At 68.5% G+C, this 55,824-nt stretch carries 50 protein-coding genes and 2 pseudogenes (1 of these 52 running past the window's edge); 33 read left to right on the top strand and 19 right to left on the bottom strand.

The window, feature by feature from the left end:
* Nucleotides 1-100: 100 nt before the first annotated feature.
* From AC07X5_RS00545 to AC07X5_RS00530, 4 genes are read left to right on the top strand one after another with little or no spacing between them, the layout of a single operon-like run.
* Complete coding sequence (locus AC07X5_RS00545) at nt 101-4,261, top strand: YhdP family protein (RefSeq protein ID WP_494768638.1); 4,161 nt, start codon at nt 101-103, stop codon at nt 4,259-4,261.
* On the top strand, nt 4,258-5,073 hold the full coding sequence (locus tag AC07X5_RS00540; protein ID WP_494768637.1) for a carbon-nitrogen hydrolase family protein: 816 nt from the start codon (nt 4,258-4,260) through the stop codon (nt 5,071-5,073). The genes AC07X5_RS00545 and AC07X5_RS00540 overlap by 4 nt, the downstream gene beginning before the upstream one ends.
* Nucleotides 5,070-7,121: a two-component system sensor histidine kinase NtrB gene (locus AC07X5_RS00535; protein WP_494768636.1), complete on the top strand. Its 2,052-nt coding sequence runs from the start codon at nt 5,070-5,072 to the stop codon at nt 7,119-7,121. Before AC07X5_RS00540 ends, AC07X5_RS00535 begins: the two co-directional genes overlap by 4 nt.
* A complete protein-coding gene (locus AC07X5_RS00530; protein WP_494768635.1) occupies nt 7,121-7,750 on the top strand; it encodes a response regulator transcription factor in 630 nt (209 codons plus the stop codon). Before AC07X5_RS00535 ends, AC07X5_RS00530 begins: the two co-directional genes overlap by 1 nt.
* Before the next feature lie 9 nt (nt 7,751-7,759).
* Here AC07X5_RS00530 and AC07X5_RS00525 read toward each other — a convergent pair whose 3' ends face one another.
* Nucleotides 7,760-7,912, bottom strand: a complete 153-nt coding sequence (locus tag AC07X5_RS00525) for a hypothetical protein (RefSeq protein ID WP_409960881.1) — start codon at nt 7,910-7,912, stop codon at nt 7,760-7,762.
* On the opposite strand from AC07X5_RS00525, the gene mltA reads away from it, so the two are divergent.
* Nucleotides 7,845-9,071, top strand: coding sequence for a murein transglycosylase A (gene mltA, locus AC07X5_RS00520; RefSeq protein WP_494768634.1), 1,227 nt, complete (start codon nt 7,845-7,847; stop codon nt 9,069-9,071). The two genes, AC07X5_RS00525 and mltA, sit on opposite strands and share 68 nt — an antisense overlap.
* Nucleotides 9,072-9,219: 148 nt before the next feature.
* Here the strand turns inward: mltA and AC07X5_RS00515 are convergent, their stop codons facing one another.
* The 5 genes from AC07X5_RS00515 to AC07X5_RS00495 form a co-directional block, all read right to left on the bottom strand.
* Nucleotides 9,220-10,929, bottom strand: a complete 1,710-nt coding sequence (locus AC07X5_RS00515; protein WP_494768633.1) for an MFS transporter — start codon at nt 10,927-10,929, stop codon at nt 9,220-9,222.
* 80 nt (nt 10,930-11,009) lie between these two features.
* On the bottom strand, nt 11,010-12,485 hold the full coding sequence (locus tag AC07X5_RS00510; RefSeq protein ID WP_494768632.1) for a DUF3999 domain-containing protein: 1,476 nt from the start codon (nt 12,483-12,485) through the stop codon (nt 11,010-11,012).
* Nucleotides 12,482-15,394 carry a DUF2339 domain-containing protein gene (locus AC07X5_RS00505; RefSeq protein WP_494768631.1) on the bottom strand — a complete coding sequence of 971 codons (2,913 nt, stop codon included), beginning with the start codon at nt 15,392-15,394 and terminating at the stop codon, nt 12,482-12,484. The genes AC07X5_RS00510 and AC07X5_RS00505 overlap by 4 nt, the downstream gene beginning before the upstream one ends.
* A 192-nt stretch (nt 15,395-15,586) precedes the next feature.
* Nucleotides 15,587-15,718 (bottom strand): hypothetical protein, encoded by a 132-nt coding sequence (locus AC07X5_RS00500; protein ID WP_409960886.1) that lies wholly within the window; start codon nt 15,716-15,718, stop codon nt 15,587-15,589.
* A gap of 46 nt (nt 15,719-15,764) precedes the next feature.
* A complete protein-coding gene (locus tag AC07X5_RS00495) occupies nt 15,765-16,247 on the bottom strand; it encodes an Lrp/AsnC family transcriptional regulator (RefSeq protein ID WP_409960887.1) in 483 nt (160 codons plus the stop codon).
* A 190-nt stretch (nt 16,248-16,437) separates the two neighbouring features.
* Here AC07X5_RS00495 and AC07X5_RS00490 point away from each other — a divergent pair, with 190 nt between their 5' ends.
* The 5 genes from AC07X5_RS00490 to AC07X5_RS00470 all read left to right on the top strand — a co-directional run bounded on the left by AC07X5_RS00490 (nt 16,438) and on the right by AC07X5_RS00470 (nt 25,973).
* Nucleotides 16,438-20,013, top strand: coding sequence for an indolepyruvate ferredoxin oxidoreductase family protein (locus AC07X5_RS00490; protein WP_494768630.1), 3,576 nt, complete (start codon nt 16,438-16,440; stop codon nt 20,011-20,013).
* A 267-nt stretch (nt 20,014-20,280) separates the two neighbouring features.
* Nucleotides 20,281-20,616, top strand: a complete 336-nt coding sequence (yajC, locus tag AC07X5_RS00485) for a preprotein translocase subunit YajC (RefSeq protein WP_494768629.1) — start codon at nt 20,281-20,283, stop codon at nt 20,614-20,616.
* Nucleotides 20,617-20,700: 84 nt separating this feature from the next.
* Complete coding sequence (secD, locus tag AC07X5_RS00480; RefSeq protein ID WP_409963701.1) at nt 20,701-22,584, top strand: protein translocase subunit SecD; 1,884 nt, start codon at nt 20,701-20,703, stop codon at nt 22,582-22,584.
* A 12-nt stretch (nt 22,585-22,596) separates the two neighbouring features.
* On the top strand, nt 22,597-23,550 hold the full coding sequence (gene secF, locus AC07X5_RS00475; RefSeq protein WP_494768628.1) for a protein translocase subunit SecF: 954 nt from the start codon (nt 22,597-22,599) through the stop codon (nt 23,548-23,550).
* A gap of 17 nt (nt 23,551-23,567) precedes the next feature.
* Complete coding sequence (locus AC07X5_RS00470; protein ID WP_494768627.1) at nt 23,568-25,973, top strand: DUF1631 family protein; 2,406 nt, start codon at nt 23,568-23,570, stop codon at nt 25,971-25,973.
* Between the two features lie 44 nt (nt 25,974-26,017).
* Here the strand turns inward: AC07X5_RS00470 and dprA are convergent, their stop codons facing one another.
* Nucleotides 26,018-27,187 carry a DNA-processing protein DprA gene (gene dprA, locus AC07X5_RS00465; RefSeq protein WP_494769440.1) on the bottom strand — a complete coding sequence of 390 codons (1,170 nt, stop codon included), beginning with the start codon at nt 27,185-27,187 and terminating at the stop codon, nt 26,018-26,020.
* Between the two features lie 95 nt (nt 27,188-27,282).
* Nucleotides 27,283-28,509: a LysM peptidoglycan-binding domain-containing protein gene (locus AC07X5_RS00460; protein WP_494768626.1), complete on the bottom strand. Its 1,227-nt coding sequence runs from the start codon at nt 28,507-28,509 to the stop codon at nt 27,283-27,285.
* 200 nt (nt 28,510-28,709) lie between these two features.
* On the opposite strand from AC07X5_RS00460, the gene def reads away from it, so the two are divergent.
* From def to AC07X5_RS00410, 10 genes are all read left to right on the top strand, one after another.
* On the top strand, nt 28,710-29,216 hold the full coding sequence (gene def, locus AC07X5_RS00455; protein WP_494768625.1) for a peptide deformylase: 507 nt from the start codon (nt 28,710-28,712) through the stop codon (nt 29,214-29,216).
* Nucleotides 29,216-29,716, top strand: a complete 501-nt coding sequence (locus AC07X5_RS00450; protein ID WP_494768624.1) for a hypothetical protein — start codon at nt 29,216-29,218, stop codon at nt 29,714-29,716. Before def ends, AC07X5_RS00450 begins: the two co-directional genes overlap by 1 nt.
* Before the next feature lie 23 nt (nt 29,717-29,739).
* On the top strand, nt 29,740-30,735 hold the full coding sequence (gene fmt, locus AC07X5_RS00445; RefSeq protein WP_494768623.1) for a methionyl-tRNA formyltransferase: 996 nt from the start codon (nt 29,740-29,742) through the stop codon (nt 30,733-30,735).
* A 65-nt stretch (nt 30,736-30,800) separates the two neighbouring features.
* Nucleotides 30,801-31,565, top strand: a complete 765-nt coding sequence (locus tag AC07X5_RS00440; protein ID WP_494769439.1) for an AzlC family ABC transporter permease — start codon at nt 30,801-30,803, stop codon at nt 31,563-31,565.
* Nucleotides 31,562-31,897 carry an AzlD domain-containing protein gene (locus AC07X5_RS00435; protein WP_409963687.1) on the top strand — a complete coding sequence of 112 codons (336 nt, stop codon included), beginning with the start codon at nt 31,562-31,564 and terminating at the stop codon, nt 31,895-31,897. Before AC07X5_RS00440 ends, AC07X5_RS00435 begins: the two co-directional genes overlap by 4 nt.
* A 76-nt stretch (nt 31,898-31,973) precedes the next feature.
* Nucleotides 31,974-33,170: a phosphoglycerate kinase gene (locus AC07X5_RS00430; protein WP_494768622.1), complete on the top strand. Its 1,197-nt coding sequence runs from the start codon at nt 31,974-31,976 to the stop codon at nt 33,168-33,170.
* A 135-nt stretch (nt 33,171-33,305) separates the two neighbouring features.
* Nucleotides 33,306-34,130 (top strand): orotidine-5'-phosphate decarboxylase, encoded by an 825-nt coding sequence (gene pyrF, locus AC07X5_RS00425; protein WP_494768621.1) that lies wholly within the window; start codon nt 33,306-33,308, stop codon nt 34,128-34,130.
* 46 nt (nt 34,131-34,176) lie between these two features.
* A complete protein-coding gene (locus AC07X5_RS00420; RefSeq protein WP_494768620.1) occupies nt 34,177-35,073 on the top strand; it encodes a LysR family transcriptional regulator in 897 nt (298 codons plus the stop codon).
* A gap of 107 nt (nt 35,074-35,180) precedes the next feature.
* Nucleotides 35,181-36,179 carry a Bug family tripartite tricarboxylate transporter substrate binding protein gene (locus tag AC07X5_RS00415; RefSeq protein WP_494768619.1) on the top strand — a complete coding sequence of 333 codons (999 nt, stop codon included), beginning with the start codon at nt 35,181-35,183 and terminating at the stop codon, nt 36,177-36,179.
* 5 nt (nt 36,180-36,184) lie between these two features.
* Nucleotides 36,185-37,168 carry a M14 family metallopeptidase gene (locus AC07X5_RS00410; RefSeq protein ID WP_494768618.1) on the top strand — a complete coding sequence of 328 codons (984 nt, stop codon included), beginning with the start codon at nt 36,185-36,187 and terminating at the stop codon, nt 37,166-37,168.
* Nucleotides 37,169-37,174: 6 nt separating this feature from the next.
* Here AC07X5_RS00410 and AC07X5_RS00405 read toward each other — a convergent pair.
* Together AC07X5_RS00405 and AC07X5_RS00400 are read right to left on the bottom strand one after the other, a co-directional pair.
* A pseudogene (locus tag AC07X5_RS00405) lies at nt 37,175-38,016 on the bottom strand (PepSY-associated TM helix domain-containing protein).
* Nucleotides 37,908-38,578: pseudogene (locus AC07X5_RS00400) on the bottom strand (TonB-dependent receptor domain-containing protein); the annotation flags it as partial. The pseudogenes AC07X5_RS00400 and AC07X5_RS00405, both read right to left, overlap by 109 nt.
* Before the next feature lie 251 nt (nt 38,579-38,829).
* Here AC07X5_RS00400 and AC07X5_RS00395 point away from each other — a divergent pair.
* From AC07X5_RS00395 to AC07X5_RS00365, 7 genes are all read left to right on the top strand, one after another.
* The gene (locus tag AC07X5_RS00395; RefSeq protein WP_494768617.1) at nt 38,830-39,582 is read left to right on the top strand and encodes a tyrosine-protein phosphatase; all 753 of its coding nucleotides are present in this window, start codon (nt 38,830-38,832) and stop codon (nt 39,580-39,582) included.
* Between the two features lie 282 nt (nt 39,583-39,864).
* Nucleotides 39,865-40,437, top strand: a complete 573-nt coding sequence (locus AC07X5_RS00390) for a hypothetical protein (protein WP_494768616.1) — start codon at nt 39,865-39,867, stop codon at nt 40,435-40,437.
* Nucleotides 40,438-40,465: 28 nt separating this feature from the next.
* The gene (locus AC07X5_RS00385) at nt 40,466-41,101 is read left to right on the top strand and encodes a class I SAM-dependent methyltransferase (RefSeq protein ID WP_494768615.1); all 636 of its coding nucleotides are present in this window, start codon (nt 40,466-40,468) and stop codon (nt 41,099-41,101) included.
* Nucleotides 41,102-41,106: 5 nt separating this feature from the next.
* A complete protein-coding gene (locus AC07X5_RS00380) occupies nt 41,107-41,847 on the top strand; it encodes a tRNA-uridine aminocarboxypropyltransferase (RefSeq protein WP_494768614.1) in 741 nt (246 codons plus the stop codon).
* 27 nt (nt 41,848-41,874) lie between these two features.
* Nucleotides 41,875-42,753, top strand: a complete 879-nt coding sequence (locus AC07X5_RS00375) for a PA4780 family RIO1-like protein kinase (protein WP_494768613.1) — start codon at nt 41,875-41,877, stop codon at nt 42,751-42,753.
* A gap of 55 nt (nt 42,754-42,808) precedes the next feature.
* Complete coding sequence (locus AC07X5_RS00370; protein WP_494768612.1) at nt 42,809-43,315, top strand: GNAT family N-acetyltransferase; 507 nt, start codon at nt 42,809-42,811, stop codon at nt 43,313-43,315.
* Between the two features lie 67 nt (nt 43,316-43,382).
* On the top strand, nt 43,383-43,634 hold the full coding sequence (locus AC07X5_RS00365; protein ID WP_409962352.1) for a hypothetical protein: 252 nt from the start codon (nt 43,383-43,385) through the stop codon (nt 43,632-43,634).
* Between the two features lie 7 nt (nt 43,635-43,641).
* Here the strand turns inward: AC07X5_RS00365 and AC07X5_RS00360 are convergent, their stop codons facing one another.
* Together AC07X5_RS00360 and AC07X5_RS00355 are read right to left on the bottom strand one after the other, a co-directional pair.
* The gene (locus AC07X5_RS00360; RefSeq protein WP_494768611.1) at nt 43,642-44,559 is read right to left on the bottom strand and encodes a DMT family transporter; all 918 of its coding nucleotides are present in this window, start codon (nt 44,557-44,559) and stop codon (nt 43,642-43,644) included.
* A gap of 67 nt (nt 44,560-44,626) precedes the next feature.
* Nucleotides 44,627-45,454 (bottom strand): AraC family transcriptional regulator, encoded by an 828-nt coding sequence (locus tag AC07X5_RS00355; RefSeq protein WP_494768610.1) that lies wholly within the window; start codon nt 45,452-45,454, stop codon nt 44,627-44,629.
* A 104-nt stretch (nt 45,455-45,558) separates the two neighbouring features.
* On the opposite strand from AC07X5_RS00355, the gene AC07X5_RS00350 reads away from it, so the two are divergent.
* Nucleotides 45,559-46,131, top strand: a complete 573-nt coding sequence (locus AC07X5_RS00350) for a DUF1439 domain-containing protein (RefSeq protein WP_494768609.1) — start codon at nt 45,559-45,561, stop codon at nt 46,129-46,131.
* A gap of 4 nt (nt 46,132-46,135) precedes the next feature.
* Here AC07X5_RS00350 and AC07X5_RS00345 read toward each other — a convergent pair whose 3' ends face one another.
* A complete protein-coding gene (locus AC07X5_RS00345) occupies nt 46,136-47,059 on the bottom strand; it encodes a LysR family transcriptional regulator (RefSeq protein ID WP_409962360.1) in 924 nt (307 codons plus the stop codon).
* A gap of 125 nt (nt 47,060-47,184) precedes the next feature.
* Here AC07X5_RS00345 and AC07X5_RS00340 point away from each other — a divergent pair, with 125 nt between their 5' ends.
* On the top strand, nt 47,185-47,964 hold the full coding sequence (locus AC07X5_RS00340; protein WP_494768608.1) for an SDR family oxidoreductase: 780 nt from the start codon (nt 47,185-47,187) through the stop codon (nt 47,962-47,964).
* 2 nt (nt 47,965-47,966) lie between these two features.
* Here AC07X5_RS00340 and AC07X5_RS00335 read toward each other — a convergent pair whose 3' ends face one another.
* Nucleotides 47,967-48,668 (bottom strand): glutathione S-transferase family protein, encoded by a 702-nt coding sequence (locus AC07X5_RS00335; RefSeq protein WP_409961585.1) that lies wholly within the window; start codon nt 48,666-48,668, stop codon nt 47,967-47,969.
* A 108-nt stretch (nt 48,669-48,776) separates the two neighbouring features.
* On the opposite strand from AC07X5_RS00335, the gene AC07X5_RS00330 reads away from it, so the two are divergent.
* Together AC07X5_RS00330 and AC07X5_RS00325 are read left to right on the top strand one after the other, a co-directional pair.
* Nucleotides 48,777-49,703: a LysR substrate-binding domain-containing protein gene (locus AC07X5_RS00330; RefSeq protein WP_409961586.1), complete on the top strand. Its 927-nt coding sequence runs from the start codon at nt 48,777-48,779 to the stop codon at nt 49,701-49,703.
* A 29-nt stretch (nt 49,704-49,732) separates the two neighbouring features.
* The gene (locus AC07X5_RS00325; RefSeq protein WP_494768607.1) at nt 49,733-50,605 is read left to right on the top strand and encodes a hypothetical protein; all 873 of its coding nucleotides are present in this window, start codon (nt 49,733-49,735) and stop codon (nt 50,603-50,605) included.
* Nucleotides 50,606-50,618: 13 nt separating this feature from the next.
* Here AC07X5_RS00325 and AC07X5_RS00320 read toward each other — a convergent pair whose 3' ends face one another.
* Nucleotides 50,619-51,128: an SRPBCC family protein gene (locus AC07X5_RS00320; protein ID WP_409961588.1), complete on the bottom strand. Its 510-nt coding sequence runs from the start codon at nt 51,126-51,128 to the stop codon at nt 50,619-50,621.
* A 144-nt stretch (nt 51,129-51,272) separates the two neighbouring features.
* Nucleotides 51,273-52,247 carry a LysR family transcriptional regulator gene (locus tag AC07X5_RS00315; RefSeq protein ID WP_494768606.1) on the bottom strand — a complete coding sequence of 325 codons (975 nt, stop codon included), beginning with the start codon at nt 52,245-52,247 and terminating at the stop codon, nt 51,273-51,275.
* A 154-nt stretch (nt 52,248-52,401) separates the two neighbouring features.
* On the opposite strand from AC07X5_RS00315, the gene AC07X5_RS00310 reads away from it, so the two are divergent.
* On the top strand, nt 52,402-53,277 hold the full coding sequence (locus AC07X5_RS00310) for an oxidoreductase (protein ID WP_494768605.1): 876 nt from the start codon (nt 52,402-52,404) through the stop codon (nt 53,275-53,277).
* 18 nt (nt 53,278-53,295) lie between these two features.
* Here AC07X5_RS00310 and AC07X5_RS00305 read toward each other — a convergent pair whose 3' ends face one another.
* On the bottom strand, nt 53,296-54,057 hold the full coding sequence (locus AC07X5_RS00305; protein WP_494768604.1) for an SDR family oxidoreductase: 762 nt from the start codon (nt 54,055-54,057) through the stop codon (nt 53,296-53,298).
* Between the two features lie 113 nt (nt 54,058-54,170).
* On the opposite strand from AC07X5_RS00305, the gene AC07X5_RS00300 reads away from it, so the two are divergent.
* Nucleotides 54,171-55,067, top strand: a complete 897-nt coding sequence (locus AC07X5_RS00300) for a LysR family transcriptional regulator (RefSeq protein WP_494768603.1) — start codon at nt 54,171-54,173, stop codon at nt 55,065-55,067.
* Here AC07X5_RS00300 and AC07X5_RS00295 read toward each other — a convergent pair whose 3' ends face one another.
* Entirely contained in the window at nt 55,068-55,583 is a 516-nt protein-coding gene (locus tag AC07X5_RS00295; protein WP_409956697.1) for a hypothetical protein, read from the bottom strand.
* 26 nt (nt 55,584-55,609) lie between these two features.
* Nucleotides 55,610-55,824, bottom strand: partial view of an NIPSNAP family protein gene (locus AC07X5_RS00290; RefSeq protein WP_494768602.1) — the final stretch only. It continues 520 nt past the right edge of the window; only the last 215 of its 735 coding nucleotides appear in the window; the start codon falls outside the window, past its right edge; it ends in the stop codon at nt 55,610-55,612.

The following is a 55,824-nucleotide window of genomic DNA, read 5'->3' as shown; positions in this document are numbered from 1 at the left end:
CAGCACGGGGCCGCGGGCTGCTGCACACACAAGGACACTGGTTCTCATTGAACCCACAGGCGCACCGCGGGTCATAATTCCTGCCACATTCAATCCCACCATGATCGATCCCACCCCGCACCCCTCACGCCTGCTCAAGACAGTGGCAGGCTTTGCGCGGTGGTCATTGGGGCTGCTGCTCACCTTCTGGCTGCTGCTGACCATCGCCTGGGGGGCCCTTCATGGCTGGATTGTGCCGCGAATCGGCGAGTTCCGCCCGCAGCTGGAAGACCATGCCGCACGGGCGCTAGGGGTTCCCGTGCGCATCGGGGCCATCAGTGCGCGTTCGGAGGGGCTAATCCCCTCCGTGGAACTGGTGAATGTGGCCCTGCTCGACACCGCCGGCCGCGAGGCGCTGCGCCTGCCGCGGGTGGTGGTGGCCCTGTCGCCGCGCTCGCTGCTGAACTTCGGCTTCGAACAGCTCTATATAGAGAAGCCCGATCTGGACATCCGCCGCGCCAGTGACGGCAGCATCACCGTGGCCGGACTGGCCATGAAGGACAGCGGGGGCGACAACCATGGCGCCGCGGACTGGTTCTTCTCGCAGGGCGAGGTGCTGATCAAGGGCGGTACGCTGCGCTGGACCGACGAGATGCGCAAGGCGCCGCAGTTGGCGCTCACCGACGTCAACCTGGTGGTGCGCAACGGCAACTGGAGCCACCGCATGCGCGTGGACGCCACCCCGCCACCCGACTGGGGCGACCGTTTCACCCTGGTCGGCCTGTTCCGCGCGCCCCTGCTGCGCGCGCGCGACGGCAACTGGCAGCACTGGAACGGCCAGGTCTATGCCGACTTCGCGCGGGTGGACGTCTCCCAGCTGCGCCACCATGCCGACCTCGGGGTGGAGGTGGCCCAGGGCCGCGGTGCCCTGCGCGCCTGGGCGGACGTGAAGAGCGGCCAGATCGTGGGCGGCACGGCCGACCTTGCGCTGGCCGATGTGAACGCCACCCTGGGCGCGGGGCTGGAGCCGCTGGCGCTGCCCTCCATTGCCGGGCGCCTGGGCGGGCGCCAGCTCAAGGGGGGCTTCGAATTCTCCACGCAAGGCCTGCAGTTCACGACCGACGACGGCCTGCGCTGGCCCGGTGGCAACGCCAGGCTGGTGTACACCGATGCCACCGCCAAGGCGCCCGCACAAGGCGACTTCCGCGCCGACCGGCTGGAGCTGGCGGCCCTGGCGCAGGTTGCCAGCCGCCTGCCCCTGGGCAGCACCGCCCACGATGCCGTGCGCCAGTACGCTCCCAAGGGCCTGGTGGACGAGATCCAGGCCACCTGGAAGGGGCCGCTCGATGCGCCGCAGCAGTACCAGGTGCGCAGCCGCATCCAGGGGCTGGCGCTGGCGGGCGAGGTGCCTGGCAACGGCGCAGCACAAAGCATGGGGCTGCGCGGCGCCAACGTCGATGTGGAGATGACGCAGGGCGGCGGCAAAGCCACGCTGGCCATCGATTCCGGCGCGCTGGTGCTGCCGGGCGCGTTCGAGGACCCGGTGCTGCCGCTGGACCGGCTGAGCGCCGAGGTGCGCTGGCAGATCGAAGGCGAGCGCATCGCCGTGCAGGCCAGCGACGTGAAGTTTGCCAACGCCGATGCGCAGGGCGAGGCGCGCGCCACCTGGCACACCTCCGATCCCACCAAGGGGCCGCACCGCTCGCGCTTTCCCGGGGTGTTGGACCTGTCGGGCAAGCTCACGCGGGCCGACGGCACGCGCGTGCACCGCTACCTGCCCCTGTCCATCCCCGAGGATTCTCGGCACTACGTGCGCGATGCCGTGGTGGCGGGAACGGCGAGCAGCGTGGACTTCAAGGTCCGGGGCGACCTGAACGACATCCCCTTCAACGACCCGCGCCAGGGCGAGTTCCGCATCGCCGCGCGCGTCAAGGACGTGACCTACGCCTACGTGCCGCCCAGGCTGCAGCCGTCCATCGATACGACGCGCTGGCCGGCGCTGACGCAGCTGCAGGGCGAGCTGGTCTTCGAGCGCTCGTCCATGCATGTGCGCGGCGCCAGTGGCAGCTTTGCCGGTACCCAGGGGGTGAAGGTGTTGCGGGTGGAGGCATCCATCCCCGATCTCTCGCACACGGTCGTGGGCGTCAATGCCGACACGCGCGGACCCCTGACCGAGATCCTCGGCGTGGTCAACACCTCGCCGCTGGCGCGCTTGACGAACCAGGCGCTGGCCCAGGCCAGCGGCACGGGCCAGGCCGACCTCCAGCTCAAACTGACCCTGCCCATCAGCAACATCGACAAGTCCCGGGTGCAGGGCAGCGTCACCCTGGCCGGCAACGACGTGCGCATCACCCCCGATACACCCATGCTCGGCCGCGCGCGCGGCGCCGTGCAGTTCAGCGAGGCGGGTTTCTCGCTGGTGGGCATGCAGGCCCGGGCGCTGGGCGGCGATGTGAAGCTCGAAGGCGGCATGCGCTCCTTGCCGCCAGGCGCGCCGGCTACCGAGTCGGCGATCCAGCTGCGCGCCCAGGGCACGGCCACGGCCGAGGGGCTGCAGCAGGCGCCTCCGATGGGCCTGCTGTCGCAGTTGGCCAGCCGGGCCACGGGCAGTGCGCCCTACACGCTGGCGCTGGGCTTTCGCCGCGGTGTGCCCGAGGTGCAGGTGACGACGAGCCTGCAGGGGCTGGCACTGGCGCTGCCCGCTCCGCTGGGCAAGACGGCCGAGACCAGCTTGCCGCTGCGCTATGACAACTCCCTGGCGCGCGAATCGCTGACCGGCACGGTGACCGCCGGCGGCACCCTGCCGCCGCTGCGCGACCAGATCACGCTGGACCTGGGTGCCCTGGGCTCGGCCACCTACCACCGCGACGTGAGCGGCGCCCAGCCGCGCGTGCTGCGCGGGGCCATCGGCGTGGGGCTGGCACCCGGAGAGGCGGCGCCGATGCCGGCCGAGGGTGTGGCCGCCAATGTGCAGCTGGCCAGGCTCGACATCGATGCCTGGGAGGAACTGCTCAGCCCGCCGGCCCGCCCGCTGCCCGGTGCTGCGGCCCGTGGTACCGCACCGGGAGGCGTCACGCTGGCCAGCACCACGCAGGAGTACCTGCCGACGCGGGTGGCGCTGCGCGCCAGGGAGCTGTCGGCGCAGGGGCGCACCCTGCACAACGTGGTGGCCGGCGGCCAGCGCGACGGCCCGGTCTGGAAGGGCAACATCGACGCGGCCGAGCTCAGCGGCTTTGTCGAGTTCCGCGAGGGCGGCGGCGGCGATTCGGGCAACGGCCGGCTGTATGCCCGCCTGTCGCGGCTGAACATGCCGCAAAGCGATGCCAACCAGGTCGAGGCCCTGCTCGAAGAGCAGCCGGGTTCGCTGCCCGCGCTGGACATCGTGGTCGATGACTTCGAGCTGCGCGGGCGCAAGCTCGGCCGGGTGGAGATCGAGGCGCAGAACCGCGGCAGCGACACCACGCCGCGCGAATGGCGCCTGGCCAAGTTCAACATCACCTCTCCCGAAGGCAGCCTGGCGGCCAACGGCAACTGGGCGCAGCTCAACCAGGTGCGTGCCGCCGGGGGCGGCTCCGGCGAGCGCCGCACGGTGCTCAATTTCCGGCTCGACATCCGCGACTCGGGCGACCTGCTGGCGCGCTTTGCGATGCCGGGCGTGATCCGCCGCGGCAAGGGGCGCATGGAGGGGCAGGTGGCGTGGATGGGCGCGCCCTTCAGCCCCGACTACCGCTCCATGACGGGCCAGGTCAACGTGAACATCGAGGCCGGCCAGTTCCTCAAGGCCGACCCGGGCCTGGCCAAGCTGCTCAGCGTGCTCAGTCTGCAGTCGCTGCCGCGCCGCCTGACACTCGATTTTCGCGATGTTTTCAGCGAAGGCTTTGCGTTCGATTTCGTGCGCGGCGACCTGCGCATCGAGCAGGGCGTGGCCACCACCAACAACCTGCAGATGAAGGGGGTGAACGCGGCTGTGCTCATGGAAGGCAGCGCCGACATCGACCGCGAGACGCAGGACCTGCGCGTGGTGGTGGTGCCCGAGATCAATGCCATGACGGCCTCGCTGGTGGCCACCGCCATCAACCCGGTGATCGGCCTGGGCAGCTTCCTGGCCCAGGTGTTCCTGCGCGGCCCGCTGATCGAGGCGGCGACGCAGGAGTTCCGCATCGATGGTTCCTGGTCCGACCCGCGCGTGGTGCGCGTGCCCCGGCGCACGCGCCTGTCGGGCAATGCGGCGGACAACAGCCCCTCGCCCACCGCCAGTTCCCGAACCGGAGAGTCCTCATGAAAGTCGCTGCGCTGCAGATGGTTTCCGGCACCCACCTCGACGACAACCTGGCCGCCGCCCGTGACCTGCTGGAGCAGGCGGCGCGCGAGGGCGCCGAGCTGGCCGTGCTGCCCGAGTACTTCTGCATCATGGGCCGGCAGGACACGGACAAGCTGGCGCTCCAGGAGTCGCACGGCGAAGGACCGATCCAGGACTTTCTGGCGCGCGCGGCGCGCGAGCTCGGCCTGTGGATCGTGGGCGGCACCCTGCCGCTGCGCGGCAACGATGCCGTGCGCGTGCGCAACACCACGCTGGCCTTCAACCCCGAGGGCGCCTGCGTGGCGCGCTACGACAAGATCCATTTGTTCCACTTCGACAACGGCCAGGACCAGTTCCACGAGAGCCGGGTGATCGAGCCCGGCGACCAGGTCGTGCAGTTCGACCTGCGCTCGCGCGAAGGCGAGCTCTGGCGCGTGGGCCTGAGCGTCTGCTACGACCTGCGCTTTCCCGAGCTGTACCGCGCCCACGCCCAGGCCGGGGCCGACCTGCTGCTGGTGCCCAGCGCCTTCACCCACACCACCGGCCAGGCGCACTGGGAGGTGCTGCTGCGCGCCCGGGCCATCGAGAACCTGGCCTACGTGCTGGCCCCGGCCCAGGGCGGCGTGCACGAGAACGGCCGGCGCACCTGGGGCCACAGCATGCTGGTGGACCCCTGGGGTGAGGTTGCGGCGCTGCATGCAGAGGGCGCGGGCATCGCCGTGGGCACGCTGGCCAAGGCACGCCTGCGCGAGGTGCGCAGCCAGCTGCCTGCCCTGGGCCACCGCGTGCTGTGAGCAGGCCGCGCCGAACCCTCTGGCAACGCTGGCGTGGCGCGTGGCGGCGCTGGTCGCTGTGGACGCTGCTCGTGGCGCTGGTGGTGGCCATGCTGGTCACCGTGGTCTGGCTGGCCGGCCGCTACGAGGCCAGCCAGGTGCAAAGCCGGCTCGAGCGCGATACCGCCGACGCCGTCTCGGACGTGCGCGTGGCCCTCACGCGCAACCTGCAGAGCCTGCAGGCCCTGCACGCGGAAGACCCGGGGGTGCTGGCCTGGGAGGTGAATGCCTCCGAGTTGCTGCGCGGCCACCGCGAGTTGGTGCGTCTGGAATGGCGCGACACCGGCATGCGGCTGCGCTCGCAGGTGCAGACACCGTTTCGCCCCGTGTACTGGGACCGGGGAACGCGCGAGAGCGCGCACTCCGATGCCTCGCTGGCCTGCGCCAATGCGCGCCGGCTCAGCGGGCCGGCGTATTCCAGCAGCTACTTCCAGCCGCACGGCGACGGCCTCGGCTCGGAGATGATGGAGCTGTGCCTGCCCATCACCTCGGGCGGGCGCAGCACCGGTTTCCTGGTGGCCACCTATGCGCTCAACGCCATGCTCGAAGACCTGGTGGGGCACGGCCTCACGCGCAGCCAGGAGGCCTCTTTCACCGAAGCCGATGGCACGCGCCTGGCGGTGCTGGGCGCGGCGCGCCGCGGCTCGCGCATGTTCACGGCCACGCACCTGCTGGACCTGCCCGGTGCCACCCTGGTGCTGCGCATGGACACCTGGCACAGTGCGCCGAGCCTGTTCCCGAACGTGCTCACGGCGCTGGTCACGGCCATGTCCATCGCGCTGGTCACGGTGATGGTGGTGCTGGTGCGCGACAACCGCAGGCGCCTGCGCGCCGAGCGCGACCTGGGGGACGCGCTGGCCTTTCGCAAGGCGATGGAGGATTCGCTGGTCACCGGGCTGCGCGCGCGCGACCTGGAGGGGCGCATCACCTATGTCAACCCGGCCTTTTGCGACATGGTGGGCTTTGCACCCCAGGAGCTGCTGGGGCTGAGCGCGTCGGCCCCGTACTGGCCGCCCGAGCGCGTGGAGGAATACCAGCAGCGCCAGGCCATCCGCTTTGCGGGCTACATGCCGCCGCGCGAAGGCTTCGAGTCGGAGTTCATGCGCAAGGACGGCACGCGCTTTCCGGTGCTCATCATCGAGGCGCCGCTGATCAATGCCCAGGGGCTGCACACGGGCTGGATGAGCGCCTTCCTGGACATGAGCGAGCAGCGCCGCATCGAGGAGCTGTCGCGCGCCTCGCAGGAGCGCCTGCAGGCCACGGCGCGCCTGGCCACCGTGGGCGAGATGGCCTCGCTGCTCAGCCACGAGCTCAACCAGCCGCTGGCCGCGATATCGAGCTACGCCACCGGCTCCATGAACCTGCTGGAGGCGCCTGCCGGTGCGGGCGATGGACCTGCGCCCGAGAGCCTGCAGGATGTGCGCATGGCCATGCAGGCCATCGCGCGCCAGGCCGAGCGCGCAGGCAAGGTGATCAAGAGCGTGCACGACTTCGTGCGCCGGCGCGACCAGGCGCGCGAGGCCGTCACCGCGCAGCAACTGCTCGATGCCATCATGCCGCTGGTGAGCCTGCAGGCACGCAAGATCGGCGTTCGTGTCCATACCCTGGTGGAGCCGGACCTGCCGGCCGCGCTGTGCGACCGCACCATGGTCGAGCAGGTGCTGCTCAACCTGGCCCGCAATGCCATGCAGGCCATGGACGTGCCCGGCGTCTCCAAGCGCGTGCTGGAGATCCGCGCGCGCCGCGCCGCATCGAATGCGCACCAGGCCTGGATCGAATTTGCCGTGGCGGATCTGGGTGCCGGCATCGAAGCCGAGGTGGCCGAGCGCCTGTTCACCCCCTTCTTCACCACGCGGGCCGAGGGCATGGGCCTGGGCCTGAGCCTGTGCCGCACCGTCATCGAGCAGCATGGCGGTTTCCTCGGTTTTGCCCCCAACGAACCGCGTGGTACGGTATTCACCTTCACGCTGCCCGTTCACCAATCCCCTGCTTCTACTTCCTCCGCCTGATGGAACCAGTCTCCAATGCCACCGTGTACATCGTCGATGACGATGCCGGCGTGCGCGAAGCCCTGGCCTGGCTGCTGCGTTCGCGCCGCCTGCCCAGCGAGTCCTTCGACAGCGCCGAAGCCTTCGACGCCGCGCTGCGCGCGCGCCCGGCGCAGCGCCATCCGTGCTGTCTGCTGCTGGATGTGCGCATGCCGGGCATGAGCGGCCTGGCGCTGTTCGACCTGCTGATCGTGCGCGGCGATCTGGCGACCATGCCGGTGATCTTTCTCACTGGCCATGCCGATGTGCCCACGGCCGTCGATGCGGTCAAGCGCGGCGCCTTCGACTTCTGCGAAAAGCCGTTTTCCGACAATGTGCTGGTGGACCGCATCGAGCAGGCGCTGGCGCAATCGGCCGCCCGCCTGGCCACCCTGCGCGAGCGCAGCGACCTGCAGGTGCGCCTGGCCGACCTGACCGAGCGTGAGCGCGACGTGATGGACCTGGTGGTGGCGGGCCTGCCCAACAAGCTCATTGCCGACCAGCTCGACATCAGCGTGCGCACGGTGGAAGTGCACCGCGCGCGGGTGTTCGACAAGATGCAGGTGAAGTCGGCCGTGGAGCTGGCCAACCTGCTGCGCCCGGGACACTGATCCTGGCGTTCAGTCCTTGCCTGCTGGTGTGCTGGGGTCCTTGCCTTCCTCGGATTCCGGGGCCTTGAGTTCGCCACCCCGGCGCCCGGAAAACATGGTCCACCAGACGATGGCCACCAGCACCACCAGCGCCAGCAGCGCTTCAAGCAAAATCAGCCCCATGAAATTGACACTCCTGCGCCTTGTGATGACGGCGCTGATTGTAGGAACGCTGGCCGCCTGCGCCACCCGGCCCGCCCCCACAAGCCCCTCGTCCCCTGGGGCCATCTTCCCTGCGCCGGTGCCGGGCGCCGTGGTCGTGCCTGGTGACAACGGCCCGCTGCCGCCGGCCATGGCCCAGCCCAAGAGCCGCTGGATCCCGGTGCGCTGGGCCGAGCTTCCGGGTTTCGCCAACGACGCGCCGCACGAGGCCTGGAACGCCTGGATCAAGAGCTGTGAGCGCCCTGCCCCGCAATTCGTGCAACTGTGCGGCGAGGTGCGCCAGCTGAGCATTGCCACCGCCGAGGAGCAGCGCGCCTGGATGGTGGCGCGCCTGCAGCCCTACCGCGTGGAGTCGGCCGACGGCAATCCCGAGGGCCTGCTCACCGCCTATTACGAGCCCATGATCGACGCCGCGCGCCAGCCCGGCAATGGCTACACCGTGCCGGTCTACCGCCTGCCTGCGGGATTCGGTGCGCGCAAGCCCTGGTACACGCGCCAGCAGATCGACACCCTGCCCGAGGCGCAGGCCGCGCTGCAGGGGCGGGCCATTGCCTGGCTGCGCGATCCGGTGGAGTCGATGGTGCTTCACATCCAGGGCTCGGGCCGCCTGCGCGTGGCCGAGCCCGATGGATCGGTGAGCCTGGTGCGCGTGGCCTATGCGGGTACCAACGATCAGCCCTACCAGAGCGTGGGCCGCTGGCTGCTGGACCAGGGTGCCACGCGCGACGCCACCTGGCCCGGCATCCGCGCCTGGCTGGCGCAGAACCCGCAGCGCACCAACGAGCTGCTGTGGGCCAACCCGCGCTATGTGTTCTTCCGCGAGGAGCCGCTCGACGCCATGGAGGCCGGCTTCGGCCCCAAGGGTGCCCAGGGTGTAGCGCTCACGCCGGGCCGTTCCATCGCCGTGGACCGCCAGAGCATTCCCTATGGCACGCCGGTCTGGCTGGCCTCCACCGGACCGCAGGTGCAGCTCAACCGCCTGGTGCTGGCGCAGGACACGGGCAGCGCGATCCTGGGTGCCGTGCGGGCCGACTATTTCACCGGCTGGGGCCAGGAGGCGGGCGACATCGCTGGCCGGCTCAAGCAGGGCCTGCGCCTGTGGGTGCTCTGGCCACGGTAGTAAGCACCCCCTGAGTCGCTTCGCGCCTTCACCCCTCTCTCGACTCGCTGCGCGACTCGGGAGGGGGACGCCCCCGGTGCGGCGGGGCGGCCCTTGCACGGGGGCACTGGTGTAGGCAGCGTGCCAGTTTTTACGTTCGTGGGCTGGCTCAGCGCTCGACCACGAAGCGGGACACCACGGGCGGTGCGTCGCCGATGTGGAAGGCCAGCTTGCGCTCGCGCAGGGCGACGTCGGAGGCGGTGACGCGGTCGAAGCGGCGCAGGTGTTCGGTCCAGGACTCGTCCTCGATCTGCTCCACGTAGCGCGCCGGGTCGGCGATGTCGTGGCGCAGCTGCCAGGACAGGGCACCCTGGCGCAGGCGGCTGCGCCGGCTCTCCTGCATGAGCTCGCGGAAGTCGGCAGCGCGTGCGGGGTCGATGGTGTACTCGATGGTGGCGACCACGTGGCCGCGTTCCGGTGGGGTGGGGGCCACGGGCACCTTGAAGGCTTGCGAGGGGCTCAGGTCCTCTTCCATGTTGCGGTCGGCCACCAGGCGCTGCACCAGCGCCATGGCGGTGCACCCGGTCACGGCCGCGATGCCCAGGCTCAGGTGCACGCTGGTGAACGTGGCCACCTGGCCCCACACGGCGGCGCCCAGGGCCGTGGAGCCCATGATGGCCATCTGGAAGATGGACATGCCGCGCGCGCGCACCCAGTTGGGCAGCGCCAGCTGGGCCGAGACGCTGAGCGTGTTGGCCGTGGTGATCCAGGCCATGCCGCCCACCACCATGGCCGGCACGGCCACGTAGACATTGGGCGCAATGGCCATGACGCCCGTGGCCGCCGCCTGCAGCAGGGTGCCGCGCAGCACCAGCACGTCGCGCGGCATGGCCTGGCGCAGTCGCGGCAGCAACATGGCGGCCGCAATGGCGCCTGCGCCCATGGACGCCAGCAGCAGCGTGAAGGTGCCGGCGCCGCCGCCCTCCAGGCCCTTGGCCAGCAGGGGCAGCATGGCCAGCAGGGCCGTGGCATGGAAGAAGAACACCGAGATGCGCCACAACACGGCACGCAGGCGCGGCGACTGGCGCACGAACTGCAGGCCCACACGCATGGCGCTGCCCAGGCGTTCGCGCCCCAGGGGGCTGGGCACGTGGGTGCGCTTCCAGCGCATGATCACCAGGCCCGAGCCCACCGACAGCACGGCGTTGAGCACGAAGACCCAGGCGCTGCCGGCACTGGCGATGATGGCGCCGGCCAGCAGCGGGCCGATGATGCGCGAGGCGTTCATGGCCACGCCGTTGAGCGCCAGGGCCGCGGGCAATTGGGGCCGGCTCACCAGTTCGGGCACGATGGCGGCGAACACCGGCCAGCGCATGGCCAGCCCGATGCCATTGGCAAAGGTCAGGGCCAGCAGCAGCGGGGCCGTCATGCCGCCGGCCAGGATGGCTGCGCACAGGACCAGCGCCACGGCAGCCACCCAGAACTGCGTGGCCATGAAGTAGCGCCGCCGGTCCAGGATGTCGGCAAGCGCCCCGCTGGGCAGGCCGAGCAGGAACACCGGCAGGGTGGAGGCGGACTGCACCAGCGCCACCAGCATGGGCGAGGTGGTGAGCGAGGTCATCAGCCAGGCGGCCGCCACGTCGTTCATCCACATGCAGGTATTGGCCGCCATCCAGGTCAGCCAGAGCATGCGGAATACCGGCACCGACAGGGGGGCCAGCGGTGACAGCGATGCCTGCGGATCGGGCGTTGGCCCTGCGGGGGGCGCTGTGTCCTCCAGGCTTCCCTGCGCGGCCCCAGTCCCCTCGGCCGGTGATGAGGTGGGTGCGGATTCGGGTGCGACGCTGCGCGTGCTTTCGTGGGACGGCAATGGTGGCATGTCTGCACATTGTGCGACGGTTGGAGTGGCCGTGGTGGGGCAGCGCCAAATAGCCGACTGCAGGCCTGTCCCTTCCCCCTTCAGACCGCGTCGGTGGGCTCAGCCAGTGCGTGCTGGTCCGCCCGCCTTGTCTGCCTCAGCAGCAGCCAGGCCATGAGCGCCAGCGCCCCCACGCCCGCCAGCAGCACGCCCCACAGCACGGCACTGCGCGTGGAGATGCCGCCGCTGGCGACCGCAGCAGGCACCAGCGCGCCGTCTTTGGGCTTGCCACCGGTGATGTCGGCCCGGGCTGCATCGGCCAGCGCCATGGGCAACTGGTTCTCCTGTGCGGGCTGGTAGCCCGGCACCAGGCTGGCCATGGGCAGGAAGGCACTGGTCGCGGCGCTGGCGCCGGGCAGCCCGGCAGCCAGTGTGAAGGGCCCTTGCCCGCTGGCCAGGAACACCAGTTGCGCGGGCTCGAACTGCAGCGCCATCTCGGGCGTGGCGGCAAAGCCGGGGGTCTTGGGGTCGGCTTCGACCTTGATCTCGCGCACCGAGGCGCCGCCCAGTTCGACGGGGCCGCTGGCCTGCTCCTTGCCTCCCACGGTCATCTTGTAGACCACCGCGCTCGCCAGCAGCGACCAAGGCTGCTCGCGGTGGTTGCGGCCCAGCACGCGCACCGGGATCAACACATTGCTGCCGGGCGGCTTGATCTGGAGCGCGGCGACTGGCGTGGCAAACGGCAGCGCAAACACCAGATCATGCGGGTTGTTGCCCAGTGGCGGCACCGCCATGCCGGCGCTGACGCGCTCGCGCGGGCCTGTGTTGGTGGCGGTAGCCAGCCTGACGCCGCGCAAGGTCACGGCAGCGTCACCCCAGGTCACGCGCAGGTAGTGGTCTTTGAGGCCGGCGCGCTGCAGGTCGATCTGCTCGCTGCCCAGGCGACCTGGTGCCGTGGGTGCCATTGCAGCGTCGGCACGGTACAGCACGGTCTCGGCCAGTGGGTGCCAGTGCTTGAGGTCCTTGCTGGCCTGCACCTGGAACGTCACGGGTTGGCCTGCTGGCAGATCCGCGTCCAGGGCCATGCGGGCCACGGGCAACTGCACATTTCGCGCGTCAAGCAACGCGCCCTGCACGGTTTGTGGGGCTGCAGGACCTGCTGCGCCGGCCCTGTCGACCTGCACCACCACGCGCTGGCCCTGGCGCTCCTCGATGCGCAGCGACAAGCCTTCCAGCCCTGCCGTCCCCGCGCCCGCAGCGGCCAGGATGGGATATGCGGGCAAGGTCACCGACTCTTCTGGGGTGCTGGCCGCCGCCACACCGGCCAGTGCCATGGGCACGGGCTGGCCCAGGCCGTTGAAAAGGCGCAGGTCGGCATAGCCCGGGCTTTGCAGGCGCACCAGCACCTCGGCGGGCAGCAGGATGCGCTGCAGCGGCGCATCGGCCGCGAGCGTCACGGGAACGCGAATGGCATAGGCCGCAGGGTTGTTGGCGTCGGTCACCGCGTGGGCCGCACCGGCACACAGGGACAGGGCGGCAGCGGCCAGCGCCAGGTTCAGAGCGACAGCAGGCTTCATGGAAAAGTCTCTTGGTGCGATGGCGCCAGCAGTGGGGCAGCAGGCTCCGCGCGGGAAACCGCCTTGGGCGGCAAGGGCGCGAAGTAGCCCACCACCAGCATGAGCACACCCACGGCGATGAAGGCAATGATGCGTTCGGCACCGCCGGCATTGGACAAATCGATCAGCAGCAGCTTGACCACCACCGCGCCCAGCAGGCCCGCGCCCACCAGCCACAGCGGCCGCTGCACGCGCCGGTGCGCCAGCACCATCATGCTGAGCGCCAGCAAGGTCCACAGGATGGCGTAACCAGTCTGCACCACGAAGCTGTCGAACAGCGCCGACGCATCCCAGCGCACGCCGAAGAAGTGGTGGGCCACACGCAACCACACGGTGTTGATGACGATGAACGCCAGTAGCGCCAACGCCTGCAGCGCATGGCGCCCGGTGACCCAGCCCGAGCGGGCCGGGAGCGGCAGCGCCGAAAGCAGTGCCCGCCGCCAGAACAACAGGCCGCCCAACGCGAGCGCGAGCGTCAGGTCGGTGGGGTTGAGCAGTGGAATGTAGGGCAGCGGCGTGGTGTGGCCCGACGAATGCACTGCCGCCAACAGCGCGCCCCAGAACACCATCACCGCCAGGGGCGCGGCCGCCAGCCAGTAGTAGGCCTCGGCATGCGGGTTGAGCGGCCAAGGCAGCGCCGCACGCGGCGCCAGCCGGTTGCCACGACCCGCCCACAGCGCCAGCAGCATCAACACCGCAATGCCGCTGACCAGCAGGACCACACTGGCCCAGGAGGTACGCCACAGCTCGGCCTTGTCGATGCCGGACCACAGGCAGTCGGCCAGCAGCAAGGTCACCAGCCACACGGTGGCGGCATGGAACCAGCCAGCGAAGGAGGTGGGAGCACCCGGCTTGCCATCCACATCGGCCGCCACCTGCAGGCGGTCTGTCTGCCTGAGCATCCACACATGCAGCGCCAGCACGATGGGCCACACGGCCCAGGCGGGGGTTGCGAGCACGCGGTAGCCGTCGGCCACCTGCACGACCAAGCCCAGCGCCAGCATCGCAATGGTGCCGCGCGCCGGCCAGGTCGCCACTGCCCAGCGCGTGCGAAGGCCGAGCACCATCGACAGCGCGGCGCTGAGCACGACGGCCAGCATGGCCAGCAGTTCGGTCACCTGTTCGGAGAACACCGACATGGGCCACTGGCCCGCTTCCAGGCCGGGCACACGTCGCGTGATTTCCAGGAGCCAGGCCAGGCACCAGAACACAAAGCCGTAGAGATAGGCCGGATTGGACAGCCGTGCCTCAACACCCGCATAACCCCGCGCCCAGGCCGAGCCACTGTGCGGCAGCGGCTGGCGCAGCCACCAGGCCAGCAGCAGCGAGGGCAGCGCGATCAGCAACGCGCCCAGGAAGGCAGGGTTGACCAGCGGCAGCGGCGAGATGCTGGAGGTGCTGCCCAGGAAAGCCAGCATGGCCACGACCTGCAGCACAAGCCCGAATGCGCGCGGCATCCAGCGGGCCTGGCGCATGCCGACCCAGAAAGCGCCTGCGCCTTCGAGCGCCCAGACCGCCGATGTCCATTGGGCGTCCAGCGCCAGTGGCACGGCCAGTGTGGCAAAGCCCACGCCAACGGCAATGAAACATTCGACGAGCAGGCGCCAGCTGGCCAGCGCGCGGCGCGCCAACACGGTCGCAGTTGCCAGGTACAGCGCGGCAAAGGCCGTTGCGGAGAAGGCGGCGCCCAGCTCAAAAGGCTGTACCAGCCCGGCCTGCAGACCAAAGCCCACCAGCGGCGTGCCGAAGACCAGCATGGTGTCGACGGCATTGCCCAGACTGGTGGGCGTGTTGCGGGCATAGAGGATGGCAGCACAAAGGTAGATCAGCACAAAGCCCGCAAGGAAGGGCTGCGTGCTGGCGTAGTTCTCGGGCTGGTACTTGAGCGCACCCCATGCCGAGGCGACGCCAAAGGTGGCGACAAAGCCCACCACGTTGAGCATGCGCCAGGAGCGCTTGTGGGCAATGAAGAGAATGGCCAGGTTCAGCAGGGTGTAGTAGCTGAACAGGCCCACATGACTGCCCTGGCCCGTGGACAGCAGGATGGGTGCGGCAAAGCCACCTGCAAACGCCGCCACGGCAAGCGCGCGCGAGTCCTGCAGCAGCGCCAGCGCGCAACTGGCCGCGCAGACCGCGATCATCAGACCGAACGCATGGAGCGGTGGCAGCAGCCCGTAGAGCCGGAAGGCGGCGAACACGGTGAGGTACATGACTGCCACGCCACCGCCCTGCAGGGCCAGCGCAAAAGCGGGCTTGTCAGCGCGCTTGCGGAAGCCCACCACCAGCAGCGCAATGCCCACCGCCGCGACCGCGGCCAGGCGGAATTCGACCGGCAACAGCCCGGCCGAAGCGGCATACCGCGCAAGGAAGGACAGGCCAATGAACAAAATCACCAGGCCTGCCCGCACGATGGTGTTGCCGCCCAGTAGCCAGTTCCTGGCGGCAAGCACGGCCTGGCCCAAGGCGTTGGGTGGGGCGGGCTGGCGAGGTACATCGGGGCGGGGAGGCACCGGAGCCGAGTTTGCGGCCGAGGTCTGGACGGGCGGCAGGTCTTGCGGCGTGGGTTCGCCAGTCCAGAACGGATCGTCCGCGTCCGGGCGTTCGTCCCGGGTCACCGGCGGTGGGGGTGTGGGCGAGGCCACCTGTGCCCGGTCTTCGGCGGTGGGCGCCGCGTGTGCCGCCGCAGCCGGCGGGGCAACAGCCTTCACGGCCTTCGCCTGCAACTCGGTACGGATGGCGGAGCGCACCGCCCAGCGCAGCGACAGCCCGGCAAAAAACCCCAGGATGGCGCCGACAAACGGTCCGAAGTCGCCATGGCCGCCAAACCACGAACCCAGCACCGCGCCCCAAAAAATGCCCCAGATGATCATGCCGCTCGCTCCCTCTTTGGGACTTCCTTCGACAGGCCGCCTGCCTGTACGAAAGAAGCCATCGTATTTTTAGCCCAGCCGGCCAACGCGCAACCGCCTGAGCATTGCGCCCCGGTCGTGGCGCGGGTGCGCGCGGCAGCTGGGTGGTTGCGCGGTGGTTGTGCTGTGGTGTCGCAGGCTTTGGACAGGTTCTTATACAGCACACCCTGTGGTGAATCCGCGCTCGAACGCCTTGTTACCTTGCAGGGGATCGGCCATCGGGGCATCGCCCAGCCCCGTGCGCAGCGGCGTGTCCGCGCCGATATCCGGCCGAAAATTGGCCATGGCGCATGTCCATCAAGCGCAAGTTGCTACAAAATAAGTAGCATCCTCATCTCGTCCGGGCGAGGTGCGTGAGCGGCAGCGCCCCGCTGGCCTTGACCTCGCCGAGCGAGAAGCTGGTGTGCATGTCTTTCACATTCGGCAGGTTGAGCAGCACGTTGCGCGCGAACTGCGAAAAGCTCTCCAGGTCGCGCGCCACCACCTGCAGCTCGAACGTGCCCGTGCCGCTGATGTAGTGGCAGGCCACGACCTCGGGGATCTGGGCGATCGCATCTTCCATCTCGCGCGTGAGGTTGCCGGTGCTGCGGTCCGCATCGAGCCGCACAAAGGCCAGCACCCCCAGGCCGATCTTGTTGCGGTCGATCTCGGCGCGGTAGCCCTTGATGAAGCCTTCTTCCTCCAGCGCACGCACGCGGCGCCAGCACGGCGCAGCCGACAGGCCCACGCGCTGGGCCAGCTCGGCATTGGTCAGCCGGGCATCGGTTTGCAGCTCGTTGAGGATGGCAATGTCGAATTTGTCGAGAGTGTTCACAAAGTGGCCGGATAAAGAAAGATCCTTTCTCAGAATAGCCTAAACACAGCACACAACGCAAAGACATATCAGCGACGCGGGCATACACTTGTCTTCACACTGGAGGTGCCGCCCTAAACGGATGGCAGCGCGGTGCCCCACCGTCCCCACAAGGGACGCACCCCCACAAGAAGCCAATGGAGACATAGCCATGAATGCCCCCCTGCCCGAGCACATCCGCAAGGCCCTAGAGACGGTCACTCTGGACGACAAATACGCCTTGGACCATGGCAGGGCGTTCATGAGCGGGGTGCAGGCCCTCGTCCGCCTGCCCATGCTGCAGCGCCAGCGCGATGCGATGGAGGGGCTCAACACGGCCGGCTTCATCAGCGGCTACCGCGGCTCGCCGCTCGGTACCTACGACCAGTCCCTGTGGGCGGCCAAGAAGCACCTGGAGGCCAACAACATCGTCTTCCAGCCCGGCGTGAACGAGGAACTGGGCGCCACGGCGGTCTGGGGCACGCAGCAGCTCGACCTGTACCCCCAGTCCAAGAAGTTCGACGGGGTCTTTGGCATCTGGTACGGCAAGGGCCCGGGTGTGGACCGCTGCTCGGATGTGTTCAAGCACGCCAACATGGCCGGCACGGCCAAGCACGGCGGCGTGATCGCCATCGCCGGTGACGACCACATCAGCAAGAGCAGCACGGCCGCGCACCAGAGCGACCACATCTTCAAGGCCTGCGGCACGCCGGTGTTCTTCCCGAGCAGCGTGCAGGAGATCCTGGACATGGGCCTGCACGCCTTTGCGATGAGCCGCTTCTCGGGCGTGTGGTCCGGCATGAAGACCATCCAGGAGGTGGTCGAGTCCTCGAGCAGTATCTCGGTGGACCCCGACCGCGTGAAAATCGTGATGCCCGAGGACTTCGCGATGCCGCCGGGCGGTCTGCACATCCGCTGGCCCGATGCGCCGCTGGAGCAGGAAGCGCGCCTCATGGACTACAAGTGGTATGCGGCCCTGGCCTACATCCGCGCCAACAGGCTCAACTACAACGTCATCGAAGGCCCGAACGACCGCTTCGGCATCATCGCCAGCGGCAAGGCCTACAACGACACGCGCCAGGCCCTGGTGGACCTGGGCCTGGACGACGACACCTGCCGACAGCTCGGCATCCGCGTGCACAAGGTCAACGTGGTGTGGCCGCTTGAAGCCACCATCACGCGCGATTTCGCCCAGGGCCTGCAGGAGATCCTGGTGGTCGAGGAAAAGCGCCAGGTCATCGAGTACCAGCTCAAGGAAGAACTGTACAACTGGCGTTCGGACGTGCGCCCCCACGTGCTGGGCAAGTTCGACGAGCCCGAGGGCGATGCGACGGGCGGCGAATGGTCCATGCCCAACCCCAGCCAGAACTGGCTGCTGCGCGCCAAGGCCGACCTGACGCCGGCCATCATCGCCAAGGCCATCGCCAAACGCCTCAAGAAGATGGGGGTGTCGAGCGACATCATCGCCCGCATGGATGCGCGCATTGCCGTCATCGAGGCGAGCGAGCGCGGCATGGCCGAGCTCAAGGTGGAAACCGGCGAGCGCGCACCCTGGTTCTGCAGCGGCTGCCCGCACAACACCAGCACCCGCGTGCCCGAGGGCTCGCGCGCCGTGGCCGGCATCGGTTGCCACTACATGGCCAACTGGATGCCCGACCGCAACACCTCCACCTTCACGCAGATGGGCGGCGAGGGCGTGACCTGGGTGGGCCAGGCCCCGTTCACCACCGACCAGCACGTGTTCGCCAATCTGGGCGACGGCACCTACTTCCACAGCGGCCTGCTGGCCATCCGCCAGAGCATCGCTGCGGGCACCAACATCACCTACAAGGTGCTCTACAACGACGCCGTGGCCATGACCGGCGGCCAGCAGGTGGGCGAGCGGCCCGAGGGCCACTCGGTGCTGCAGATCATGAACAGCCTCAAGTCCGAGGGCGTGGTCAAGCTCATCATCGTCACCGACGAGCCGCAGAAGTACGACGGCGTGGCGCTGGCCGAGGGCGTGACGGTGCACCACCGCGACGAGCTCGACGCGCTGCAGCGCCAGTTCCGCGAGATCAAGGGCTGCACGGTCATCATCTACGACCAGACCTGCGCCACCGAAAAGCGCCGCCGCAGGAAGCGCGGCACCCTGGCCACGCCGGACAAGACCGTAGTCATCAACGACCTGGTGTGCGAGGGCTGCGGCGACTGCTCGACCAAGTCCAACTGCCTGAGCGTGGAACCGGTGGAAACCGAGTTCGGCCGCAAGCGCCGCATCAACCAGAGCACCTGCAACAAGGACTATTCCTGCGTCAACGGTTTCTGCCCGAGCTTCGTCACGGTGGAAGGCGGCAAGCTCAAGAAGCCCAAGAAGGAAAAGAAGGGCGACCTGGCCAGCCTGCCGGCCATCCCCGATCCCGTGCTGCCCGTGGCCGAAGCGGCCTGGGGCATCGTGGTCGGCGGTGTGGGCGGTACCGGGGTGATCACCATCGGCTCGCTGCTGGGCATGGCGGCGCACCTCGATGGCAAGGGCGTCATCACCCAGGACGCCGGGGGCCTGGCGCAAAAGGGCGGCGCCACCTGGAGCCACATCCAGATCGCCAACCGGCCCGAGGCCATCTACACCACCAAGGTCGACACGGCCAAGGCGGACCTGGTGATCGGCTGCGACTCCATCGTGGCGGCGCACAAGTACACCCTGGCCGTGATGCAGCCGGGCCGCACCTTCGTGGCGCTCAACACCCATGGCACGCCCACGGCGGCCTTCGTGACCAACCCCAACTGGCAGTTCCCCGGTGCCAACTGCGACAGCGCCATTGCGGCGGCCGTGGGGGCCGGTGGTGTGGGCAGCTTCGATGCGGAGCAGGTAGCCACCCAGTTGCTGGGCGACAGCATCTACACCAACCCGCTGATGCTGGGCTACGCCTGGCAAAAGGGCCGCGTGCCGCTGACCTACGCCTCGCTGATGCGCGCCATGGAGCTCAACGGCGTGCAGGTGGACAACAACAAGGCCGCCTTCGAGTGGGGCCGCCGCTGCGCCCACGACCTCAAGGCCGTGCAGTCCCTGTTCCAGGCCGCGCAGGTGATCGAGTTCGTCAAGAAGCCGTCGATCACGGAGATGCTCTCCAAGCGCGTGGACTTCCTCACGGACTACCAGAACGCCGCCTACGCCGCCGAGTACACGGCCTTCGTCGAGAAGGTGCGTGCCGCCGAAGGCCAGCTCGGCACCGGTACCCGCCTGTCGGAGGCCGTGGCCCGCTACCTGTTCAAGCTCATGGCCTACAAGGACGAGTACGAGGTGGCGCGCCTGCACACCGACCGGGCCTTCACGGACAAGATCGCCAACATGTTCGAAGGCGACTACAAGCTGGTGCACCACCTCGCGCCGCCCATCACGGCCAAGAAGAACGAGCGCGGCGAACTGGTCAAGCAGCCCTTCGGCCCCTGGATGCGCAGCGCCTTCGGCGTGCTGGCCAAGCTCAAGGGCCTGCGCGGCACCGCTTTCGATCCGTTCGGCCGCACCGAGGAGCGCCGCATGGAGCGCGCGCTGATCGTGGAGTACCGCGCCTGCATCGAGGAGCTGCTCAAGGGCCTGACGGCCGACAACCTGGCCTTGGCCGTGGAGATCGCACGCATTCCCGAAGACATCCGCGGCTACGGCCATGTGAAGGAGCGCCACCTGGCTGCGGCCCGCCCCAAGTGGGATGGCCTGATGGCCCAATGGCGCCGGGGCGGTGCGGTGCCGGTCGAGCGCCAGGCCGCTTGAAGTCCGGCGGCCTGGCCGCATCTTGACCGGAGAGCCCGCGCTTGCGCGGGCTTTTTGCTATCAGGGGTGTAGCGCTCTGCCCACTGCAGGCCTGCCGGAAACGGCATTCTGTGGAGGGCAACAAACACCCGCTGCCACCTTGGGTCATACCCCTTGGGCGCGTGGCGGGGGCCCGCATACAATGTCCTGTTCCGCCCAGTGAGCGCACAAGTGCTGTCTGCAGGCGGTTTTCAGTGTGTTTTGACCATCCGTTGTGGAGTTCCGTCCGTGTTTATTTCTTCTGCTTTTGCCCAGACCGCTCCCGCCGCTGCCGCGGGCGGTGGCGACATGATGTCCTCGCTCACCGGCATGCTGCCCCTGGTGCTCATGTTCGTGGTGCTGTACTTCGTCATGATCCGCCCCCAGATGAAGCGCCAGAAGGAGCACCGCGCCATGATCGATGCCATCGCCAAGGGCGATGAAGTGGCCACGGCGGGTGGCATCGTGGGCAAGGTCACGCGCCTGTCCGAAGGCTTCCTGCACCTGGAAATCGCCAATGGCGTGGAAATCCAGCTGCAACGCAGCGCCGTGGTGCAGGTCCTGCCCAAGGGCTCGGTCAAGTAAGGCCGCAAAGCCCCCTGTGTCCGGGGCGCCCCGGCCCGAAAGGGCGGCGCCCCCTGAAGCTTTCCAAGAGGCAAGAGCGCGATCATGAACCGATATCCGGTGTGGAAGTACGCGATCCTGGTGATCGTGCTGCTGGTGGGGACCCTGTACACCCTGCCCAATTTCTTCGGCGAGGCGCCTGCGGTGCAGGTCTCTGCCGTCAAGTCTTCCGTGAAAGTGGACACCGCTGTGCTGCAGCGGGTGGAAGAGGCGCTCAAGGCGGCCAGCATCACGCCCGTGTCCGTGAGCCTGGAGGGCAACTCGGTGCGCGCGCAGCTCGACTCGGTGGACACCCAGGGCAAGGCCAAGGATGCGATCCAGAAGGTTCTGGTTCCCAATGAGTCCGATGCCTCCTACGTGGTGGCGCTCAACATGTTCTCGCTGTCGCCCAAGTGGCTGACCTCGATCCATGCCATGCCCATGTACCTGGGGCTGGACCTGCGCGGTGGCGTGCACTTCATGCTGCAGGTGGACATGCAGGCCGCGCTGACCAAGAAGGCCGAGTCCTATGCCGGCGACCTGCGCACCCTGCTGCGCGACAAGAACATCCGCCATGGCGGCATCAGCCGCGATGGCCAGGCCGTGGAGGTGCGCCTGCGCGACGAGGCCACGCTCACGGCGGCGCGCAACCTGGTCAGCGACCAGTTCCCCGACCTGGTGGCCACCAGCGTGCCCGATGGCAGCGAGTTCAAGCTGCGCGCCACCATCAAGCCCGAGGCCACGCGCCGCGTGCAGGAGCAGGCGCTCAAGCAGAACATGGTGACCCTGCACAACCGGATCAACGAGCTGGGCGTGGCCGAGCCCGTGATCCAGCAGCAGGGGCTTGACCGCATCGTCGTGCAGTTGCCGGGCGTGCAGGACACGGCCAAGGCCAAGGACATCCTGGGCCGCACCGCCACGCTGGAAGTGCGCATGGTCGACGAGGGCACCGAAGCCCGCGCGGCAGAATCGGGCCGCGGCCCGGTGCCGTTCGGTTCGGAGCGCTATCCTGATCGCGGCGGCCAGTCCATCGTGGTCAAGAAGCAGGTCATCCTGACCGGCGAGAACCTGACCGATGCCCAGCCGGGCTTCGACGGCCAGACCCAGGAGCCCACCGTGAACCTCACGCTGGACGCCAAGGGCTCGCGCATCTTCCGCGACGTCACGCGCGAGAACATCAACAAGCGCATGGCCATCGTGCTCTTCGAAAAGGGCAAGGGCGAAGTGGTCACGGCCCCCGTGATCCGCAGCGAAATCGGTGGCGGCCGGGTGCAGATCTCGGGCCGCATGACCACGGCCGAGGCCAATGACACGGCGCTGCTGCTGCGCGCCGGCTCGCTGGCCGCACCGATGGAGATCATCGAGGAATACACCATCGGCCCGAGCCTGGGTGCCGACAACATCGAACGCGGCATCCACAGCGTGGTCTGGGGCCTGGTGGCCATCGCGGCCTTCATGTGCTTCTACTACATGCTGTTCGGCGTGTTCTCCAGCGTGGCGCTGGCCGTCAACGTGCTGCTGCTGATGGCGATCCTGTCCATGCTGCAGGCCACGCTCACGCTGCCCGGCATCGCCGCCATGGCACTGGCCATCGGCGTGGCGATCGACTCCAACGTGCTGATCAACGAGCGCATCCGCGAGGAACTGCGCGCCGGACTGTCGCCGCAGGCGGCGATCCATGCGGGCTACGAGCGCGCCTGGGCGACCATCCTGGACTCCAACGTGACCACGCTGATCGCGGGCCTGGCGCTGCTCGCCTTCGGCTCCGGCCCGGTGCGCGGCTTTGCGGTGGTGCACTGCATCGGCATCCTGACCAGCATGTTCTCGGCCGTGTTCTTCTCGCGCGGCCTGGTGAACCTGTGGTACGGGCGCAAAAAGAAGCTCAAGAGCGTATCGATCGGCCAGATCTGGAAGCCGGACGCCGATACCGCTGTGGCCAAAACGAACTAAGGGGCAACGGCCATGGAATTCTTCCGCATCAAAAAAGACATCCCCTTCATGAAGCACGCGTTGATCTTCAACGCGATCTCTTTCATCACCTTCGCGCTGGCCGTGTTCTTCCTGCTCACGCGCGGCTTGCACCTGTCGGTGGAGTTCACGGGCGGCACGGTCATGGAAGTGGCCTACAGCCAGCCTGCCGAGCTGTCCAAGGTGCGCGAGACGGTGTCGGCGCTGGGCTACCCGGATGTGCAGGTGCAGACCTTCGGCTCGGCGCGCGACGTGATGATCCGCCTGCCCGTGCAGAAGGACGTGACTTCCGCGCAACAGAGCGAACGCGTGCTGACGGCCCTCAAGGCTGCCGACGCAGACGTGACGCTTCGCCGCACCGAGTTCGTCGGACCGCAGGTGGGCGAGGAGCTGGTGCACGGCGGCCTGATGGCCCTGGGCATGGTGGTGCTGGGCATCGTGATCTACCTGGCCTTTCGCTTCGAGTGGAAGTTCGGGGTCGCGGCCATCATCGCCAACCTGCACGACGTGGTGATCATCCTGGGCTTCTTCGCGTTCTTCCAGTGGGAGTTCTCGCTCTCGGTGCTGGCGGCCGTGCTGGCCGTGCTGGGCTACTCGGTCAACGAATCGGTGGTGATCTTCGACCGGATCCGCGAGGCCTTCCGCAAGTACCGCAAGATGACGACGCACGAGGTGATCGACCACGCCATCACCAGCACCATGAGCCGGACCATCATCACCCACGCCTCCACCGAGGCGATGGTGCTGTCGATGTTCTTCTTCGGCGGGCCGAGCCTTCATTACTTTGCACTCGCGCTGACCATTGGTATCCTGTTCGGTATCTACTCGTCGGTGTTCGTGGCTGCGGCAATCGCCATGTGGCTGGGCGTCAAGCGTGAAGACCTGATCAAGACCACCACCAAAAAGGACGGCGATCCCAACGACCCCAACGCCGGGGCTACCGTTTGAACCGCTAATATTGGCGCATGCAAAATTCCCCTGCCCCCTCGCCGCAGCGCCGCCTGGCACGCCTGGCGCGCCAGCGGTTCGTCGAGGGGATCTGCGCAGGGATGGCGGAACTGGACAAGACCGTCGCTGACTTCCTGGGTGTGCTGATCGCGCAGACCGGCACGGCGCGCGAGATGCAGTCCCGCCGCGACACCTGGATGCTGTACCAGCAGCACCACGCCAAGTGGGTGTCGGCGACCAGCCAGGCATGGCAGGAAGCGCTGGCGCCGCACACCAGCGCGCGGCCGGGCCTGGCTGCGGCGGGCGGCAACAACCTGTCGTTCGAGCTGCTCAGCGACGACGTGGTGGAAAACAAGATCGTCGCTTCGCGCATGGCGCTGACCGTGGCCGAGCAGGCGGGCCAGCACTTCGATGCGGTGCGCCAGCGCACCCAGTCGCTCGAAGGGCAGGAGATCGACAGCAGCGACATCCTGCGCCCCGAAACCATCTGCCTGTTGCTGGTGCAGCAGTGGGTGGAAGCGGGGCTGCCGCGCACCGACCTGCTGACCGTGGTGGACCCGCTGCAGCGCGAGCTGGCGAACGTGCTGCAAAAGCAGTACCAGGCCACCAATACCTTCTATGTGGAACAGGGTGTGGCCGTACCCTCCGACCTGCGCTCGCGGGTAAAGCGCACGGGGGGCGGGGCCACCGGCGGCGGTGGAGTGGGTGGTGACACCGGTCCCGGCGGCCTGGCGTCGCAGGCGCTGGCCCAGTCGCGCGAAGCGATGATGGCAGCCGGCCGCCAGGCGGGCGGCCCGGCGGGCATGTACCCGCAGCAGATGCAGCCGGGTCCGCACATGCACGGGCAGCGCATGCCCCAGGGGCCGGGCTATCCCATGCCGCCGGGTGGCATGGGCATGGGCATGGGCTTTGCCACCGGCATGACACCGCTGATCCGCGCACGCCAGCGCGCCCAGGGCGTCATGGGCCAGCTGCGCCGCCTGCTCACCCAGCCCGCCACGGGCTTCGACATGGTCAAGGCACCGCCGGCCTCGGCGGCCCTGGCGCATGCCCTGTCGGCGCAGCGCGTGCAGGCCGATACCTATTACAGCGGCATTGCCACGCTCATGGAGGACTACAGCCCGGCGGCCGTGGTCCAGCTGGCCGGTGCCGTGCGCGAGCGCTCCACCGAGTTCAAGAACAAGGCCTCCACGGCCGGTGAAAAGGCGATCATCGAGGTCGTGGCCCTGATGTTCCAGAGCATCCTGGCCGAAGACCGCATCCCGCCTGCCGTGCGCGTGTGGTTTGCGCGCCTGCAGGTGCCGGTGCTGCGCGTGGCCCTGGCCGAGCCCGAGTTCTTCAGCAACCTGGACCACCCCGCGCGCCAGCTGATCGACCGCATGGGCGCCTGCGTGATGGGCTTCGACTCCACCAGCATCAACGGCAGCGCGCTCGAAGCCGAAATCCGCCGCGTGGTGCAGGTGATCGAGCAGTACCCCGAGACCGGCCGCCGCGTGTTCCAGCTGGTCTACGACGAGTTCGAGAAATTCCTGTCCAAGTTCCTCACCGAAAAGCAGTCCACCTCGCGCCTGGTCAGTGTGGCCCAGCAGGTCGAGCAGAAGGAAACCCTGGCGATCCAGTACACGATCGAGATGCGCACCATGCTCAAGGACATGCCGGTGCGCGACGAGATCCGTGAGTTCCTGTTCAAGACCTGGGCCGAGGTGCTGGCCCTGTCGGCCGTGCGCGATGGCGCCCAGCATGCCGACACCATCACCTTGAAGCGCACGGCGGCCGACCTGGTGTGGGCGGCCAGTGCCAAGCCCAACCGCAGCGACCGCGCGCAGGTGATCCAGAACCTGCCGGGGCTGCTGCAGCGCCTGCGCCAGGGCCTGGCGCTGATGGGCATCCACGATGCGCCGCAGGACGCCCTGATCAAGACGCTCACGGACACGCTGGCCGATGCCTTCCTGTCCAAAACCGCATCGATCCCGCAGGCCCACATCGATGCCATGGCCAAGCGCCTGGCCAACCTCGAGGACTTCATCAACGATGCGACGTTGGGCGACATGCCGCTCAATGCCGACAACATCGAGATGATGCTGGGCATCGATGCCTCGTCCATCCACGTCGTGGCCGACAACGGCGCGCCGGTGGACGAGGGCATGGTCGTCTGGGCACAGGAACTCAAGCCGGGCACCTGGTACACGCTGGACCACAACGGCGCATCGGCCCAGGTGCAGTACGCCTGGCACAGCCAGCGCAAGCAATTGCACCTGTTCGCCGCGGTGGACGGCAGCAGCTACCTGATCCAGCTGCGCCGCCTGGCGGCCTACCTGCAGGCGGGCCTGCTCGTCGCGCAGGACGAAGAAGGCATCACCACGCGCGCCACGCGCGACGCGCTGGCCAAGCTGGACGCCAATCCGGAGCGCCTGCTGGGCTGACCGGCGAATTGCGGCGCTGCCTTGGCCGGCGCCTGCGGTACACGCTATGCCGCGCCCATGCGCTGGAACAATCCTCCGGGCAGGCGCGCCACATTGCCGGAGAGTTCCAGTTCCAGCAACTGCACCTGCAGGCTGGCCGCATCCATGCCGGTGCGCGCCAGCAGGGCGTCCAGTCCCATGGGGTCGAATCCCAGGGCCTGCAGCAAGGGGCTGTCCTGCCGAGGGTGTCCGCGCCCAAGGCCTGGCGCACCCACAGCGCTCGCCGGGGCTGCGACCGCAGCGGGCAGGCGCAGTTCCTCCAGCACGTCCTGCGCCGACTCCACCAGCTTCGCACCCTGGCGGATGAGGGCATGGCATCCCCGGGACTGGGGCGAGTGGATGGAGCCCGGGATGGCGAACACCTCGCGGCCCTGTTCGGCCGCCAGCCGCGCGGTGATCAGCGAGCCCGACGCGAGGGCAGCCTCGACCACCAGCGTGCCCTGCGAGAGCCCCGAGATGATGCGGTTGCGTTTGGGGAAGTTGGGCGCCAGCGGTGGCGTGCCCAGCGGATACTCGCTCACCAGCAACCCCTGCCGGGCGATGCGGTGCGCCAGCGCCCGGTTGGCGGCCGGGTAGACCCGGTCCAGGCCGGTTCCAACCACCGCAATCGTCGCCGGATGGTCTTCGTCCAGGCCGGCACTTTCCAGTGCGCCCTCGTGGGCAGCGGCGTCCACGCCCAACGCCAGGCCCGAGACGATGGTGAGGCCGGCACCATGCAAGGATTTTGCGAACTGCCGGGCATGCTCCGCGCCCTGGGCCGTCGGGTTGCGGCTGCCCACCACGGCCAGGCAAGGCCGTTCGCCCAGCGGATGGGCGCACGCCAGGCTTGCTGCGGGACCCATCAGGTACAGCAGCAGCGGGGGATCATCGGTGTTCAAAAGGGCGCGCGGATAGCCGGCGTCGCCCAATGTCAGCAGCGTGCGGGCTGCAGTGCCCGGCTCGGGGGCATCCTGCAGCCATTCCCAGGTGGTTTCCACCAGGTCCGCCAAGGTCGGCGGGATGGCGCGCAAGGCCTTGGCCTGGGCCGGGGTCACGCACTCCAGCAAGGCCGCTTCCGATTGATCGAAGATGGCCTGCGGCAGGCCGAACCGGGCCAGCAGAAGGCGTGCGGCAGCATTGCCCACGCCACGCGACAGCGTCAGCCTGAGCCAGGCCTGCAACTCGTCGTGGTCCATGGACATGGCGTGGCCTGGGTGGCTTCAAGGGCCTGGCGCATCCCCCCGCATGCCGGGCACCATGCCGGCTGCAGGGCGGTGGATGCGCCGGCGAATCACTCCTGCGGGCTGACCAGCCGGTCGCCCACGCGCACGCCGGTGCGGATCTCCAGGATCAGTGCGTACGAGACCCGGTCGAAGGTGCGGAACACCATGGCCAGCCCATTGCTCTCGCTGGGCAGCTTGACCATCGGGAGTTTCGGGTCGGTCTTGTCCTTGATCACGTCGCCCTTGGTCAGCAGGCGCATCACATGGCCGGCCTCGATGCCATCACGGGTGCCCAGGTTGATGGCCACCACCTGGTTCTGGCCGGCCGAGCCTGCCGACGCGCCGGAGGCCGAGCTGCCATAGATGGAGACCACACGCGCCTCTGCGTCGTTCCGGGGCGCACGGGGTACATAGCTGATGAACTCGCGTGCGGGGGCGGGCAGCAGCCGGTCACCAGCACGAATCTCTTCCTTGGCCGCTGTCAGGTCCACCGTGGCGGGAACGTAATCGGTCTGGATGCCGCCCTTGCCGTTGGAGGATTTCTCGAAGCTCTCGCCGCGCACCAGTTCTGCCTTGCCCAGGTACTGGGCTTCGTATCCCAGGATCTCGCCTGTCATGGGATCCTTGAGCGCCACCGCATCGCGGAACACGCGGAACTGGCGGGGCTCGCCCGGCTCTATCGTCAGCGGCGTGGCGGCATCGCCGCGCACGTAGGCGCGGTCTCCGCTGGCCATCAGCACGCGCTCTTCCTGGGTGGCGATCACGCGCGGGGCGCGTTGCAGTACGCTGGCATCCACCACGATGGGCTCCACCAGGAACGGCTCGATCAGGTGCGGCTTGAGCGTCGGCAGTGCCGTGCTCGCCAGGCTGTCGCTGCGCGTGCTGGGAGAAACACGGACCGTGTCGGAAGAGCCGAGGCTGCCCGGGGCGGTGGTGCGCAGGCGCGCATAGCCACCGTCCTTGTCCAGGTACAGCGTCTGGCCAGGGAAGATCAGGTGCGGGTTGGGCAGGGCCTGCAGGTTCATGCCCCACAGCTCGGGCCAGCGCCAGGCGCTTTTGAGGTACAGCCCGGAGATGCCCCACAGGGTGTCTCCACGCTTGACCACGTACACGTCGGGCGCGTTGGGCGACAGATCGGCCACTGGAACGCCGCGCTGCGACACTTCCTGCGCTGTGGCGCGCTGCTGGCCGGAAATGGGGTGATTTTGCGCCTGGGCCGGTGCGACGAGCAAAGCGCCTGCGGCCACGGTCAGGGCGCCCAGGGCGGTTCGCCGCGCGCTGGTGAATGCCGTCATGTGTTTCCTTTTCTGATGCATTGTGAAACGCCCCCTCACTGGCGTCCGAACTGTGTTGCACATGCAAGCAGCCGGACGAATACGTTACAAACCTTCTTAGATTCTCTGCTCAAGCCCTTGATTCGGCAACGATTATTGAGTTGAGTATCTGCAGCTTGGGGCAAAAGTGGCGAAAATAGCGACATCTATTACCCGATTCCATGGCAATTCTCCCCATTCTCTGTTACCCGGACCCCCGGCTCCACAAGGTCGCCCGGCCGGTCGAGGCCGTGGATGAGCGCCTCAAGGCCCTGGTGTCCGACATGCTGGCCACCATGTACGACGCCAACGGCATCGGCCTGGCGGCCACCCAGGTCGACGTGCATGAGCGGCTGATCGTGATCGACGTGTCCGAGGGGCGCAACGAACCCCTGGTGCTGATCAACCCCGAAATCGTCTGGGCCAGTCCCGAGAAGCACGTCAACGACGAGGGCTGCCTCTCGGTGCCCGGCATCTACGATGGGGTCGAGCGCCACGACGCGGTGCATGTGAAGGCGCTCGATGCCGACGGTCAGTCGCGCACCATCGAGGCCGAGGGCCTGCTGGCGGTCTGTATCCAGCACGAGATGGACCACCTGCTGGGCAAGGTGTTCGTGGAATACCTTTCACCCCTGAAGCGCAACCGCATCAAGACCAAGATGGTCAAGCAGCAGCGGGAGAGCCGCTGATGGCCGTGGTGGCGCCCCGCGTGCTGCGCGGTGCCGCTGTGCTGGCACTGGTGGCAGGGCTCGCGGGCTGTGCCGTGCCCTCGCGCGAGCCGCTGGGCACCCCGCGTGCCCAGGTGCTGGCGCGTCTGGGGCAGCCCACCTCCGTCCACCCGCTGGCCCAGGGTGAGCGGCTGCTGTACTCCCAGTTGCCTGCCGGCACCGAGGTCTACAACCTCGATTTCGATGCGGCCGGCCGCCTGGTGCGCACCGAACAGGTCCTCACCCAGACCCGGCTGGAGAGCATTCCGCTGGACCAGTGGGCTGTGGCCGACCTGCTGCGCACTTTCGGCCCGCCACTGCGCGTGGAGCGGGTGGCGCGCTGGAACGGGGACATCTGGACCTACCGCTTCAAGCAGGGCTCCGACCCGCGCTTCGCGCACGTGCACCTTGATCCCTCGGGGGTGGTGCGCCGCATCGGCTTCACCGACGATATTCCCAATACCGACAAAGGACGCGACTGATCGTCCGTGTTGCAGAAAGCCCCATGAACGTCATTTTTGCCGGCACGCCCGAGTTCGCCCGCGTGGCCCTCGAGCGCCTGCTGAAGGCCGGCTTCACCGTCCCCCTGGTCCTCACCCAGCCTGATCGCCCTGCCGGCCGGGGCATGAAGCTGCAGGCTTCCACGGTCAAGCAGTGTGCCCTGGACCACGGTATTCCCGTGGCGCAGCCCAGAAGCCTGCGCCTGGATGGCAAGTACCCCGAGGACGCGGCCACTGCGCGCGAAGCCCTGCTGGCCGCCCGGGCCGACGCCATGGTGGTGGCCGCCTATGGCCTGATCCTGCCGCAGTGGGTGCTGGACCTGCCGCGCCTGGGCTGCCTGAACATCCATGCCAGCCTGCTGCCGCGCTGGCGCGGCGCCGCGCCCATCCACCGCGCCATCGAGGCGGGAGACGCCGAGACCGGCGTCACCATCATGCAGATGGATGCCGGCTTGGACACGGGCGACATGCTGCTCACCGAACGCACGGCCATCACGGCCACCGACACCACGGCCACCCTGCACGACCGGCTGGCGCTGCTGGGCGGCCGCATGGCCGTGGAGGCCCTCGAGCTGGCAGCCTGCGGCGGCCTCGCGCCCGTGGTGCAGCCGGCCGAGGGTGTGACCTACGCACACAAGATCGAAAAGGCCGAAAGCGCCATCGACTGGTCGTTGCCCGCCCGGATCATCGGCCAGCGCATCCGTGCCTTCGATCCTTTCCCGGGCGCCAGCACCCGCCTGGGCGACGAAACCATCAAGCTGTGGGACGGCGCCGCCGAGGCGGAGGATGGCCCTGCCGGGTCCGTACCCGGGCAGGTGCTGGCCGCCGATGGCTCGGGCGTCACCGTGGCCTGCGGCTCGGGGCGGTTGCGCCTGACCACCCTGCAGCGTGCCGGTGGCAAGCGGCTGGCGGCCGCGGACTTCCTGCGCGGCTTCGACGACCTGCAGCCTGGCGCCGTGCTGGGTGGCAGCGTCGCGGCCGGCGCTGGCGGTGTGCCATGAGCACGCTGGCGCAGAAGGTCTCTGGCACGGTCCGCAATCCGCATTTCCGCCTGGCCGCCGTGGACATGGCCGGCACCTCCCTGGGCATCGCGGCCTGGGGCCTCGTCACAGGCGTGGCCATGGTCAAGAGCGGCATGTCCGTGTCGCTCGCGCTGCTGATGTCGCTGGTGGTCTATGCGGGCAGCGCCCAGCTGGCCGTGATTCCCCTGCTCACCGTGGGCGCGCCGCTGTGGGTGATCTGGCTCACGGCCTCGTGCGTGAACCTGCGCTTCGTCATCTTCAGCAGCATGTGGCGCAGCTACTTTGCCCACCGCCCACTGCGTGAGCGCCTGGCCATCGGCTACTTCAGCGGCGACGTGATCTACGTGGCCTTCATGAAGCGCTTCCCGGAGCCCAAGCCCCAGCCCGAGCAGATGCCTTATTTCTGGGGGGCGGCCGCCACCAACTGGATGGCCTGGCAAGTGCCTTCCATTGCCGGCATCCTGCTGGCCAATGCCGTGCCCCTGTCCTGGGGCCTGGGCTTTGCGGGCGTGCTGGCGCTGCTGGGCGTGCTGCTGTCGCTGCTGTTCGACCGCGCCACTTGGCTGGCTACGGGCGTGGCGGCCACGGCGGCCGTGGCGGCCTTTGCACTGCCCCTCAAGCTCAACATCCTGGTGGCGATCGCGGCCGCCGTCGCCGTGGGCCTGCTGATGGAGGCGGTGGACCGGCGCCGCAAGAACCACCACCCCGAGATGCTGCTGGTGCCTGCCGACAGCGTGATGCCACCCGAGGAGCGGCAGCACATCAAGGATGGCGACGTGGTGCCCCTGCGCGAGGAGCGCCACCCATGAGCAGCAACTGGATCGAAATCACCATCGCCATCCTCGGGCTGGCCGTGATCACCGTGGTGTCGCGCGCCTTTTTCATGATCCCCGAGCGCGAACTACCCCTGCCCGACTGGCTCAAGCGTGGCCTCAAGTACGCGCCGCTGGCCGCGCTCACGGCCGTGATCGCGCCCGAGATCCTCATGACCCAGGGCGAACTGCTCGACACCTTCAAGGATGCGCGCCTGCCGGCCGTGCTGCTGGCGAGCGCCTACTACTTCTGGAAGCGCGGCATCCTGGGCACCATCGTCGTGGGCATGGTGGTCTACCTGCCGCTGCACATCGGCTGGGGCTGGTAGGCTGGCATCTGAGGGGGCGGTGGCGGCCCCCTTTAAAATGGCGGGCTTCAGTGCCCCATCCAGGAACCCTGCCTCCATGAACATCCTCCGCTTCTCCGATCTGTGCGCCCAGGGCAAGGCCCAAGGCCGGCGCGTCTTCGTCCGTGCCGACCTCAACGTGCCGCAGGACGACAGTGGCGCCATCACCGAAGACACGCGCATCCGCGCCTCCATTCCCTGCATCCAGATGGCCCTGGATGCCGGCGCCGCCGTGATGGTCACCAGCCACCTGGGCCGCCCCACCGAAGGCGAGTTCAAGCCCGAGGACACCCTGGCCCCCGTGGCCGCGCGCCTGGGCGAGCTGCTGGGCCGCAACGTGCCCCTGGTCTCCAACTGGGTCGATGGCGTGAGCGTAGCCCCGGGCCAGATCGTGCTGCTGGAGAACTGCCGCCTCAACGTGGGCGAGAAGAAGAACAAGGAAGAACTGGCGCGCAAGATGGCCGCCCTGTGCGACATCTTCGTCAACGATGCCTTCGGCACCGCCCACCGCGCCGAGGGCACGACCTACGGCATCGCCCAGTTCGCCCCCATCGCCTGCGCCGGCCCGCTGCTCTCGGCCGAGATCGACGCGCTGACCAAGGCCCTGGCCCAGCCCCAGCGCCCGCTGGTGGCCATCGTGGCGGGCTCCAAGGTGTCGAGCAAGCTCACCATCCTCAAAAGCCTGGCCGACAAGGTCGACCAGCTCATCGTGGGCGGCGGTATTGCCAACACCTTCATGCTGGCTGCGGGCCTGCCGATCGGCAAGAGCCTGGCCGAGCCCGACCTGGTGGAAGAGGCGCGCGCCGTGATGGACGCCATGAAGGCCCGCGGCGCTGAGGTGCCGATTCCCACCGACGTGGTGACGGCCACGGCCTTTGCGGCCGATGCCCCCGCCACCACCAAGGCCGCCGCCGACGTGGGTGCCGACGACATGATCCTGGACATCGGTCCCCAGACGGCCGCACAGCTGGCGGGCAAGCTCAAATCGGCCGGCACCATCGTCTGGAACGGGCCGGTCGGCGTGTTCGAGTTCCCGGCCTTTGAAAATGGCACGCGCGAGATTGCCGCCGCCATTGCCGAATCGCCGGCATTCAGCATCGCTGGCGGTGGAGATACTCTGGCGGCCATCGCCAAATACGGCATCGAGAAACAGGTCGGCTATATCTCCACCGGAGGGGGGGCCTTTCTGGAAGTGCTGGAGGGCAAAACGCTGCCGGCTTTCGAGATATTGGAAAAACGTGCAGTTGCAAAATAACCAATTTGGTTACATTCTTCTCCTTTGAATCAAGGCCGTTGCGACGGCCTTTTTTCATGCCCGAAGGGTTGTGCAAGGCCGGTGAGGGCGGCCCGCCGACGGCTTTCCGGCCTCGGCCCGCCTAAAATCGGGGCCATGACCTTTCTTGACATGCTGCGCGACGCGTCCGCACAGAACAACTCCATGCTGTGCGTGGGCCTGGATCCCGAGCCCACCCGTTTCCCTGCAGCGCTCAAGGGCGATGCGCGCAAGATCTACGATTTCTGCGCCGCCATTGTCGATGCCACGGCCGACCTGGCCTGCTCTTTCAAGCCCCAGATCGCCTACTTTGCCGCCCATGGCGCGGAAGACCAGCTCGAACGCCTCATGCAGCACATGCGTGCCAACGCGCCGCACGTGCCTGTGATTCTCGACGCCAAGCGCGGGGACATCGGCTCCACGGCCGAGCAGTACGCCAGGGAGGCGTTCGAGCGCTACGGGGCCGATGCCGTCACGCTGTCGCCTTTCATGGGCTTCGACTCCATCGAACCCTACCTGGCCTACCATGGCAAGGGCGCCTTCCTGCTGTGCCGTACTTCCAACCCCGGTGGCGACGACCTGCAGATCCAGCGCCTGTCCAGCGTGAAAGGCGAGCCGCTGCTGTACGAGCACGTGGCACGCCTGGCCCAGGGCCCCTGGAACCGCAACGGCCAGTTGGGCCTGGTCGTGGGCGCCACCTACCCGCAGGAGATTGAGCGCGTGCGCGCCATCGCGCCCACGCTGCCGCTGCTGATCCCGGGTGTCGGAGCCCAGGGCGGCGACGCCGTGGCCACGGTGCGTGCCGGCCTGCGCGAGGGCGGGCCGATCATCGTCAACTCGTCGCGCTCCATCCTGTATGCCTCGGGCGGTGAGGACTTTGCCAGCGCTGCGCGCGCCGAGGCCATGCGCACGCGCGCCGTGCTGGAAGCTGCCAAGGGCTGATGGCCTCTGCGCCGTCGGCGCCAGGAAACTGCGGCAAGGAGCTTCGATGCAACTGAAGTGGCTGGAAGACTTCATCGTGCTCGCGCAGGAGCGCAGCTTCACGCGTGCCGCAGAGCTGCGGCATGTCACCCACCCCGCCTTCGGGCGGCGCATCCGGGCGCTGGAAGAATGGGCCGGCACGCCGCTGGTGGAAAAGGGCGGAGGCCCGGTCACACTCACGGCCGCCGGCAAGCGCTTTCTGGAGACGGCGGGCCAGATGGCAAGCAGCCTGGCCCAGTCGCACGAAGAACTGCAGAGCATGGCCGGGCGAACCGCCCGCACCGTGACCATCGTCACCGGCCGCACCCTGGCGCGCACCCTGCTGGCCGACTGGCTGGTGCGGCTGCCGCGCGCATTGCATGCCAGCGAGCTGTGCATCCGCACCGGCTCCCTGGCCGAAACGGTGGCCCAGCTCGAACGGGGTGATGCGGATTTCTCGCTGGTCTACCACCACACTGCCCTGGCGGTGCGGCTCGATGCCCGGCAGTTCAGCCATGTCACGGTGGCCAGCGACCGGCTCGTGCCCGTTGCGCGCGCCACCACGCAAGGCCAGCCGCAGCACCGCTTCGACCCCGCGGCGCCGGCAACGGCCTATCTGGCCTATGCCCCCCAGCTCGCGCTGGGCCGGCTGGTCGAAGACCACCTGGCCAACCACCCCCACGCGCCCCGGCTGCAGCGCGTGGTGGAGTGCGATTCGCCCGACGCCCTGTACGAGTACACCTTGCGCGGGGTGGGTGTGGCCTGGCTGCCGTGGTCGCTGGTGCATGCCGACTGCAAGGGGCAGCGCCTGGCGCTGGCCGGCGATGCGCGCATGGAGGTGCGTTTCGATGTGCGCCTGTACCGGCCCAAGCGCCGGCTCACTGACCTGGCGGAAGCCTTCTGGCAGGCGTTTGCGCAACGCTGACCCCGCAAAGACAGAACTCAAACGGCACATCTTGGTGCCATTTCGGCACCACTGGTCTCTGTCAGCATTCTCACAATGGCTTACATACCAAGCCCTGACCCCACCCGATGAGGAGTTCGATTGTGAAGAAAACCGAGCATTTCGCGCGCCGCGCCACACTGCTGTGCGCCCTGGCTTCCTGCTTTGCCGCCGTGCCCGCGCTGGCGCAGGACGCCTACCCCTCCAAGCCCATCACCATCGTCGTGGGCTACCCGCCCGGTGGCAGCACCGACCTCACGGGGCGTGCCGTGGCGCAGGAACTGGGCTTGAAGCTCGGTGTGCCGGTGGTGATCGAGAACATCGGCGGTGCGGGCGGCGCCATCGGCGCCCAGAAGGTGGCCAGCGCCGCACCCGACGGCTACACCCTGCTGGTCGGCGCCAGCAACGAGATCGCGATCAACAAGCTGGTGACCAAGAAGGTCAAGTACGACGTCAAGGACTTCACGGCCATCGGCCTCGTGGCCTCGCAGCCCCTGGTGCTGGTCGCGTCGCCCGGCGCAGGCGTGAAGAACGTGGCCGAGTTCACGCAGAAGGTCGCCAAGAACCCCGGCAAGTACAGCTACGGCAGTTCGGGTGTGGGCACCTCGCTGCACCTGGCCGGCGAGATGGTCAAGGAGCAGGGCAAGCTGTTCATGACGCATATCCCCTACCGCGGCGTGGCGCCGCTGACCAACGACCTGCTGGGCAACAACCTCGAGTTCGGCGTGTTCGTGCTCTCCAGCGGCCTGCCGCACATCAGGAGCGGCAAGGTGGTTGCGCTGGGCACCACCGAGGCCAGGCGCTCGTCGACCACGCCGGACATCCCGGCCCTGGCCGAGTCGCCGCAGTTCAAGAACGTGGACATCAACGTCTGGTTCGCCCTGCTGGGCCCGGCCAACCTGCCCAAGCCTGTGTTCGAGAAGATCAAGAAGGCACTCAACGACACCCTGCAATCGCCCGACTTCCGCAAGAAGATGGAGGCCAGCGGCTCTACCGTGGCAGCGACCACCGTGAACATCGACCAGTACCTGGCCGCCGAAGTGGCAAAGTACAAGAAGATCGTCGAGTTCGCCAAGATAGAGGAATGATGGGCATGACTCCAGTGACCTCCCCCGCCCTGGTTTTTGAACTGCCCGCGCCCGACATCAGCGCCTGGCGCGCCGGCAACACCGGCACCGAAGGTGTCTGGCACTTCGATTCGGGCGTGCCCGGCCGCCATGTGATGGTCAGTGCTTTGGTGCACGGCAACGAGCTGTGCGGCGCCTGGGCCCTCAAGGGTTTGCTCGAAGCCGGGCTGCGGCCTGCACGTGGAAAACTCACGCTGGCGTTCTGCAACCTCGCGGCCTTCGACCGCTTCGACCCGCAGAGCCACGATGCCTCGCGCTTCACCGACGAGGACCTCAACCGCCAGTGGCTCGACGAGCGCATGGATGCGGGCGACTCCGGCGAGCGCCGCCGCGCTGCGGCCCTGCGCCCCTTCCTGGCACAGGCCGACTGGCTGCTGGACATCCATTCCATGCACGAGCCCTCGGCCCCGCTGCTGCTCACCGGCTTGCAGTCGCGCAACCTGCAGCTGGCGCGTGCCATGCGCTCGCCTGAGCACATCGTGGTCGATGCCGGCCACAAGGACGGCGTGCGCATGCGCGACTATGGGCGCTTCGGCCTTCCCGACGCGGAGGGCGGCGACACCCGCTCACTGCTGATCGAATGCGGCTTCCATGGCGATCCGGCCAGCCGTGCCGTGGCGCAGGACCAGTGCCTGCGCTTCCTTGAGCAGTCGGGCGTGCTCGATGCCGATGCGCTGGCACAGCAGTTGCCCGGCTGGCGCCTGCCCGATGCACCGCGCCAGTGGGCGCTGGAGGTCACCGGCCCCGTGGTGGCCACGAGCAGCGCCTTCCGCTTCGTGGAGCCCTACACCGGCCTGGAGGTGATCGAGAAAGCCGGGACCGCAATCGGCGACAACGACGGCGTGCCGGTCACCACGCCCTACGACGACTGTGTGCTCGTCATGCCCTCGGTGCGCCAGGCGCGCGCGGGTGTGACGGTGGTGCGCTACGCCACGCGCCGCCCCTTGTAGGCGGGGTCAGCGTGGGCGTCGACGCATCCACCAGAGCCAGACCCCGGTGATGCCCATGGCGGCGAGTGCGAGGCCGCCCAGGGCTACTACGGCTTCAAGCAGCACGCCACCGAGCACGCCGGTGTGCAGGGGGTAGATCACCGCCGTGGCGCGCGCCCCGGGGTCCAGTTCGTTCCAGCGGTGTGCGGCCAGTACCTCGCCCGTGGCGGGGTGCAGCCACACCGAACTCAGTCCATTCGGGTGCGGGTCGTCCGCGAGCCACATGCGCACGCGCAGCGGCCGGTCGGCTTGCGCGGGCACCTGCACATAGCCGATGGGCGCACCCGGAAACTGCGCCTGCGCCCGCGCCACCAGGGTGTCGAGCGGCAATGCACGGGCCGATGCGGAGCCTTTGGGCAAGCCGGGTGCCGTGCTCGGCGCGGCCCCGCTGAGGGTGGTGGCAAAGGCGCCCAGCGGCCGCCAGGCGATCCAGGCCCCACTGGCGACCGACACCGCAATCACCAGCCCCAGGGTCGCGCCGCCCACCCGGTGCAGATCGAAGAATGCCGCAGCAGTCCCTTGTCCAGCACGATGCGCCAGGAGGGCGGCCACCAAAGGATGAGCCCGGTGATGAGCAGCAACAGGTAGGCCAGCGCCACCCAGGCCAGGATGGCCTTGCCTGTGTCCTGCCACCACAGCGAGCTGTGCAGCTTGAACACGCTGTTGACGAAACCCTCGGTCTCACCCCGGCGGCCCTGCTCCGAGCCGGAGGCCGGGTCGCCGGGCGGGCGTCGGCGGGTTCGGCAACGGTGTTGGCCGCGTCGGCGTACTGCGCGCTCTGGTGCATGCTGGCCAGGTTGAAGGCCCAGTCGCCAGCTGGTAGCGTGCGCCCAGCGTGTCGGTGTTGCGCGAGTAGAAGGACACGTCCAGCCCGGCCGTGGTGCCCGACTTCTGGATCGCCTTGGTGTAGCTGTAGTTGGCGTACAGGTTCAGGCCCGCCAGCGCGCTGGCCTTGTCAAAGCTTTAGACGATGGCTGCCTCGATGCCTTCGTGGCTGGTGGCGCCGATGTTCTGGAAGACGGCGGGCGTGGAGCCGGGCACCTGCAGGATCTGGTTGTCGAAGCGGATCGTGAAGGCCGTGAGTTTGGCGCGGATCTGCTGGGTTTGCCAGCGCGCATCCACTTCGGCCGTTTTTGCCAGCTCGGGCTTGAGCGGGTTGGTGGCTGTCTGCGAATTGAGCTGCAGGTTCTGCACCGGGCCGAACGAGGTGCCGTAGTTGGCGAACAGCGTGAGCGCCAAGTTCACCAGGTAGGCCACGTTGAGCGAGGGCAGCGCATTGTTGTTGGTGGTGTCGAAGCGCTGCGTGGTGGCGCGGTCTTCGCGGTTCGATTCGATGTGCTCGAAGCGCACGCCCGGCGTCACGCGCCAGGCTCAAAATGCGTGCGCTGTACAGGCTGGCGGCCTCCGCTGCGCGGCTGGATCGGCAGGGGCTTGCACAGGGACTGTTGCGCGCACGCATCATGCCGCCGCGCTCCACACCTTTATCGGGACGGCTGCGGCTGTTGCTTCGCCCCGTCCGCAACGGGGTCGCCGCGCGGGTGACAGGTGGCGGACACAGGGCTCGGCTAAGCTCGGCCCTCCTTTGAGCCATTCGGTCCCTTTCTCGGGGACTGCCGTCTTCCATGCCACAAGATCCCACCCGTTCCCTGCCCATGGCCGGCGCCACCAATTTCCGCGACCTGGGCGGCTACATCGGGCAGGACGGGCGGACCGTGAAGTGGCGCCGCATCTTCCGCTCGGACCACCTGGCCGGGCTGACGCTGGCCGACCAGGCGCTGTTGGCCGAATTGGGCGTCACCCGGGCCATCGACTTTCGCGGCCAAGCCGAGGGCGCGGCATACGCCTATGCCATCCCCGGCGTGGCCTACCACCCCCTGGTCATCGAGCCCACGGTGGTGCAGCGCGCGCTGGAGCTGCAGGCCACCGGCCGTGCGCTCACCGCGCAGGACGCGGTGGGCCTGATGCAGGACACCTACCGCGGCTTCGTGCACGAGAACGCACCGCGCTTTGCCGAGCTGTTCCGCCTGCTGCTGGCCAGCGATGCGCCCACGGTATTCCACTGCACCGCCGGCAAGGACCGCACGGGTTTTGCCGCTGCGCTCATTCTCATGGCCCTGGGCGTGCCGCGCGAGACTGTCATGCAGGACTACCTGCTCACCAACAACCTCTACCGCCGCCCCGCCGGCATGGGCAGCCATGCGCCCGAGGAGGTGCTTGCCGTGCTCTGGCGCGTGCAGGAAGAGTTCCTCGATGCCGCCCTGCACATGGTGGACCAGGACTACGGCGGCGTGCAGACCTACTTGGTGGAGGTGCTCGGGGTGGACGCGGCCGCGCAGCGGCAGCTCGTGGCGCAGTACCTGCAGCCTGCGGCATGAAGTGAAACACCCCCTGAGTCGCTTCGCGCCTTCCCCCTCTCTCCACTCGCTGCGCGAGTCGGGAGGGGGACGCCCCCAGTGCGGCGGGGGGGACCTTGCACGGGGGCACTGGCTTGGCCCGCGCCAGTTTCATGCGTGGCGGGTGGCGAGCAGCGCAGTGAATAACTGATACCTGATACGCTGAGCCGTTTACACGCAGATACTTGGCTGCCCTGCTGCGGCATGCGGGTGGTGGCATAGTCCACGCCTTCTTCCTGCCGACTGTTTTTGAGTGAGTCCTGAATGAATTTTCGCAAGCAATGCCTGCGTGCCGGCCTGGTGCTGGCACTGTCTCTGGGCGCCTTGTCTCCCGTGGCCATGGCGGCCCAGACCGATGCCGAGCGCCAGGCCGTGATCCTGTCCATGTTCAAGGACGGCGCAACGCTGACGGAGGACGTGCACCGCGAGTTCTGGTCCGGCCTCAAGGACCCCGAGGCCGCGGTCAGCCGCAGTTCCACGGAACGGGTGGCCTTTGCACTCCAGAACACCATCGAGCTCGAACGCGCCACGCTGGCCAGCTACAAGGCCAGCATCGAGCAGCGCAAGCCGGTGGTGGACAAGAGCTACGAGCAGGCCCTGATGACCCGGGTGGAGATGATGCGCATGCGCAAGCTGTCCACCGACCCCGTGCTGGCCAAGGACAAGGCGTTCCGCGAATCGCTGGTGCCCGTGTCCAAGGGCCAGAGCTTCGAGATAGGCGGCAACAAGGTCTCGATGACCAGCGCCATCACCGACAAGGAACTGCTCCGGCTCGACGCCTCGCGCGCGCGCCTGGAACGGCTGCTCAACCCGGTCTGGACGCCGCTGGGCAATTGATCCCCCACCTGGGCCGCTACAACAAGGAATGGCAGTGACCTCTGCACACCGTGCCGGCCAGAGCGCCAGCGCCGACGGCTTCGACGCGGCCTACTACCAGCGTTTCTATTTCGACAAGAAGACCAGCGTGGTCGACCCGGGGCACACCGAGCGGCTGGGCGCCTTCGTCTGCAGCTACCTGCAGTACCTGCGCGTGCCGGTGCGGCGCGTGTTGGACGTGGGCTGCGGCATCGGGCTGTGGCGCGACATCATTGCCCGGCACTTCCCCAAGGCCTCGTTCCACGGCGTCGAGTTCAGCGAGTACCTGTGCGGCCGCTTCGGCTGGGAGCGGGGCTCGGTGGTCGACTACCAGGCGCGCACGCCCTACGACCTGGTGATCTGCCAGGGGGTGTTGCCCTACCTCAACGAGCCCGATGTGCAACAGGCCATGCGCAACCTCGCCGGGCTCAGCCGCGGTGCCCTGTACGTGGAGGCCGTCGCACGCGAGGATTGGGAGCAGGACATCGTGGACGAGACGCTGACCGACCCGCGCATGTTCCGCCACCCCGCGCAGCTGTACCGGCGCACGCTGGGCGAAGGCTTCACCGAACTGGGTGGCGGCCTGTGGCTGAGCCCGAAGACCGAACTGCCCTTGTTTGCCCTCGAACACATGGGCGGCCAGTGACTGCCATGGACATGCCCGTGCCGGCGCTGCCCCACGCCGTGTCGCGCTTGCGTGCGGCGCGCCTGGCACGCAGTGCCAAGCCTTTTCTGGCCCGCGGGGGCCCGCGTGGCGCGCGCTGCCCGGGCTGCCGGCTGGTGCCCACCCACTGCCTGTGTGTGCTGCGCCCGCTGCTCACCCCGCAGGCTGGCGTGTGCCTGCTGATGGCCGATATCGAGCCGCTCAAGCCCAGCAACACCGGCTGGCTGATCGCCGATGTGGTAGCCGACACCTGGGCCTTCGGCTGGGCGCGCACCGAGGTCGACCCGGCCTTGCTCACGCTGCTCGCCGATCCACAGTGGCAGCCCTATGTGGTGTTCCCTGGCGAATTTGTGGCGCCCGAGCGCGTGGTGACGGCGGTGGAGCCGGTGCAAGGCGGCAGGCGCCCATTGTTCATCCTGCTCGACGCCACCTGGCCCGAGGCACGCAAGATGTTCCGCAAGAGCCCGTACATCGATGCGTTCCCGGTGCTCAGCCTCGCACCGGAGCAACTCTCACGCTACCGGCTGCGCCGCTCCACGCGCGAAGACCATTTCTGCACCTCCGAAGTGGCGGCGCTGTGCCTGGAGCTTGCGGGCGAAGGCCATGCGGCGCAGACGCTCGAGGCCTACCTCGACGTATTTACCAACCACTACCTGCAGTCCAAGCACCAGTTGCCCGTGGACCATGGCGATGAGGTGCACGGCAGGCTCCAGGCATTGCGCGCCTGAGGCGCATCGAAGGCGCACAATGCGCCCATGAAAGCTCCACCCCGCCTGCAGTCCCTGATCGAGGAAGGCCTGATCGACACCGTAGTCCGGCAGCTCATGAGCGGCAAGGAGGCCATGGTCTTCGTGGTGCGCAGCGGCGACGACACGCGCTGCGCCAAGATCTACAAGGAAGCCACCCACCGCAGCTTCCGCCAGGCCGTGGACTACACCGAGAACCGCAAGGTCAAGAACTCGCGCTCGGCCCGCGCCATGGCCAAGGGCAGCAAGTTCGGCCGCCAGGAGCAGGAGGCCGCCTGGCAGAGCGCCGAGGTGGACGCGCTGTACCGCCTGGCGGCAGCCGGGGTGCGCGTGCCCCAGCCCTACAACTTCCACGAAGGCGTGCTGCTCATGGAGCTGGTGACCGACGCCCATGGCGATGCGGCGCCACGCCTGAACGACGTGTCCTTCACGCCGGAACAGGCCCGCAGCCACCACGCCACGCTGATCGCCGAGGTCGTGCGCATGCTCTGCGCGGGCGTGGTGCATGGCGACCTCTCGGAGTTCAACATCCTGCTGGCGCACCTGCCCGGGGCCGAGGGAGAAGAAGGCGTGGACGGCCCGGTCATCATCGATCTGCCGCAGGCCGTGGATGCCGCCGGCAACAACCATGCACCGCGCATGCTGATGCGCGACGTGGCCAACCTGCGCGACTTCTTCGGCCAGTTCGCCCCCGAGCTGCTCGCCACCCAGTACGGCCCCGAGATCTGGAGCCTGTACCAGAGCGGGCTGCTGACCAACGAGACGCCGCTCACCGGCAGCTACGCGCCAGAGCACGCCGATGTGGACATGCAGGGCGTGCTGCGCGAGATCGAGGACGCCCGCGCCGAAGAGGCCGCACGCCGCCTGCGCATGGCCACCGCGGCATAGGTGCAGCGGCCTCGGGCACAATCGGCGCCCCCTCGCCATTGCCCGCCCCGCCGCCATGACCCCCGTGATCCGCAACTTCCGCCCGGGCGACGCGCCCGCATTGCGTGCGCTGTTCCACGCCGCCGTGCACGGCCTGACTGGCGCGCAGTACAACCTGGCGCAGCGCGATGCCTGGGCGCCGCTGGCGCACGACGCTGCGCTGTGGAGCGCCCGCCTCGAGGCCAACCAGCCCTTTGTCGCTGAAGTGCCGGCAGGGACGGTGGTGCACATCGCCGGCTTCTCGGACCTGCAGGCCAGCGGCTACATCGACCATTTCTTCGTCGCGCCCGCCCATGCCGGGCAGGGCGTGGCCCGGGCGCTGATGGCGCACATCCATGCCCAGGCCGCGCTGCGCGGCACCGCGCGCCTGTGGGCCGATGTGAGCCTCACGGCCGAGCCTTTCTTCGCGAAAAGCGGCTTTGTGGTCGAAGCCCGCCAGCAGGTGGAGCGCCACGGCGTGGTTCTCGCCAATGCCCGCATGGCCAAGGTGCTTCTGCCTGGCGGCGCAGGGGTGGGACAATAGCGGGGTGGCCCTGCACAGGCGCCCCTTCGACACGACCCCACCATCCCAGAACGGCAAGGCCTTTCCCATGACCAAACAACACGAACGGCAGACCGAGCTCAAACCCATGGAGCTGTGCGAGTCCTGCAAGGGCATCCAGCGCAACTGGCGCCGCGCCCCCGGCCATGCCGAGCTGGTGCAGCGCAGCAACCGCAAGGAAGACCGCGACCACGGCCAGGTCACCTTCACCCGCTACCAGTGCGACCGCTGCGGCACCGCCTGGGAGTACGAGAACGACAAGACCAACCTGCACGCGGGCTGGTCGGTGGTGGGGCGCTGAGGCGCGCTCATTCGTCCGTACCCTGTCTACCGGGCCGTGCGGCCAGCAGCACCGCGGCGACCACGCAGGCCAGGCCCAGCCATTGCCAGGCAAGGATGGATTCACCCAGGAACACCGACGACAGCAGCAGGGCCGACACCGGCAGCCATACCGTGGCCAGCGATGCGCGCACGCCACTGGTGCGCGCGCTGCCGGCATACCACAGCAGAAACCCGCCCACCGTCGGCACCCAGGCGTAGTACAGCAAGGCAGCCAGCGCCGGTGCCGTGAATGCCGAAGGTGGTGCAACCTGCGCCACCCACCACGCCGGCAGGGCCGAGAGCAAAAGCCCCCCACCCGACATCAGCGTGGACAGTGCGAGCGCCGGCAGGGGCTGCGACAGCCGCTTACTGGCGAGGATGAACACCGCCTCGCAGGCCACGGCCGCCAGCACCAGGGCAATGCCCGCCAGGCGCGTGCTGTTGCCCGCGCCGTGTGCCGTGCCTTCACCCGGAGCGGCGGCCACTGCCATCACCCCGGCCGTGGCCAGCGCGATGGCTGCCACCAGGCGCCAGCCGGGCCGCTCGCCCAGCAGCAGGGCCGAGAACAGGGCCGCGGCCGCGGGCAGCGTGCCCGCGACGATGCCCGCGTCCGAAGCGCTGGCAAGCTTCACCCCCAGGATCAGCAGCACGGAATAGCCCACGCTGCCGGCGGCCGCCTGCACGGTGAGCAGCAGTGCATCGCGCCGGCCCAGGCGTGGCAGTCGCTGGCCGTGCCAGCGCATCAGCACCAGGAACACCGGCAGGGCCAGGGCATGGCGCAGCACGGTGGCGGCAAAGGGTTCGATGTCCTGCGCGATCAGCTTGCTGACCACCACCGTGCTGCCCACCAGCACCATGGCCAGGCTGCACAGCAGCGGGCCCCTCCATGCATCCGCAACGCCCATCGCCTGCCCCTTCGCCCTGGTTGGAAAGCAGGCAGTGTGGGTGGGCGCAGGCGAGCGGTCTTGAACGTTATTGCGGCGGCGGCTGGCGTTTGCGTCCCGCCGTCGCCTTCTGCCAGGCCCCGGGCGTGAAACCGAACTGGCGCATGAAGATGCGCGTCATGTGGCTCTGGTCGGCAAAGCCGCAATCGGCCGCCGCATCGGCCAGGCTGGCGCCACGCTGCACCCGGTTGCGGGCCTGCTCGGCGCGCTGCTGCAGCAGCCAGGCATGGGGCGGCAGGCCGTAGGCCTGGGTGAAGCGGCGCAGCAGCTGGTATTTGCCCAGGCCGGCCATGGCCGCGAGCTGGGTGAGCGTAGGTGGTGCCTGCAGCATGTCGGCCAGCCGGTCGCGCACCTGGCGCATGGCGGCCGGTGCGCCGGCGGCGCTGGCCTGCCGTGGTATCGCATTGGCATGCCGGGACAGCAGCAGGGCACCCGTGTGCGCCAGCGCCTCTTCGCAGGCCAGGGTGGCCAGGCTGGAGAAAGCCTGGGGTCCCTCGTTCCATTGCGCCAGGCGCTGCAGCAACAGGTCCAGGGCCATGCGCAGCGCCAGATCGTGCTGGATCACCGGGCGGGCCAGGGCCAGCCCCTGGGGCGAAGCGATGGCCAGGTCGTCGGCCATGGCCTGCACCACCGGGGGTTCCAGGTAGACCATGCGCCAGCGGCGCGACAGGCTGCCCAGCGGCTGGCCATCGTGCACTTCGCCGGGGTTGGTGGTGATCAGGTCGCCCGCAAAGGCATCCACCGGGCCGCGCCCGCTGGCCGAGCTCTGCGCGCCATCGTCGAGAAGCCCCAGGCCATAGACGGCATGCCAATGCCTGCCATAGTGGCGGGAACTCTCGATGTGTGTACCGTACACACCTTCCCAGGGTGAGCCGAAGACCTGGCATCGGTGGGCGGGTGCTGGGGGTCTCATGCGGACATTATTGCCACCGGCTACCCGCCCTGCCAAGGAGCCACTGAATGCATCGCCGAACCTTTCTTGCTGCTGGAGCGCGCCCACTGGCGCTTGGCAGCCTTGCGCTGCTGGGGCTGCGGGCCGCGCAGGCCCAGCCCGGCTACACCGTGTCGGCCGAGCAGTTGCAGGAAGCCGTGGCGCAGCGTTTTCCGCTGCGCTACCCCATGGCCGGGCTGGTGGATGTGGACGTGCAGACCCCGCGCCTGTCCTTGTTGCCCGATCGCAACCGGCTGGGCGCCGCCTTTCCGCTGAGCGCCGCCGGCCCCGCGCTGCGCCGCAACCACAGCGGTACGCTGGAGGTGGAGTTCGCCCTGCGCTACGAAGCCAGCGACCGCAGCCTGCGTGCCCATCAGTTGCGCCTGGTGCGGCTCGATTTTCCCAGCCTCAAGCCCGAGGTGGTGGCGCTGCTCAACGGTTATGGGCCGGGTCTCGCTGAGCAGTCGCTGCGCGAGGTGGTGCTGCACCGGCTGCGCCCGCAGGACCTCACCATGCTCGACGGCATGGGCCTGCAGCCAGGCGCGATCACCGTGACACCCAAGGGCCTGTCCATCGCCTTCGCGAGCAAGCCGGTGCCTTGACCGCTCAATCCCCCCGCACCCGCTGCGCAAACCCGCGCTGGCCGAACTGCTCGATGATGAAGTCCACGAACACCCGCGTGCGCGCGGGCAACAGCTTCTTGTCGGGGTAGTAGAGCGATGTCGGTCCGGCATCGGACCACCAGCCCGGCAGCACGCGCACCAGGTCGCCGCTGGCCAGCCAGGGCTGGGCAAAGGGCATGGGCAGCAGGGCCACGCCCAGGCCCATCAACGCGGCCTGGCACATGGCCTCGGGGTCGTCGAAGACGATGCGCGGGCGCAGCTCGGCTGCCGCCGCATCGCCCGCCTTGTTGCGCAGCGTGACCACGTGGATGCGGCCGGTCTGGATGGACCGGCGCGCAATGCCGTCCCACTGCGCCAGGTCGGCGGGGTGGCGCGGCAGTTTGCGGCCCTGCAGCAGCGCGCGCGATGCCACGGCCACGATGTGGATGGTGCCCAGGGGCCGCGCCACCATGCCGGGGTTGAGGTTGAGCCCGCCGCCGATGCCCGCGTCGAAGCCTTCGCCGATCAGGTCCACCTGCCGGTTCTCGAAGCGCCAGTCGGGCTGGATGGCCGGGTAGCGCGTGAGGAACTCGCCCAGCAGCGGCACCAGGTAGGCGCGCCCGAAAGCCTGGCCCATGCTGACCCTGAGCGTGCCCGCGGGCTGGCGGTCGGCCTCGGCCGCATGCTCCACGGCATCGGCCAGCGTGGCCAGCGGCGTGCTGATCTGCAGCAGCAGGCGCTGGCCGCCCTCGGTCAGCACCAGTCGCCGCGTGCTGCGCTGGAACAGGCGCACGGAGAGATTCGCCTCTAGCCGCGCCACGTTCTTGCTCACAGCCGCCGGCGTGAGGCCCATGCGCCGCGCTGCGGCCGAGAAGCTGCCGGATTCGGCGGACTGAACGAAGGATTCGAGGTGGCTCAAGGGCTGCATGCCTCTATTTTCAACCAAGGGTTGAAATAGGAACAGCCGATTCATGGCTACCGACAACGCAATGGTTCTCCGACACTGCAGATGTTGCCAGTGCATTCACTGGTCCATTTCCCCGGAGATCCACCATGTCTGTTAGCTCTGCTTCTTCCTCTTCCACCCGCGTCCTGGCCGGCAAGGCCGCCTTCGTCACCGGGGGCTCGCGCGGCATCGGCGCCGCCATCGTGCGGCGCCTGGCGCACGATGGCGCTGCCGTGGCCTTCACCTACACCAGCAACGAGGCGCCCGCCCAGGCCCTGGCCGCCGAGATCGAGGCCGCAGGCGGCCGCGCCCTGGCACTGCGTGCCGACAGCGCCGATGCCGGCGCCATCACCGCGGCCATCGACGGCGCGGCGCGTGAGTTGGGCCGCCTTGACATCCTGGTCAACAACGCCGGCGTGGCTTTCATGGGCGAGGTCGGCAGCGTGCCGCTCGAAGAGCTGGACCGCACGCTCGCCATCAATGTGCGCGGCGTGTTCGTGGCCACGCAGGCCGCTGTGCGCCACATGGGCCAGGGCGGCGCCTATGGCCGCGTGATCACCATCGGCAGCACCAATTCGGATCGCCTGCCCTGGGCCGGCTTCAGCGTCTACGGCATGAGCAAGGCCGCCGTCGTGGGGCTCACGAAGGGCCTGGCACGCGACCTGGGCCCGCGCGGCATCACCGTGAACAACGTGCAGCCCGGCCCCGTGAATACCGACATGAACCCCGCCGACGGCCCCATGGCCAGCAACATGCACGGCATGATGGCTGTGAACCGCCATGCCGATCCGGCCGAGATCGCCGGCATGGTGGCCTATCTGGCCGGACCTGAATCAGGCATGGTGACGGGCGCGAGTCTCCTGATCGATGGAGGCTTTGCCGCCTGACCTCACGCCGGTAGTTCCGCCACCACGTTGTGCAGCGCCACATGCCCCTGGAATCCGCCACTGCTGGTGGCGGGCTGCTGCCGCTCGATGGCATCGGCAAACACCACGGCGGGGTCGGCGCGCAGCTTGGCCAGGTGGGCCGCCAGGTGCGGGTAGTCCTCGACCCGCAGCACACCGTGGTACTCGGCCCAGCGCGCCACGGCGGCCAGGTAGGCATCGGCCACGGTCTTCTTGCCGCCACCGTCGATCCATTCGCGCCCGGCGAGCAGGCGGTCCAGGTAGGCGCAGCCCTTGGCGACCTGGGGGCGGCCCAGGTCGCGCAGGGCTTCCTGGCGCGGCGGGTCGGTGGCCATTTCGTAGGCAGCCCACAGTGGTGCGAATGCGGCGAAGAAGTCCGTGGCCAGGTAGGCCAGGGTCTGGTTGAGGCGGTCGTACTCCGGACTGCCTTGTGGGTAACCCAATTGGTGGCCCTTTTGCGCCGCCAGGTGCTGGAGGATGGCCACGCTCTCGGTAAGCGTGCCGCCCTCGGCCGTCACGTAGGCGGGGGTCAGGTTCTGCGGGTTGATGCGGGCGAAGGCAGCGGGCCAGGGGTGTTCGAGCATCTCGATGCGCGATAGGGCATAGGGCGCGCCCAGCCATTCGAGCGCGATGATGCTGGCCAGTGAGCAGCCCTGGGGTACGCCATAGAAAAGGGTCGGGGTCATTGCAGGTCCTTGGTTGAAAGAAGAAGACCTTGCAAAGATACGGATGTGGCCTTTGCTCGGGTAGCCGGGTAAAAGTAGACTCATCGTCTCTTTTTGTGGACGATGGGCATGCTCAACCTCAATGACCTTCAGTGGTTCGTGCGCGTGGTGGACCATGGCGGTTTTGCTGCGGCTGCGCGGGCGCTGGAGGTGCCCAAGTCCACGCTGAGCAAACGCGTGGCGCAGCTCGAAGCCACGCTCGGCGTGCGCCTGATACAGCGCAGTTCGCGTGTATTCGTGGTGACCGACACCGGCCAGGCCTTCTACCGCCACGCCGCGGCCATGCTGATCGAGGCCGAGGCGGCCGAGAACGTGGTGCGCGGCCTGCAGGCCGAGCCGGCGGGCATCGTGCGCATCACGGCCTCGGTCACCACGGCGCAGCTGGTGCTGGCCGACCTGCTGCCCGCCCTGGCCGCGCGCCATCCCAGGCTGCAGGTGATGCTGCATGCCACCGACCGCTTTGTCGACCTTGTACAGGAGGGCTTCGACATCGGGGTGCGCGACCACTCCGCCCCGCTGCCCGATTCGGAGCTGGTGCAGCGGTGCGTGGGCCACGAGCCGTTCTACGCCGTGGCCTCGCCGGGCTACCTCGCGGGGCGCGGCACCCCAGCCCATCCGGGCGAACTGGCTGGGCACGACGCCCTGCTGCTTTCGCCCGCGCCATCGGCCCAGGCATGGACCTTTTTGCGCGATGGCGCGGCCACCATAACAGTGCGGCCGGTGCCGCGCTTCTTTGCCGACGAGCCCTGGACCCTGCTGCGGGCGGCCCTGGCGGGCGTGGGCATCGGCTGCCTGCCGCGCGGCCTGTGCCAGCCCGATATCGAGGCCGGCCGCCTGGTGCGGCTGCTGGCGGATTTCCGCTACGGCGCGAGCATGACCACCACCTTGCTGATCTCGCACCGGCGCGGGCAACTGCCCTCGGTGCGCGCGGCGGTGGACTTCCTGGCCGAGGGCCTGGCGCGCTACCGTGGGTTCGAGGAGTCCAGGGCCTTATAGTGGCCCACCATTCCACCCCGGACCCTGCCGTGCACCACACCTCCTATTTCCTGCGCAATGCCCGCACCGCCGCTGCGGCCCTGGCCACCTTGGTGGCCGCTTCCAGCGCCGGTGCCGTCACCCCGGCCGAGTCCGGCTATGTGGGCGAATACCGCGGAGGATCGGTGGACACCGTGGCCCAGCTCGCGCTACTCGATGACAACACCTACTGCTTCGCCTTCACCGGTGGTGCACTGGACATGGTGGCGGCCGGCCGCTGGAAGGCCGAGGGCAGTGGTGTCCGGCTGCAGCAGGTGCGGCAGGAAGAAACCCTGTTTCCCGCATTTGCCCGCAAGGTGGACGCGCAGGGCGCCATGGTGGAGTTCGATTTCCATGGCCACACGCTGTCCAATGCCCGCACGCCGGTGTTCGCCGTGTCGGCGGACGACGTGGCCCCCAGCACCCTGCGCCCCTTGTTCAGCGAGGGCAACAGCAACTGGTCCGAAAGCTACAAGCTGCCCCCCATGCCGGCCGAGTCGGTGCGCTACTTCTACCTGGGCGATGTGGTGGACGAGAGCCCTGGCAAGCCATCGGTGGTGAAGGTGGTGCAGTACCGGCTGGAAGGCGGCAACTCCGTGCGCGTGGGCTTCGACGAATTGCAGGCCATGCCGCTCACGGACCAGCGGGCCGAGCTCAAGGGGCAGGTACTGTTCCTGTCGGGCAGCCGCCTGGGCCAGCGCCGGCCCCTGAACCCCGAGGTCCTCAAGGCGGTGCGAAGCGGGTGCATCGAGCCTGCGCTCAAGCCCGGTGTTCCACGTCCGCTCAGGGAGGGGCAGAACAAGCCGCTGCCGCCCTTGAAGACCTTCACCGTCAGCCCATCGGCCATCCAGGGCAAGCCTTTCTTCGAGGCCGTGCGCAACTGACCGGCGCGCCCATTCAGGCCGACAGCGCTCCTGCGGGCGCGCGCGGCACCCTCTCGATCTGTGCCTTGGCCAGGCGCAACGCCTTGCGCATGTAACCGCGCCACAGCACGCTGGCCAGCAGCCAGAGCACCGGTGCCGCCCACTTCGAGCGCGCATGGAAGGCATGGCGCCAGCGCACCGTGGTCTGCGTGCCATTGGCCTCGGGGTCGAACCACCAGGCGCCATCGGCCCCCGTGGCCAGCCAGCGCAGGGCGCCCGAGAACCCGCTCACCGTGTAGGCGAAGTACTGGGCCGGGCGGTAGTGCTTGAGCCCTTCCTGCACGCTGCTGCCATCGGACATGGCCACCGTGCGCGTCTGCCCCGGGGCATCCCAGGGGCCGGTCTGGTCGCGGGTGCCGGTCACCGCAGGCAGAGGGCCGTAGCCCGTGAACAGCGTGGTGGGATCGACGGGCGCGATGAACCCGAACGCCTGGGCGGGCGAGGCCTTGATATGCGTCTGGACCGTGGCGGTAAAGGTGGGCATGGTGCTGGCGTCCGGTTCTTGGAGAGTGAACCGAATGTATTGTGGACGGCGGAAACGATAAATACCGTTTTCCCAAACGGACTGTTAGCCAAACCGTGAACAATTACCCCTTCCCGCAGCGAACGAACTGTGGACAAACCGGATTCAGCTGGCGCTTTGCCTGCGGCGTCCGGGTCTGGGCGCTGCTTCCGCCAGCTCCTGGGGGCTCAGGCTGAACACCGGGTTGTCCGCCAGCATCTCCACCGCCAGGTCGATGAAGGCGCGCACGCGCGCCGGCTGGGCGGCACGGCTGCCGTAGTACACATACAGCCCCAGGTGCCGGGGGATGAAGCCGGTCAGCACCGGCACCAGCTGCCCGCTGCGCACCAGCGGCGCGGCCGTCACGCCCACCAACTGGCCGATGGCATGGCCGCCCAGCACGGCGCGCGCCTCCAGCTCGATGTCGTTGGCGCAGAAGGCCGGTGGGATGGCATGGGCCACGATGTCCTCGCCCACCTGGAACTCCCAGGGCATGGGCTTGCCCGTGGCCGGGTGGCGAAAACCGCTGCAGCGGTGCTGTGCCAGGTCTTCGATGCGCGTGGGCGTGCCGTGGCGCGCCAGGTAGGCCGGTGTGGCGCACACCACCAGCTGCAGCCACAGCAGGCGCCGCGCAATCACCCCGCCCTCGGGCGGATACCCCGAGCGAAAACCTACGTCCACCCGGTCCTCGACCCAGTTGCCGATGCGGTCTTCGAGCTGCACGTCGGGCTCCACCTGCGGGTAGCGGCGCACGAATTCGTCCACCACGGGCCAGATCACCTCCAGCATCATGGAGCGCGGCGCGGTGATGCGCAACGGCCCCGCAATTTCCTCCCGCCCGCGCCGCGCACCGTGCACGGCACGCTGCAGCGTGGCCAGGCCGGGCTGGGCGGCGTCGAGGAACTGGCGCCCCTCCTCCGTCAGGCTCAGGCTGCGCGTGGTGCGGTGGAACAGCCGCACGCCCAGGTGCGATTCGAGCTGCCCCAGCGCCAGGCTGGCGGCCTGCGGGGTGATGCCCTGGGCCGAAGCCGCCTGGCGCAGGCTGCCCAGTTCGGCCGCCTTGGCAAAGGTGGCAATGGCGCGCAGTTCGTTGATGGCCATGGCGAGTTTCCTGCTGATTAGCAAGAATTGCTTGTGAATGAAGCGAGTGATTATGGGCTAGTGCAATGGCAATGGCATGCCTAAAGTTCATCCCCATGGCAGCGCACCACGTCTGCCAGAACCCCGAAATTCAACCTTTCCAAGGACTTCTGCCATGACCGCTCACGCTTCTTCTCCTTCTTCCTTCCCCCGCATCTGGCTGATCACCGGCGCCTCGCGCGGCATCGGCGCCCGCATTGCCGAGGCCGCGCTGGCCCAGGGCGATGCCGTGGTCGCCACCTCGCGCAGCGCCGAGTCCATCACCCGCCGCCTGGGCGCCAGCGATGCGCTGCTGCCCCTGGCGCTGGACGTGACCGACGAGGCCCAGGCCCGCCACGCCGTGGGCGCGGCGCTGGAGCGCTTCGGCCGCATCGATGTGCTGGTCAACAACGCGGGCTACGGCTTGCTGGGCGCCGTGGAAGAGGCCACCGCCGACGAGGTGCGCAGCCTGTACGAGACCAATGTGTTCGGCCTGCTGAACGTGACACGCGCCGTGCTGCCGGCCATGCGCGCGCGCCGCGCTGGCCATGTGGTCAATATCTCGTCGCTGGGCGGCTTGCGCTCGGCCGCCGGCTTTGGCGTGTACTGCTCGACCAAGTTCGCGGTGGAAGGCCTCACCGAGGCGCTGCACGCCGAACTGGCGCCGCTGGGCATCCATGCCACCGTGGTGGAGCCGGGCTACTTTCGCACCGAGTTCCTCGACACGGCCTCGCTCTCGGTGTCCCCGCTGGTGCTGGAAGACTACGCCCCCAGCGCCGGCGTGATCCGGGAGGCGGCCCGCCGGATCAACCTGAACCAGCCCGGAGACCCGGTGCGCCTGGCCCAGGCCGTGATGCAACTGGTGGCCAGCCCCACGCCGCCACTGCGCCTGCCGCTGGGCACCGACACGCTGCGGACGATTGCCGAGAAGTACGCCTTTGTGGAAAAGGAAACGGCTGCTTGGCGTGATCTGGCGGCGTCCACGGACTTCCCCGTGCAGGAAGCAGCTTGAGCCTGATGCGGCGGTTGGTCAGACCATGCCGCCGTTGGCTCGGAGTGTCTGGCCATTGATCCAGGCGCCATCAGGTCCGACCAGAAAAGACACCGTGCTCGCGATGTCCTCTGGCGTGCCCAGGCGGCCCAGCGGGTTCATCTGGGCCAGGCGCTCCACCAGTTCGGGCGTCTTGCCATCCAGGAACAGGGCGGTGGCCGTAGGGCCGGGGGCGACGGCGTTCACCGTGATGTTCTTGCCGCGCAGTTCCTTGGCCAGGATCAGCGTCATGGTCTCCACCGCGCTCTTGGTAGCGGCATACACCGCGTAGCCGGGCATGGCGGTGCCGACCAGGCTGGTGGAGAAATTCACGATGCGCCCGCCCGGCTCCAGCCTGCGCGCGGCCTCGCGCAGGGCGTTGAACGTGCCCTTGAGGTTGATGGCGATCAGCCGGTCGAAGGTGGCGTCATCGGTGTCGGCCAGGTGCGGCAGGTTCGAGGGCATCACGCCCGCGTTGTTCACCAGCACGTCCACGCGGCCGAAGGCCTCGGCCGCCTGGTCGAACAGGCGCGCCACGGCGGTGGCATCGGCCACATCGGCCTGCACGGCGATGGCCTGGCCGCCCGCAGCGGTGATGGACTGCGCCACCACTTCCGCCTCGGCCGCGCTGCCGGCGTAGTTGACGACGACGCGAAAGCCGTCGCGCCCCAGGCGCTGGGCAATCGCGGCGCCAATGCCGCGCGAGGACCCGGTCACGATGGCGACGGGGCGGTGGGTGGATGGATCGAGGGCTGCGGACATGGAAAGCTCCAGAACGGTGGGGATGGGTGTATTGTTCAGTGGGTCCGGGTCTGGATAAAGGCCTCTGGATTGCCATGACTGTTCAGTAGAAATCAACAATCAGCTCCCGCCCCATGGACCGATTCGACGCCATGCGCCTGTTCACCCGCATCGTGGAGCTGGGCAGCTTCACCCAGGCGGCGGACGACCTGCAACTGCCCCGCGCAACGGTCACCCTGGCCGTGCAGCAACTCGAAAAGCGCCTGGGCGCACGCCTGCTGCACCGTACCACGCGCCATGTCAGTCCCACGCAGGACGGCGAGGCCTATTACGCGCGCTGCCAGCAACTGCTCGCCGACCTCGACGAGACCGAGGCGGCCTTCGCCACCGCCGGCCAGCAGCCCAAGGGCAAGCTGCGCGTGGACCTGCAGGGTACCCTGGCGCGCTTTTTCGTGCTGCCGCGCATCGGCGAGTTCTTTGCGCGCTATCCCGGCGTGGAGCTGGAACTGGGCATGGGCGACCGCCTGGTGGACCTGGTGCGCGAGCGCGTGGACTGCGTGATGCGCGGTGGCGAGCCGGCCGACTCCAGCATGGTGGGCCGGCGCGTGGCGCAACTGGCCCAGGTGACCTGCGCCAGCCGCTGCTACCTGGAACGCCATGGCGTGCCCCGCACCGTGGACGAACTGCGCGGCCACCGCGCGGTGAACTACCTGTCGTCGCGCACAGGCAAGCCCATGCCCCTGGACTTCGTCGTGGACGGCGTGCCGCGCAGCGTGCAGCTCAAGGGCACGGTGTCCGTGACGGACGCGTTTGCCTACGCGGCCTGCTGCATGGCCGGGCTGGGCATCGTGCAGGTGCCGCGCTACCACCTGGAGCCGCAACTGGCCGAGGGCAGCCTGGTCGAGGTGCTGGCCGAGTTCTGCCCGCCGCCCATGCCGGTGACCGTGCTGTACCCGCACAGCCGCCAGCTCTCACCACGAGTGCGAGTGTTCGTGGACTGGCTGGCCGAGGTGATGCAGAACGCGCGCTGATTACGCCGCTGGGCGCGAGAACTCCATGACCCAGTTGGTCTCCCAGGTCTGTCCGCCATCTTCCGAGAAGGCCTGCTCCCAGCGCGGCGTGCCGGTGGCGAGGTTCCGGGTCCATTCAAAGCGCACCTGGATAGCCCGGCCCTCGAACCGGTCCTGGCCCAGAAAGATGCCCTTGTCGGTGCCTGCAAAGCCACCACTCACCGGGGGCTGCAGCAGTCCCGTCGCGGAATCCAGGCCACCGGTCACATTGTCGAGCCAGTAGATGCTCCAGCGCCGCGCCTGGGGATTGAACAGGCGCAGCGCCATGCCCACATAGCCCGCATTCCAGGTTTCAGGGATGAAGTCGTCGCAGTTGCCGATGCCGCCGGACAGCGGCCGCGCCGTGCCTGTGGCGTCGAAGGTCTCCCAATCGGTGCAACCCGCAAGCCGGCGCACCAGGCGTGTGTTGCGGATGCGCCAGGGGCCCATCAGGAAGTCGAAGTCGTGGGCATCGCCGGTGGGTGGAACGGGGTGCATGGTGGGGGTCTCCTGCGTGCGTTGCATCATGCGTGCAAGGCCGAGCGCGCCGTGGGTTGCAGCCGGTGGGCTTCGGGCGCGCGGGACAGCCATGGCGCCAGGCCCGGTGCTACCTCGCGCTGCCAGGCACCGCTTTGCGCAAAGGCATCGAGCGCATTGGTGCCATCAAACAGTGCCAGGCCCAACAGCACATGCTCGCCCTCGCGCACCGGCAGGCGGGGAAAGGTGTTGGGGCTGGCAT

This window comes from Acidovorax sp. GW458-11-26-14-TSB4, assembly GCF_059423865.1.
Note: the sequence above shows the minus strand (reverse complement) of the source record. Positions and strands in the feature narration are given on the sequence as shown.

What these genes read in the sequence shown, in the direction of transcription:
- AC07X5_RS00545 (WP_494768638.1), top strand. Translation starts at nt 101, where the DNA reads ATGATCGATCCCACCCCGCACCCCTCACGCCTGCTCAAGACAGTGGCA.
- AC07X5_RS00540 (WP_494768637.1), top strand. Translation starts at nt 4,258, where the DNA reads ATGAAAGTCGCTGCGCTGCAGATGGTTTCCGGCACCCACCTCGACGAC.
- AC07X5_RS00530 (WP_494768635.1), top strand. Translation starts at nt 7,121, where the DNA reads ATGGAACCAGTCTCCAATGCCACCGTGTACATCGTCGATGACGATGCC.
- mltA (WP_494768634.1), top strand. Translation starts at nt 7,845, where the DNA reads ATGGTCCACCAGACGATGGCCACCAGCACCACCAGCGCCAGCAGCGCT.
- AC07X5_RS00525 (WP_409960881.1), bottom strand. Translation starts at nt 7,912, where the DNA reads ATGGGGCTGATTTTGCTTGAAGCGCTGCTGGCGCTGGTGGTGCTGGTG.
- AC07X5_RS00515 (WP_494768633.1), bottom strand. Translation starts at nt 10,929, where the DNA reads ATGCCACCATTGCCGTCCCACGAAAGCACGCGCAGCGTCGCACCCGAA.
- AC07X5_RS00510 (WP_494768632.1), bottom strand. Translation starts at nt 12,485, where the DNA reads ATGAAGCCTGCTGTCGCTCTGAACCTGGCGCTGGCCGCTGCCGCCCTG.
- AC07X5_RS00505 (WP_494768631.1), bottom strand. Translation starts at nt 15,394, where the DNA reads ATGATCATCTGGGGCATTTTTTGGGGCGCGGTGCTGGGTTCGTGGTTT.
- AC07X5_RS00500 (WP_409960886.1), bottom strand. Translation starts at nt 15,718, where the DNA reads ATGGCCAATTTTCGGCCGGATATCGGCGCGGACACGCCGCTGCGCACG.
- AC07X5_RS00490 (WP_494768630.1), top strand. Translation starts at nt 16,438, where the DNA reads ATGAATGCCCCCCTGCCCGAGCACATCCGCAAGGCCCTAGAGACGGTC.
- secD (WP_409963701.1), top strand. Translation starts at nt 20,701, where the DNA reads ATGAACCGATATCCGGTGTGGAAGTACGCGATCCTGGTGATCGTGCTG.
- secF (WP_494768628.1), top strand. Translation starts at nt 22,597, where the DNA reads ATGGAATTCTTCCGCATCAAAAAAGACATCCCCTTCATGAAGCACGCG.
- AC07X5_RS00470 (WP_494768627.1), top strand. Translation starts at nt 23,568, where the DNA reads ATGCAAAATTCCCCTGCCCCCTCGCCGCAGCGCCGCCTGGCACGCCTG.
- dprA (WP_494769440.1), bottom strand. Translation starts at nt 27,187, where the DNA reads ATGGACCACGACGAGTTGCAGGCCTGGCTCAGGCTGACGCTGTCGCGT.
- AC07X5_RS00460 (WP_494768626.1), bottom strand. Translation starts at nt 28,509, where the DNA reads ATGACGGCATTCACCAGCGCGCGGCGAACCGCCCTGGGCGCCCTGACC.
- def (WP_494768625.1), top strand. Translation starts at nt 28,710, where the DNA reads ATGGCAATTCTCCCCATTCTCTGTTACCCGGACCCCCGGCTCCACAAG.
- AC07X5_RS00450 (WP_494768624.1), top strand. Translation starts at nt 29,216, where the DNA reads ATGGCCGTGGTGGCGCCCCGCGTGCTGCGCGGTGCCGCTGTGCTGGCA.
- fmt (WP_494768623.1), top strand. Translation starts at nt 29,740, where the DNA reads ATGAACGTCATTTTTGCCGGCACGCCCGAGTTCGCCCGCGTGGCCCTC.
- AC07X5_RS00440 (WP_494769439.1), top strand. Translation starts at nt 30,801, where the DNA reads ATGGCCGGCACCTCCCTGGGCATCGCGGCCTGGGGCCTCGTCACAGGC.
- AC07X5_RS00435 (WP_409963687.1), top strand. Translation starts at nt 31,562, where the DNA reads ATGAGCAGCAACTGGATCGAAATCACCATCGCCATCCTCGGGCTGGCC.
- AC07X5_RS00430 (WP_494768622.1), top strand. Translation starts at nt 31,974, where the DNA reads ATGAACATCCTCCGCTTCTCCGATCTGTGCGCCCAGGGCAAGGCCCAA.
- pyrF (WP_494768621.1), top strand. Translation starts at nt 33,306, where the DNA reads ATGACCTTTCTTGACATGCTGCGCGACGCGTCCGCACAGAACAACTCC.
- AC07X5_RS00420 (WP_494768620.1), top strand. Translation starts at nt 34,177, where the DNA reads ATGCAACTGAAGTGGCTGGAAGACTTCATCGTGCTCGCGCAGGAGCGC.
- AC07X5_RS00415 (WP_494768619.1), top strand. Translation starts at nt 35,181, where the DNA reads ATGAGGAGTTCGATTGTGAAGAAAACCGAGCATTTCGCGCGCCGCGCC.
- AC07X5_RS00410 (WP_494768618.1), top strand. Translation starts at nt 36,185, where the DNA reads ATGACTCCAGTGACCTCCCCCGCCCTGGTTTTTGAACTGCCCGCGCCC.
- AC07X5_RS00395 (WP_494768617.1), top strand. Translation starts at nt 38,830, where the DNA reads ATGCCACAAGATCCCACCCGTTCCCTGCCCATGGCCGGCGCCACCAAT.
- AC07X5_RS00390 (WP_494768616.1), top strand. Translation starts at nt 39,865, where the DNA reads ATGAATTTTCGCAAGCAATGCCTGCGTGCCGGCCTGGTGCTGGCACTG.
- AC07X5_RS00385 (WP_494768615.1), top strand. Translation starts at nt 40,466, where the DNA reads ATGGCAGTGACCTCTGCACACCGTGCCGGCCAGAGCGCCAGCGCCGAC.
- AC07X5_RS00380 (WP_494768614.1), top strand. Translation starts at nt 41,107, where the DNA reads ATGGACATGCCCGTGCCGGCGCTGCCCCACGCCGTGTCGCGCTTGCGT.
- AC07X5_RS00375 (WP_494768613.1), top strand. Translation starts at nt 41,875, where the DNA reads ATGAAAGCTCCACCCCGCCTGCAGTCCCTGATCGAGGAAGGCCTGATC.
- AC07X5_RS00370 (WP_494768612.1), top strand. Translation starts at nt 42,809, where the DNA reads ATGACCCCCGTGATCCGCAACTTCCGCCCGGGCGACGCGCCCGCATTG.
- AC07X5_RS00365 (WP_409962352.1), top strand. Translation starts at nt 43,383, where the DNA reads ATGACCAAACAACACGAACGGCAGACCGAGCTCAAACCCATGGAGCTG.
- AC07X5_RS00360 (WP_494768611.1), bottom strand. Translation starts at nt 44,559, where the DNA reads ATGGGCGTTGCGGATGCATGGAGGGGCCCGCTGCTGTGCAGCCTGGCC.
- AC07X5_RS00350 (WP_494768609.1), top strand. Translation starts at nt 45,559, where the DNA reads ATGCATCGCCGAACCTTTCTTGCTGCTGGAGCGCGCCCACTGGCGCTT.
- AC07X5_RS00345 (WP_409962360.1), bottom strand. Translation starts at nt 47,059, where the DNA reads ATGCAGCCCTTGAGCCACCTCGAATCCTTCGTTCAGTCCGCCGAATCC.
- AC07X5_RS00340 (WP_494768608.1), top strand. Translation starts at nt 47,185, where the DNA reads ATGTCTGTTAGCTCTGCTTCTTCCTCTTCCACCCGCGTCCTGGCCGGC.
- AC07X5_RS00335 (WP_409961585.1), bottom strand. Translation starts at nt 48,668, where the DNA reads ATGACCCCGACCCTTTTCTATGGCGTACCCCAGGGCTGCTCACTGGCC.
- AC07X5_RS00330 (WP_409961586.1), top strand. Translation starts at nt 48,777, where the DNA reads ATGCTCAACCTCAATGACCTTCAGTGGTTCGTGCGCGTGGTGGACCAT.
- AC07X5_RS00320 (WP_409961588.1), bottom strand. Translation starts at nt 51,128, where the DNA reads ATGCCCACCTTTACCGCCACGGTCCAGACGCATATCAAGGCCTCGCCC.
- AC07X5_RS00315 (WP_494768606.1), bottom strand. Translation starts at nt 52,247, where the DNA reads ATGGCCATCAACGAACTGCGCGCCATTGCCACCTTTGCCAAGGCGGCC.
- AC07X5_RS00310 (WP_494768605.1), top strand. Translation starts at nt 52,402, where the DNA reads ATGACCGCTCACGCTTCTTCTCCTTCTTCCTTCCCCCGCATCTGGCTG.
- AC07X5_RS00305 (WP_494768604.1), bottom strand. Translation starts at nt 54,057, where the DNA reads ATGTCCGCAGCCCTCGATCCATCCACCCACCGCCCCGTCGCCATCGTG.
- AC07X5_RS00300 (WP_494768603.1), top strand. Translation starts at nt 54,171, where the DNA reads ATGGACCGATTCGACGCCATGCGCCTGTTCACCCGCATCGTGGAGCTG.
- AC07X5_RS00295 (WP_409956697.1), bottom strand. Translation starts at nt 55,583, where the DNA reads ATGCACCCCGTTCCACCCACCGGCGATGCCCACGACTTCGACTTCCTG.